This window comes from Pseudoxanthomonas sp. PXM04 (genome assembly GCF_014851695.1).
GTDB lineage: Bacteria > Pseudomonadota > Gammaproteobacteria > Xanthomonadales > Xanthomonadaceae > Pseudoxanthomonas_A > Pseudoxanthomonas_A beigongshangi.
The window spans coordinates 197,844-255,514 of record NZ_JACVAG010000008.1 but is presented as its reverse complement, the minus strand read 5'-3'; the positions used below and the strand labels follow the sequence as shown (position 1 = coordinate 255,514).

General features: G+C 67.2%; 47 protein-coding genes and 1 pseudogene (2 of these 48 cut by a window edge). 21 read left to right on the top strand and 27 right to left on the bottom strand.

Annotation, left to right across the window (positions count from 1 at the left end; translation table 11 throughout):
* Positions 1 to 101, top strand: the end of a protein-coding gene (locus tag IB228_RS19205; RefSeq protein ID WP_192199576.1) for a choice-of-anchor Q domain-containing protein. 1,246 nt of this gene lie to the left of the window's left edge; the window shows 101 of its 1,347 coding nt (coding positions 1,247-1,347); the start codon falls outside the window, past its left edge; it ends in the stop codon at positions 99 to 101.
* 96 nt (positions 102 to 197) lie between these two features.
* Positions 198 to 1,055, top strand: a complete 858-nt coding sequence (locus tag IB228_RS19200; protein WP_183641261.1) for an alpha/beta hydrolase — start codon at positions 198 to 200, stop codon at positions 1,053 to 1,055.
* Between the two features lie 52 nt (positions 1,056 to 1,107).
* Here the strand turns inward: IB228_RS19200 and IB228_RS19195 are convergent, their stop codons facing one another.
* Entirely contained in the window at positions 1,108 to 2,118 is a 1,011-nt protein-coding gene (locus tag IB228_RS19195; protein WP_192199575.1) for a glycoside hydrolase family 43 protein, read from the bottom strand.
* Positions 2,119 to 2,299: 181 nt separating this feature from the next.
* On the opposite strand from IB228_RS19195, the gene IB228_RS19190 reads away from it, so the two are divergent.
* The 12 genes from IB228_RS19190 (at position 2,300) to IB228_RS19135 (ending at position 17,073) form a co-directional block, all read left to right on the top strand.
* Positions 2,300 to 3,220 (top strand): 2-dehydro-3-deoxygalactonokinase, encoded by a 921-nt coding sequence (locus IB228_RS19190; RefSeq protein WP_192199574.1) that lies wholly within the window; start codon positions 2,300 to 2,302, stop codon positions 3,218 to 3,220.
* A gap of 144 nt (positions 3,221 to 3,364) precedes the next feature.
* Entirely contained in the window at positions 3,365 to 4,492 is a 1,128-nt protein-coding gene (locus IB228_RS19185) for an aldose epimerase family protein (RefSeq protein ID WP_225562554.1), read from the top strand.
* Positions 4,493 to 4,595: 103 nt separating this feature from the next.
* Positions 4,596 to 5,747 carry a cellulase family glycosylhydrolase gene (locus IB228_RS19180; protein WP_192199573.1) on the top strand — a complete coding sequence of 384 codons (1,152 nt, stop codon included), beginning with the start codon at positions 4,596 to 4,598 and terminating at the stop codon, positions 5,745 to 5,747.
* 69 nt (positions 5,748 to 5,816) lie between these two features.
* Positions 5,817 to 8,567 carry a TonB-dependent receptor gene (locus tag IB228_RS19175; RefSeq protein ID WP_192199572.1) on the top strand — a complete coding sequence of 917 codons (2,751 nt, stop codon included), beginning with the start codon at positions 5,817 to 5,819 and terminating at the stop codon, positions 8,565 to 8,567.
* A complete protein-coding gene (locus tag IB228_RS19170; protein ID WP_343227111.1) occupies positions 8,564 to 10,144 on the top strand; it encodes an exo-alpha-sialidase in 1,581 nt (526 codons plus the stop codon). The genes IB228_RS19175 and IB228_RS19170 overlap by 4 nt, the downstream gene beginning before the upstream one ends.
* Before the next feature lie 102 nt (positions 10,145 to 10,246).
* Positions 10,247 to 10,966 carry a FadR/GntR family transcriptional regulator gene (locus IB228_RS20110; RefSeq protein ID WP_192199571.1) on the top strand — a complete coding sequence of 240 codons (720 nt, stop codon included), beginning with the start codon at positions 10,247 to 10,249 and terminating at the stop codon, positions 10,964 to 10,966.
* A 10-nt stretch (positions 10,967 to 10,976) separates the two neighbouring features.
* Positions 10,977 to 11,612: a 2-dehydro-3-deoxy-6-phosphogalactonate aldolase gene (locus tag IB228_RS19160; protein WP_141455254.1), complete on the top strand. Its 636-nt coding sequence runs from the start codon at positions 10,977 to 10,979 to the stop codon at positions 11,610 to 11,612.
* A complete protein-coding gene (gene dgoD, locus IB228_RS19155; RefSeq protein ID WP_183639469.1) occupies positions 11,609 to 12,757 on the top strand; it encodes a galactonate dehydratase in 1,149 nt (382 codons plus the stop codon). Before IB228_RS19160 ends, dgoD begins: the two co-directional genes overlap by 4 nt.
* 5 nt (positions 12,758 to 12,762) lie before the next feature.
* The gene (locus IB228_RS19150; RefSeq protein ID WP_183639470.1) at positions 12,763 to 13,548 is read left to right on the top strand and encodes an SDR family oxidoreductase; all 786 of its coding nucleotides are present in this window, start codon (positions 12,763 to 12,765) and stop codon (positions 13,546 to 13,548) included.
* Positions 13,549 to 13,550: 2 nt separating this feature from the next.
* Positions 13,551 to 14,447, top strand: a complete 897-nt coding sequence (locus tag IB228_RS19145) for an SMP-30/gluconolactonase/LRE family protein (protein WP_192199570.1) — start codon at positions 13,551 to 13,553, stop codon at positions 14,445 to 14,447.
* A gap of 26 nt (positions 14,448 to 14,473) precedes the next feature.
* Positions 14,474 to 16,033, top strand: coding sequence for a sodium/sugar symporter (locus tag IB228_RS19140; RefSeq protein ID WP_192199569.1), 1,560 nt, complete (start codon positions 14,474 to 14,476; stop codon positions 16,031 to 16,033).
* Positions 16,034 to 16,038: 5 nt separating this feature from the next.
* A complete protein-coding gene (locus IB228_RS19135; RefSeq protein ID WP_192199568.1) occupies positions 16,039 to 17,073 on the top strand; it encodes a sialidase family protein in 1,035 nt (344 codons plus the stop codon).
* A gap of 30 nt (positions 17,074 to 17,103) precedes the next feature.
* On the opposite strand, the gene IB228_RS19130 is transcribed toward IB228_RS19135, so the two are convergent.
* From IB228_RS19130 to IB228_RS19095, 8 genes are all read right to left on the bottom strand, one after another.
* Positions 17,104 to 19,254, bottom strand: a complete 2,151-nt coding sequence (locus IB228_RS19130) for a TonB-dependent siderophore receptor (protein WP_225562553.1) — start codon at positions 19,252 to 19,254, stop codon at positions 17,104 to 17,106.
* A gap of 71 nt (positions 19,255 to 19,325) precedes the next feature.
* Positions 19,326 to 19,658: a DUF3325 domain-containing protein gene (locus tag IB228_RS19125; protein ID WP_183639474.1), complete on the bottom strand. Its 333-nt coding sequence runs from the start codon at positions 19,656 to 19,658 to the stop codon at positions 19,326 to 19,328.
* Positions 19,651 to 21,318: a PepSY-associated TM helix domain-containing protein gene (locus IB228_RS19120; RefSeq protein WP_192199567.1), complete on the bottom strand. Its 1,668-nt coding sequence runs from the start codon at positions 21,316 to 21,318 to the stop codon at positions 19,651 to 19,653. The genes IB228_RS19125 and IB228_RS19120 overlap by 8 nt, the downstream gene beginning before the upstream one ends.
* 14 nt (positions 21,319 to 21,332) lie before the next feature.
* Complete coding sequence (locus tag IB228_RS19115) at positions 21,333 to 21,650, bottom strand: iron uptake protein (RefSeq protein ID WP_192199566.1); 318 nt, start codon at positions 21,648 to 21,650, stop codon at positions 21,333 to 21,335.
* Between the two features lie 33 nt (positions 21,651 to 21,683).
* Positions 21,684 to 23,867: a TonB-dependent siderophore receptor gene (locus IB228_RS19110; RefSeq protein ID WP_192199565.1), complete on the bottom strand. Its 2,184-nt coding sequence runs from the start codon at positions 23,865 to 23,867 to the stop codon at positions 21,684 to 21,686.
* A 322-nt stretch (positions 23,868 to 24,189) separates the two neighbouring features.
* Positions 24,190 to 25,779 carry an MFS transporter gene (locus tag IB228_RS19105; RefSeq protein WP_343227110.1) on the bottom strand — a complete coding sequence of 530 codons (1,590 nt, stop codon included), beginning with the start codon at positions 25,777 to 25,779 and terminating at the stop codon, positions 24,190 to 24,192.
* Complete coding sequence (locus IB228_RS19100) at positions 25,776 to 26,777, bottom strand: HlyD family secretion protein (protein WP_343227109.1); 1,002 nt, start codon at positions 26,775 to 26,777, stop codon at positions 25,776 to 25,778. Before IB228_RS19100 ends, IB228_RS19105 begins: the two co-directional genes overlap by 4 nt.
* 134 nt (positions 26,778 to 26,911) lie before the next feature.
* Positions 26,912 to 27,667: an SDR family oxidoreductase gene (locus tag IB228_RS19095; RefSeq protein ID WP_192199563.1), complete on the bottom strand. Its 756-nt coding sequence runs from the start codon at positions 27,665 to 27,667 to the stop codon at positions 26,912 to 26,914.
* A 234-nt stretch (positions 27,668 to 27,901) separates the two neighbouring features.
* Here IB228_RS19095 and IB228_RS19090 point away from each other — a divergent pair, with 234 nt between their 5' ends.
* Positions 27,902 to 29,476: a winged helix-turn-helix domain-containing tetratricopeptide repeat protein gene (locus IB228_RS19090; protein ID WP_192199562.1), complete on the top strand. Its 1,575-nt coding sequence runs from the start codon at positions 27,902 to 27,904 to the stop codon at positions 29,474 to 29,476.
* Positions 29,477 to 29,518: 42 nt separating this feature from the next.
* On the opposite strand, the gene IB228_RS19085 is transcribed toward IB228_RS19090, so the two are convergent.
* Positions 29,519 to 30,523: a LacI family DNA-binding transcriptional regulator gene (locus IB228_RS19085; RefSeq protein WP_192199561.1), complete on the bottom strand. Its 1,005-nt coding sequence runs from the start codon at positions 30,521 to 30,523 to the stop codon at positions 29,519 to 29,521.
* Positions 30,524 to 30,615: 92 nt separating this feature from the next.
* On the opposite strand from IB228_RS19085, the gene IB228_RS19080 reads away from it, so the two are divergent.
* The 5 genes from IB228_RS19080 (at position 30,616) to IB228_RS19060 (ending at position 35,282) form a co-directional block, all read left to right on the top strand.
* On the top strand, positions 30,616 to 31,668 hold the full coding sequence (locus tag IB228_RS19080; protein WP_183639482.1) for a sugar phosphate isomerase/epimerase family protein: 1,053 nt from the start codon (positions 30,616 to 30,618) through the stop codon (positions 31,666 to 31,668).
* A 27-nt stretch (positions 31,669 to 31,695) separates the two neighbouring features.
* Positions 31,696 to 32,910 carry a nucleoside permease gene (locus IB228_RS19075; protein WP_183639483.1) on the top strand — a complete coding sequence of 405 codons (1,215 nt, stop codon included), beginning with the start codon at positions 31,696 to 31,698 and terminating at the stop codon, positions 32,908 to 32,910.
* An 11-nt stretch (positions 32,911 to 32,921) separates the two neighbouring features.
* The gene (locus IB228_RS19070; RefSeq protein WP_192199560.1) at positions 32,922 to 34,046 is read left to right on the top strand and encodes a Gfo/Idh/MocA family oxidoreductase; all 1,125 of its coding nucleotides are present in this window, start codon (positions 32,922 to 32,924) and stop codon (positions 34,044 to 34,046) included.
* Between the two features lie 67 nt (positions 34,047 to 34,113).
* Positions 34,114 to 34,968 carry a sugar phosphate isomerase/epimerase gene (locus IB228_RS19065; protein ID WP_192199559.1) on the top strand — a complete coding sequence of 285 codons (855 nt, stop codon included), beginning with the start codon at positions 34,114 to 34,116 and terminating at the stop codon, positions 34,966 to 34,968.
* A gap of 32 nt (positions 34,969 to 35,000) precedes the next feature.
* Positions 35,001 to 35,282, top strand: coding sequence for a cytochrome c (locus tag IB228_RS19060; protein WP_225562551.1), 282 nt, complete (start codon positions 35,001 to 35,003; stop codon positions 35,280 to 35,282).
* Positions 35,283 to 35,314: 32 nt separating this feature from the next.
* On the opposite strand, the gene IB228_RS19055 is transcribed toward IB228_RS19060, so the two are convergent.
* From IB228_RS19055 to IB228_RS19025, 6 genes and pseudogenes are all read right to left on the bottom strand, one after another.
* Positions 35,315 to 36,058: a DUF1080 domain-containing protein gene (locus IB228_RS19055; RefSeq protein WP_192199557.1), complete on the bottom strand. Its 744-nt coding sequence runs from the start codon at positions 36,056 to 36,058 to the stop codon at positions 35,315 to 35,317.
* Positions 36,059 to 36,102: 44 nt separating this feature from the next.
* The gene (locus tag IB228_RS19050) at positions 36,103 to 36,681 is read right to left on the bottom strand and encodes a gluconate 2-dehydrogenase subunit 3 family protein (RefSeq protein WP_183639488.1); all 579 of its coding nucleotides are present in this window, start codon (positions 36,679 to 36,681) and stop codon (positions 36,103 to 36,105) included.
* A complete protein-coding gene (locus tag IB228_RS19045; RefSeq protein ID WP_192199556.1) occupies positions 36,681 to 38,366 on the bottom strand; it encodes a GMC family oxidoreductase in 1,686 nt (561 codons plus the stop codon). Before IB228_RS19045 ends, IB228_RS19050 begins: the two co-directional genes overlap by 1 nt.
* Before the next feature lie 35 nt (positions 38,367 to 38,401).
* Positions 38,402 to 39,232: a TIM barrel protein gene (locus tag IB228_RS19040; RefSeq protein WP_225562572.1), complete on the bottom strand. Its 831-nt coding sequence runs from the start codon at positions 39,230 to 39,232 to the stop codon at positions 38,402 to 38,404.
* Between the two features lie 529 nt (positions 39,233 to 39,761).
* Positions 39,762 to 40,547, bottom strand: a pseudogene (locus IB228_RS19885) (phytanoyl-CoA dioxygenase family protein).
* A gap of 155 nt (positions 40,548 to 40,702) precedes the next feature.
* A complete protein-coding gene (locus IB228_RS19025; RefSeq protein ID WP_192199552.1) occupies positions 40,703 to 41,551 on the bottom strand; it encodes a LysR family transcriptional regulator in 849 nt (282 codons plus the stop codon).
* A 105-nt stretch (positions 41,552 to 41,656) separates the two neighbouring features.
* Here IB228_RS19025 and IB228_RS19020 point away from each other — a divergent pair, with 105 nt between their 5' ends.
* A complete protein-coding gene (locus IB228_RS19020) occupies positions 41,657 to 42,148 on the top strand; it encodes a lipocalin-like domain-containing protein (protein ID WP_225562550.1) in 492 nt (163 codons plus the stop codon).
* Between the two features lie 14 nt (positions 42,149 to 42,162).
* Here IB228_RS19020 and IB228_RS19015 read toward each other — a convergent pair whose 3' ends face one another.
* From IB228_RS19015 to IB228_RS18965, 11 genes are all read right to left on the bottom strand, one after another.
* Complete coding sequence (locus tag IB228_RS19015; RefSeq protein WP_192199551.1) at positions 42,163 to 42,747, bottom strand: TetR/AcrR family transcriptional regulator; 585 nt, start codon at positions 42,745 to 42,747, stop codon at positions 42,163 to 42,165.
* Positions 42,748 to 42,775: 28 nt separating this feature from the next.
* Positions 42,776 to 43,192: a hypothetical protein gene (locus IB228_RS19010; RefSeq protein WP_225562549.1), complete on the bottom strand. Its 417-nt coding sequence runs from the start codon at positions 43,190 to 43,192 to the stop codon at positions 42,776 to 42,778.
* Between the two features lie 362 nt (positions 43,193 to 43,554).
* The gene (locus tag IB228_RS19005; protein WP_192199550.1) at positions 43,555 to 46,749 is read right to left on the bottom strand and encodes a TonB-dependent receptor; all 3,195 of its coding nucleotides are present in this window, start codon (positions 46,747 to 46,749) and stop codon (positions 43,555 to 43,557) included.
* A 467-nt stretch (positions 46,750 to 47,216) separates the two neighbouring features.
* Positions 47,217 to 47,369, bottom strand: a complete 153-nt coding sequence (locus IB228_RS19000) for a hypothetical protein (RefSeq protein WP_181444231.1) — start codon at positions 47,367 to 47,369, stop codon at positions 47,217 to 47,219.
* 37 nt (positions 47,370 to 47,406) lie between these two features.
* The gene (locus tag IB228_RS18995) at positions 47,407 to 48,243 is read right to left on the bottom strand and encodes an aldose epimerase (RefSeq protein WP_192199549.1); all 837 of its coding nucleotides are present in this window, start codon (positions 48,241 to 48,243) and stop codon (positions 47,407 to 47,409) included.
* On the bottom strand, positions 48,233 to 49,270 hold the full coding sequence (locus tag IB228_RS18990) for a glycoside hydrolase family 43 protein (RefSeq protein ID WP_192199548.1): 1,038 nt from the start codon (positions 49,268 to 49,270) through the stop codon (positions 48,233 to 48,235). Before IB228_RS18990 ends, IB228_RS18995 begins: the two co-directional genes overlap by 11 nt.
* Entirely contained in the window at positions 49,267 to 50,772 is a 1,506-nt protein-coding gene (locus IB228_RS18985) for an MFS transporter (protein ID WP_183639498.1), read from the bottom strand. Before IB228_RS18985 ends, IB228_RS18990 begins: the two co-directional genes overlap by 4 nt.
* 61 nt (positions 50,773 to 50,833) lie before the next feature.
* Positions 50,834 to 53,539, bottom strand: coding sequence for a glycoside hydrolase family 3 protein (locus tag IB228_RS18980; protein WP_192199547.1), 2,706 nt, complete (start codon positions 53,537 to 53,539; stop codon positions 50,834 to 50,836).
* A 13-nt stretch (positions 53,540 to 53,552) separates the two neighbouring features.
* On the bottom strand, positions 53,553 to 55,244 hold the full coding sequence (locus tag IB228_RS18975; RefSeq protein ID WP_192199546.1) for a glycoside hydrolase family 43 protein: 1,692 nt from the start codon (positions 55,242 to 55,244) through the stop codon (positions 53,553 to 53,555).
* Positions 55,245 to 55,336: 92 nt separating this feature from the next.
* Complete coding sequence (locus IB228_RS18970) at positions 55,337 to 57,283, bottom strand: sialate O-acetylesterase (RefSeq protein ID WP_192199627.1); 1,947 nt, start codon at positions 57,281 to 57,283, stop codon at positions 55,337 to 55,339.
* A gap of 50 nt (positions 57,284 to 57,333) precedes the next feature.
* Positions 57,334 to 57,671, bottom strand: partial view of an alpha-glucuronidase family glycosyl hydrolase gene (locus IB228_RS18965; protein ID WP_225562571.1) — the 3' portion only. 1,783 nt of this gene lie beyond the right edge of the window; only the last 338 of its 2,121 coding nucleotides appear in the window; its start codon lies off the right edge, out of view; its stop codon occupies positions 57,334 to 57,336.

The window sequence follows — 57,671 nt, the reverse complement described above, 5'->3', positions numbered from 1 at the left end:
TGCTCGATCTCCGCCACGACCAGCGTGGGCGTCCGTTTGCGCGCGTGCGCGGCAACGCGCCGGACATCGGCGCGACCGAGAGCAGGTTCCGGGCGGAGTGACCCATGCCGCCGGCCGCCGTCCGGCCCGCGTGGCCATGCTTCGCGGGCATCGCCGTCGGTGCGGGTGGACACGGGCAACAGGCAAGCGGAGTCCGCATGCGAACCACTACCGTCCAGATCGACGCAATGAAGCTTGCGGCCACGCTTGCCGGCGATGATCGACTGCCGCCACTGCTGTTGCTGCATGGATGGCCGCATTGCCGCCATCTCTACGATCCGGTGATCGACGCATTGGGCGGACACGCGTTCGCGATGGCCATCGACTTGCCGGAAGTAGGCGAATCGCGGGGCCCACCGCCGTCTTCCGACAAGGCCACCCTGGCCGACGTGGCGATCGCGGCGGCCGAACGATTGGGGGGATCGCGCCCCGTCGTGGCCGGCATCGACGTCGGTGGAATGATTGCGTACGCGGCGGCCCGTTACCACGGCGATCGCATTGCCGGGGCGATGGTGATGAATACCGCGGTGCCGGGACTGGATCCGTGGGACGAGGTGGTCGCGAATCCGGCCATCTGGCATTTCGCTTTCCATCGGGTGCCGTCTCTTCCCGAAGCGCTGGTGGCGGGCAGGCAGCGTGCCTACTTCGATTACTTCATCGATGCCTTGTCACGCGACAGGCAGGCGGTTGGAAACGACATGCGCCAGCGCTTCGCCGAAGCCTACCAGCGCCCGGAAGCCCTGCGTGCCGGGTTCGAGTGGTACCGGGCCATGCCCGAGGACGCGGAGCGGAACCGGGAATGCGTGCCCTTCGATACGGCCCTGGCCTACGTCCGTGGCGATGCGGACCCCGCCGACCTGCAGGAATACCTGGCTGGACTGCGCGCCGGCGGTGCGGTCAATCCCGCCGGAAGCCTGATCCCGCGATCCGGGGAACTTCTGCCGCTGGAGAACCCCTCGGCGTTCGTCGCCACGGTGCTGGCGTTCATGCGACGGGCAAACGCGTCGGGCCACTGACCGCGCGGCTTGCCGGGCGCACCGCCAGACGTTCGCAGACACCACGGGACCTTCATCTACGCTCGGCTGCGGGCGCGGCACTCTCGCCGACCGGCGGATCCAGCCATGGGGTTCCATCCTCGCGCCAATGCACCGGCTGGATGCGCGGGGATCGCTTCGCCGTGCATTTCATGTCGGGTCCGGGATTGGCGTGATACACGATCCAGGCACTGCCGTCGGGCATGTCGAAGAAGCCGTTGTGGCCGGGTGCGTGGACATGGCCGGCGGGATTCTTCGCCAGGATGGGTTGCGGCGCTTTGATCCACGACGAGGCTTGCAGCGGATCGCTTCCAGGGCGCGCGTGCAGCAGGCCGATCGCATAATCGTCCGACCAGCAGGCGCTGCCCGAGTATGAGAGGAACAGATCGCCCCGGGGCCCGGCGAGGAATTCCGGCCCTTCCAGGATCTGCCGGCCGCCCTGCCGCTCCCAGTCCTGGTCCGGGCGCGCGATGATGGTTTCCTCGCCGACCAGCGTCCACGGATCGGACATCGCCACGATTGCGAGCACGCTGTCCGGCCCGACGTATGGCGAATAGACGAAGTAGCGCTTGTCGCCGATGGCGAACGTGGTGCCGTCGATGCCGGGATGCCGGGTGGCGAGCCGACCGCGATCGCGCCATTCGCCGGTGGTCGGATCGGCGTTTCCGTTTTCCAGCACGAAGACGCCGCGATGATCGTCGTCATCGTGGCCGCTGGCCGCGGCGGTGTAGTACACGTACCACTTGCCGTCGATGCGATGCAGCTCCGGCGCCCAGATCGACTGCGCGTTCGGACCGCGCGCCGGCGGCCGCCAGATGGTCGTCTCCTCCGCCTCGGCCAGGCGCGCGAGATCGCGGGTCTTGCGGATCGCCAGCCGGTTGCCGTGCGTGCCCATGTAGTAGTAGATCCCGCCGTCGCGGACGATCCAGGGATCCGGCCCGGAAGGCAGCAGCGGATTCCGGAATTCCGGTGGTTCGGCGGCGTTCGCCGTGCTCGTGTACAGCAGGATTGCGCCCAGCAGCAGGCGTGCCGGCCAATGGAACATGAGTCCTCCTCGGTTTCCGGTCAGCCCGACGCCGCGTGATGCGGACGACGGCGGGAAGACGGGCCGCGTGCGACCCGGTTTGCATGAAGCCGCCAACGTAATCATATAATCCGACAATATACAAGCCGCCTCCGCGCCGATCGCGGCCAGCGGATCGCACCGCCCACATTCGAGCCTCGCCATGAACCACGCGCACGCGGACAGCATCGTCGGAATCAACTGGGGCAGCTCCAATTTCCGCGCCTATCTCATCGCCGCCGACGGCCAGGTGATCGACACGCTCGAATCCGCCTCCGGCATCACCACGCTCTCGCGCGAGGGCATGGTCGATGTCTCCAATCGCGTGCGCGCACGCTGGCCACAGGCCGGCGCCGTCTACGCGGCCGGCATGATCGGCTCCAACATCGGCTGGATCGACGCGGGCTATGTCGACTGCCCGGCCGGCCTGCGGACGGTGGGCGCGTGCCTGGTGCCCGTGCGCATCGGGGAGCTGTCGCTGTACATCGTTCCCGGCCTGGCCTGCGTGCGCGAGGCCGATGGCGCGCCGGACATCATGCGCGGCGAGGAAACCGAACTGTTCGGCCTGCTGGCCGGCGATCGACTCGGTGATTCGCCCGTGATCGCCCTGCCCGGCACGCATACCAAATGGGTGCGCCTGCGCGACGGGCGCGTGCATGACTTCATGACCGCGATGTCGGGCGAAATCCACGACCGCCTGTCCGCGGCGGGCCTGCTCGCCTCGGTCGTGGAGGGCCCGGGCCACGATGGCCCCGCGTTCCGGGACGGCGTAGGCGCGGCCGCGGCCCATGCCCTCGGCCTGGGCGCGCTGCTGTTCGGCGTTCGCGCACGGGTGATTCGCGGCCTGCTGCCGCGCGCGGACGCCAGCGCCTACCTGCGCGGCCTGTTGATCGGGGCCGAGATCGCCGACGCGCTGGCGCTGTTTCCCGAACTGCGCGCCACCACCGTGCCGCTGGTCGGATCGGCACCGGTGTGCATGTTGTACCAGGCTGCGCTGGCGGTGCAGGGGATCGCCTCGCGGCCGGTCGCCTCGGCGGATGCCGTCGTACGCGGGTTCGCCGGCATCCACGCGTTGCGCGGCTAGGTTGGCCGGGTTTGCTCACGCGGGCCGCGTGACCGAGGCCGCCTGCCATGTGTTGCGCCGCAACGTGCATATTGTCTGATTATATGTTTTTGTAACCTTCCACGCCGTTGGGAGAGGTCAAGAGCGATGTTGCTTGGCAAGGGGATGGCAGTTGGTTGCATGGGTGCGCTGGCGCTCGCGGTCGCCGCATCGGCGGGCGCGCAGCAGCGCACGGTCGTCGGCACGCTGCCGGACGGCACGAAGGTCGAATCCATCCTGCTGCGCGACGGCAGCGGCATGCAGGCGCGCGTACTGACGCTGGGCGCGGCGCTGCATTCGCTGGAAGTGCCGGATCGCGACGGCAAGTACGCCGACGTGGTGTTGGGCGACGCGACGCTGCAGGCCACGCTGGCCAAGCCGCAATATTTCGGCACCGTCGTCGGGCGCTTCGCCAATCGCATCGCCCGCGGCAGGTTCACGCTGGATGGACGCGAATACAGCGTGCCCACCAACGATGGCCCCAACAGCCTGCACGGCGGCGCCCGTGGCTTCGACAAGGTGGTCTGGGACGTGGTCGAGGCCAAGCCTGATCGCGCCACCCTGCGCCACGTCAGCGCCGACGGCGACCAGGGCTATCCCGGCACGCTGACGGTCACCGCCACCTACGCGCTCGAAGGCGATGGCCGCCTGGCGATTGAATACCGCGCCAGCACCGATGCGCCGACCATCGTCAACCTGAGCAACCACGCCTACTGGAACCTGTCCGGCGAAGGTTCGGGCACGGCGATGGATCACGAATTGATGATCGCCGCCGACGCCTATACGCCGGTCGACGCCACCCTGATTCCAACGGGCGAGTTCCGGCCGGTGGCCGGCACCGCGTTCGACTTCCGCACGCCCAAGCCAATCGGCCGGGATCTTCGCACCGGCAGCGAGCCGCAGTTGCTGCATGGTCGCGGCTACGACCACAACTGGGTGATCAGCCGCGAACCGGCGAAGGAAGCCCGCGAGGTGGCGCGCGTGCATGACCCGCGTTCCGGCCGGGTGATGTCGCTGGTGTCCGCGCAGCCCGGCCTGCAGTTCTATTCCGGCAACTTCCTGGACGGCACCACGGTGGGCAAGAGCGGCCGCGTATACCGCCAGGGCGATGCCATCGCGCTCGAACCCCAGCTGTTTCCCGACACGCCGAACCAGCCCGCTTTCGGTTCGGCGCGCCTTGCGCCCGGCCAGCAGTACGTGAACCGCATGGTCTACCGGTTCTCCACGGACAAGGACGCCAGCAGCACCCGTTGATCCCGGCGCCCACCGGCGCCGCATGCCACCCACCGCGACGGCCCTTGCCGCCGTGGATGCCGGAGGCATGCCCGAATCCTCTCAGGTAATGGAGATGCATCCGATGCAAAAGTGGCTCACCCCCCTGCTTGCAATCCTGTTCGCCGCGACCGCGCCGATGGCGACGGCCGCCGACGGCGAACGCTGGTCACAGGCCGAAGCGAAGAGCTGGTACGAACAGCAGCCCTGGCTGGTCGGCGCCAACTACACCACCTCCAACGCGATCAACCAGCTGGAGATGTTCCAGGCCGAGAGCTTCGATCCGGTGGCGATCGATCGCGAGCTCGGCTGGGCGCGCGAAAAGTTCGGCATGAACACCATGCGCGTCTACCTGCATGACCTGCTGTGGAAGCAGGATCAGAAAGGTTTCCTGAAGCGCCTCGACCAGTTCCTCGCCATCGCCGCGAAGCACGGCATCCGGCCGATGCTGGTGCTGTTCGACAGCTGCTGGGATCCGGATCCGGTGCTCGGCGCGCAGCGCCGCCCGATTCCCGGCGTGCACAACTCCGGCTGGCTCCAGAGCCCGGGCCGGCACGAACTGGTCGATCCGGCCAACGACGCGCACTTCCGCGCCTACGTGCAAGGCGTGGTCGGTGCCTTCGCCAACGACAAGCGGGTGCTGGCCTGGGACCTGTGGAACGAACCGGACAACCCGGGCGGCGGCAACTACATGGACAAGCAACTGGATCGCGAGCAGGCGCGCATCGAGGAACTGCTGCCGAAGATCTTCGAATGGGCGCGCGCGAAGAAGCCGATCCAGCCGCTCACCAGCGGCGTGTGGATCGGTGACGACTGGTCGCCTGGCGCCAGAAGCCTGAACGCCATCCAGCGCACCCAGCTGGAGCAGTCCGACGTCATCACCTTCCACAACTACGAACAGCCCGAAGCCTTCGAGGCGCGCGTCGCCCAGTTGCGCGGTTACGACCGCCCACTGATCTGCACCGAGTGGCTGGCGCGCGGCAACGGCTCCAACGTGGACACCATCCTGCCGATCGCGCGGCGCGAAAACATCGGCATGATCAACTGGGGCTTCGTCGACGGTGCCATCCAGACCCGCTTCCCGTGGGACAGCTGGCAGCGTCCGTACACCATGCAGGAGCCGACCCTGTGGTTCCACGATCTGCTCAAGGCCGACGGCACGCCCTACCGCGCGCGTGAAGCCGAGCTGTTCCGCAAGCTTGCCAACACGCCCGGGAACGCCGTTCCCAGTCACTGAACCGAGACGCCCCACCGGCCGCTCCCGCGGCCGGCGGGTCGCTCATGCCCCTCTTCCGGAGAAGATGTCATGAACACTCGTTTTCCCCGCTCCCTGCTGTCGCTTTCGATCCTGTCCGCCCTCATGTTGCCGACGCTGGCCATGGCCCAGGATGGCAACGCCGGTACGACCGCACAGCAGGCGCCGGCCGACCAGAATCCTTCCTCCCAGGACGCCACCAACCTGGATACGGTCGTGGTCACCGCGTTGCGCCAGAGCCTGCAGACCGCGCAGGCGATCAAGCAGGACGCGGACATGGTGGTCGATTCGATCGTCGCCGAGGACATCGGCAAGCTGCCCGACAACAGCGTGGCCGACGCGCTCCAGCGCGTGACCGGCGTGCAGATCGCGCAGGGCGGACAGGGCGAGACGACCTCGGTGGTGATCCGCGGCCTGCCCAACGTCATCAGTACCCTCAACGGTCGCGAGATCTTCAGCGGTTCCGGGCGCGGTTACGCTTTCCAGAACCTGCCGGCCACCGCGGTGAAGACCCTGCGCGTCTACAAGAGCAGCGAGGCCAGCCTGCCGCTGGGCGGCATCGCCGGCCTGGTCGACATCGAGCTGCGCCGTCCGTTCGACTTCGACGGCGCCGAAGTGGCCGGCACCCTCACCGGTACCCACAGCGAGTACGGCGGCAAGGTCGACCCCAACGCCAGCCTGCTGCTCAGCAACCGCTGGGACACCGACGCCGGCGAATTCGGCGCGCTGGTCAACTTCGGCTATCTGGGCAAGCACTACGCCTACGACGCGGTGTGGGGCGACTTCCCGAAGATCGTGAACAGCGGCGGCACCACACCTCCGATACGAACCGCGGAGGGCAATCTCATTGCCGCGCCAAACGGCTGGGGCACGGCGTACAACCAAGGCGATCGCAAGCGCGGCGCATTCAACTACGCCCTGCAGTGGAAGCCCAACGATCGCACCGAGGTCTACCTGGAAGGACTGTACGACTGGGTGCGCGACGATTTCGACCAGGCGTTCTACTTCTCGTTCCCGAACGGTGCGATTGCTCCATCGCAGCTCAACGTCGGCAACCACTGCTATCCCAACCAGATGGACGGACCGCTGGCCGGCCAGACCGTCTGCGACGCGACCAGCGGCACCTGGACCGGCAACAGCTACGCCGCGACCAGCACCCAGGCGCACGAGCAGCGCGGCCAGGACATCCAGAACGCGCTGGGGGTGAAGTGGGACGGCGACCAATTGCACCTGTCCACCGAGTTCACCCGCACGTCCGGCTACTACCGCGACGAGAACTTCATCATCGACACCTTCCTGAGCGGCCCGATCACCACGGTCTGGGAAGGCACGTCCGGTAGCCACCAGAACTGGTACCTGGCCGGCGATCCGGCGCTGGATCCGTCGCGCTTCTACCTCAACGGCCTGTTCCAGACCTGGGCGCACTCGCGTGGCGAGGAGAACAGTTGGCGTGGCGATGGCCGCTTCGAATTCCTCGACGGCCCGATCGCCTCGATCCAGTTCGGCCTGCGCTATGCGGATCGCACCGCCAGCGCCAAGGGCAGCGTGGAAATCTCCACGCCGCCGCCGGGCGGCGCGGGTGATACCGCCAACCCGAACCCGGACAATCAGGTCGTCGGCCTTTTCCCGGCCTCCAGCTTCTTCTGCAGCAAGCGCGACAACGCCGCGCTGCACCAGAAATTCCTGGTGCCCTGCTACGACTACCTGATCGACAACGCCGACGCGCTGCGCGCGTTCTATGGCCTGCCCGCCGGACTGGCGCCGGAGAATCCCGGCCGCTTCTTCGACATCGGCGAGCGCAAGGCCGCCGGCTACCTGCAGGCCAAGTACGACTTCGAGTTGTTCGGCCTGCCGGTCGACGGCCTGGTCGGCGTGCGGGTGGAGAAGGTGAAGCGCGATCTCAGCGCCTTCTCCTTCGATGCAAGCACCAGCGTCTACAGCCCGATCACGCGCCAGACCGACGACACCAACACGCTGCCCAACGCCAGCATGAACCTGCACTTCAGCGATGAATGGCAGCTCCGCCTGATCGCGGCCAAGACCATCAGCTACCCGGACTTCGGCGCGCTCAATCCGTCCATCTCGCTCAATCCGGGCACCATCAACCGGCCTGGCATCGCCTCCAGCGGCAATCCGGACCTGATGCCCATCGAGTCGATGAACTACGACGCCTCGCTGGAGTGGTACTTCTCGCCGGTGGGCTATGCCAGCGCGGGCGTGTTCTATCGCGACATCGACGGCTACATCCAGACCTACGTCACCAACGTGACCATCGGCGGCGCACCGTACGAGCTGTCCTTGCCGCAGAGCGCAGGTACCGGACACCTGCAGGGCGTCGAGCTGGCCTACCAGCAGACCTTCGACTTCCTGCCCGGTGCCTGGAGCGGCCTGGGCGCGCAGTTGAACTACACCTACATCGATGGTTCCACCCGGTCGCCGGACCTCATCGGCGGGCCGGTGATCTCGCGGCCGCTGCAGAACGTGTCGAAGAACAACTACAACGCGGTGCTGTTCTACGAGAACCAGGGGCTTTCGGCGCGACTGGCCTACGGCTATCGCAGCCGCTACATCGACTTCTTCACCCAGTCCACGGTGTCGGGCAACGAAGACCAGGTCGAGCCGGCCAGCTCGCTGGACTTTTCGGTCAGCTACGACGTGACCCCGCAGACCACGCTGGTGTTCTCGGCCACCAACCTGCTGGGCAACAACCTGCACCAGTTCTGGGGCGACGGCGATACCCGTCCGCGCGACATCCGCTTCCAGGACAAGACCCTCGCCCTGGGCCTGCGGTTCAAGCTGTGAAGAAGCACGCGACGCCCCGCGTGAAGTGGCTGGCACCGGCGCTGCTGTGCGCCGGTGCGGCCACCGCCGCGCCGGCCACGGACGATGCCGCTCGCGGTGCGCGCCTGGCCGCGGGCGTCGGTTATGTGTCGTCGATCCAGTTGGCGCACCAGCCGCGTGCGGATGACAACGGGCGCATGCTGCTGGTGTTCGAGCCGTCCGCTCCGGGCGGCATTCCGCTGTACGAAAGCCGCGACGCGGGTGGGCATTGGCGGCAGGTCGGCGAAATCACCGATCAACCGCACGGCGATGCGCGCCGCTGGCAACTGCGCTGGCAACCGCACCTGAGCGAGCTGGCCCGTTCCAGCGGCGACCTTCCGGCGGGCACCCTGCTGCTCGCCGCCAATTCGACCGGCCGCAACGAACGCGATCAGGTGATCGCGCAGGACCTGCAGCTCTACGCCAGCCGTGACGGTGGCCGGCACTGGGAGTATCGCGGCAGCATCGTGCGGGGCGGTGGCCAGCCCTCCGACCGACTCAACCAGGGAGTCTGGGAACCCTACATCGTGGTGCTGGACGACGGCCGCATGGTCGCCTTCTACTCCAGCGAGCAGCACAAGCCGGCCGGTTTCAACCAGTTGCTGGCGCACAAGGTCTCGCTCGACGGTGGCCGCAGCTGGGGCGAGGAGACCGTGGACGTCGCACTCCCGGGCGGTGTCGAACGCCCCGGGATGGCCATCGTCGAACGCGTCCCCGGTCGCGGCTACGCGATGGTGTTCGAGAACATCGACGGTGAGCGCAACGGCCAGGTCCACCTGAAATTCAGCGCCGATGGACTGGACTGGGGCGCACCGGAGGATCCGGGCATCGCCCTGCGCACCGCCGCCGGCGCCTGGCCGGCGGCGTGCCCGAGCATCCGCTGGCTGCCCGGCGAAACCGCCGACGGCGTGTTGCTGGTGGCCGCGCAACGGGCCGGCGGCGGTGGCGATGCGGGTGGCCGCACGCTCTATCGCAATGACCATGGCGGACGCGGACCCTGGTGGGAAGTCGACGCCCCGGTGCGCAAGGCCAGCGGCAACATCCACGCCGGCTGGACCCAGGCCATGCTGGTCCGCGCCGACGGTCAGTTGCTGCACATCACCTCCTCCTCCATCGCCTCGGCGCCCGCGCGGGCCGAGTCCAACGAGATCCTGCATGCCACCGCGCCGCTGGCGCTGGGGCGGTACGAAGCCGAGAACGCGGCCCGCCGCCGCGCCGCGCAGATCGACGACGCCGGCGCGTCGGCCGGCCGCAAGGTGCGCCTGGCCAGCGGCGCCGGCGCCGATCTCATGTTCGAGGTCCGGGCCGGACGCGCCGGCGATCGCCACATCCGCCTGCGCTACGCCGACATCGGCTTCGCCGCCGCGCCGCGCGTGCGGGTGAATGGCCGGGAGCTGCCCTCCCCCGCTTCCGCCGCCAGCACGCCCCGCGCCGGCTGGCGCGAGGCGGCGTTCGTCGCATCCCTGGAGGAAGGCGACAACCGCATCGTCGTCAGCAACGGCGACCGGCCGCTGGACTACGACTATCTGGACATCGCCCCCGCGACGGTGGCGCCATGATTTCCCACGGTTCCCATGCCATGCCCCCAGTCGTGCTATACCCCTATTGTCGGATAATCAGAGTGGCCGCCGGACGCGGCGCACCGAACCCAAGGGGCTCCAGTGAAGCAAATCGCGGTACGCAATCTCTACGACCAGGTCATCCAGGCGATCGGCCGGATGATCGTCAGCGGCGAGATCAAGCCCGGCGAACTCCTGCCGCGCGAGGAAATGCTGGCCCAGCGCATGGCGGTGAGCCGGACCGCGCTGCGGGAAGGATTGAAGGTACTCGGTTCCAAGGGCCTGATCGAAACCAGGCAGAAGACCGGCACCCGGGTGCGCGAACCACGCCACTGGAACCAGCTCGACGGCGACATCCTGGCCTGGCGATGCGCCTCGATGCCGACCGAGGATTTCGTCGAGAAGCTGGTGGAGATGCGCGAAATCATCGAACCGGCCGCGGCGGCGGCGGCGGCACGGCGGCGCTCGCCGGAGCAGTTGGCGAAGATCAAGGCGGCCTACGAGGCGATGGCCGCGGCCACCGACCAGGACGCCTGGGCCAAGGCGGACCTGGACTTCCACGAGAGCGTGCTGGACGCGACCAACAACGAACTGATGGCTTCGCTGTTCTCGGTCATCGACGCGGCGCTGGGCGCGTACTTCCTGCTGTCGGCTCAGACCGCGGCGGACTTCAAGTACTCGTTGCCGCGCCACTTCGACGTCTACGACGCGATCCGGCTCAAGCGGCCGGAATCCGCGCGCGAGGCGATGCTCGGCATGATCGAGGACTCGCGCGCCAACATCAAGAAAGGACGAGGGCGCACGCGCAAGTCCACCCGCTGAAGGAGTTCCCATGAGCACCGCCTGGATGCAACCCCTCCCTCTGGTTGCCATCCTGCGCGGGCTCACCCCGCAGGAAGCGCCGGCCATCGGCCTGGCGCTGGCCGAGGCCGGCTTCCGGATCCTGGAAGTCCCGCTCAACTCGCCGCAACCGCTGGAAAGCATCGCGCTGCTGGCGCGCGCGCTCGGTGACCATTGCCTGGTCGGTGCCGGCACGGTGCTCACGCCTCGCCAGGTCGAGGACGTGAAGGACGCCGGCGGCCGGCTGATCGTGATGCCGCACGCCGACGTCGACGTCATCGCCGCGGCGCACGCGCTCGGGCTGCGCTGCACGCCCGGCGTCGCCACCCCCACCGAGGCTTTCGCCGCGCTGCGCGCCGGCGCCGACGCACTGAAGCTGTTTCCCGCCGAGCAACTGCCACCGCCGGTGCTGAAAGCTTGGCTCAGCGTGCTGCCGCGCGGCACCGGCGTGTTGCCGGTGGGCGGCATCACGCCCGAACGAATGGCCGCCTATCGCGACGCCGGTGCAACGGGCTTCGGCATCGGCTCGGCGCTGTACGCACCCGGCACCCCGCCCACCGAAGTGGCGCGGCGGGCGCGCGCCTTCATCGATGCATGGAACAAGACCAACCGGGACCCCACCCCATGAAGATCACCGCCATCACGCCTTATCTCGTGCCGCCACGCTGGCTGTTCGTCCGCATCGATACCGATGCGGGCATCAGCGGCTGGGGCGAACCCATCGTGGAGGGCCGCGCGCATACCGTGGCCGCCGCGGTGGAGGAGCTGTCCGACTACCTCATCGGCCAGGATCCGCGGCTGATCGAGGACCATTGGAACGTGCTCTATCGTGGCGGTTTCTACCGCGGCGGGCCGGTGCTGATGAGTGCGCTGGCCGGGATCGACCAGGCGTTGTGGGATATCCACGGCAAGGCGCTGGGCGTGCCGGTGCATGCGCTGCTCGGCGGCAAGGTGCGCGACCGGATCCGGGTGTACTCGTGGATTGGCGGCGACCGCCCGGCGGACACCGCGCGCGCGGCGAAGGAAGCGGTGGCGCGCGGGTTCACCGCGGTCAAGATGAACGCGACCGAGGAGGTGCAGTTCGTTGACTCCCACGAGAAGGTGACCCACGTACTGGAAAACGTGCAGGCCGTGCGCGATGCGGTCGGCCGCGAAATCGGCCTGGCGGTCGATTTCCATGGTCGCGTGCACAAGCCGATGGCCAAGGTGCTGATGCGTGAACTCGCGCCGTTCGGGCTGATGTTCATCGAGGAGCCGGTGCTGTCCGAACACCTGGAAGCCATTCCCGAACTGGCCGCGCTGTCGCCGGCGCCGATCGCGCTGGGCGAGCGCCTGTACTCGCGCTTCGACTTCAAGCGCGTGCTGCAGACCGGCGGCGTCGACATCATCCAGCCGGATCCCTCGCACGCCGGCGGTATCACCGAGACCCGCAAGATCGCCGCGATGGCCGAGGCCTACGACGTCGCGCTGGCCCTGCATTGCCCGCTCGGGCCGATCGCGCTGGCCGCCAACCTGCAGCTGGACGCGATCTGCTACAACGCCTTCATCCAGGAGCAGAGCCTGGGGATCCACTACAACGCCGCCAATGATCTGCTCGACTACCTGGCCGACCGCGCGCCGTTCGCCTACAACGACGGCTACGTGGCGATTCCCGGCGGCCCGGGCCTGGGCATCGAAATCAACCAGGCCTACGTGGACGAGCGGGCTTCGGAAGGACATCGCTGGCGCAATCCGGTCTGGCGCCATGCCGACGGCAGCGTGGCGGAGTGGTGATCCCGATGACTGAAACGACACCTCCCGCGGGCGCGATGGCGCGCTATCCCAGTCTCGCCGGCCGCAGCGTGCTGATCACCGGCGGCGCCACCGGCATCGGCGCCAGCTTCGTCGAACACTTCGCCCGCCAGGGCGCGCGCGTCGCCTTCCTGGACATCGACGATGCCGGCGCGAAAGACCTGCTGGCCGGCCTCGGCGCGGTCGAGCACGTCCCCGTCTACCTGCGTTGCGACGTGACCGACCTGGACGCACTGCACGCGGCCATCGCCGATGCGCGCCGGAACGTCGGGCCAATCGCGGTGCTGGTCAACAACGCCGCCAACGACGGGCGGCATGGCTTCGGCGACACCACGCCGGCCGACTTCGAGCGCAACATGGCGGTGAACCTGCGCCACCAGTACTTCGCCACCCAGGCGGTGGTAGCCGACATGCGCGCGCTCGGCGGCGGCTCGGTGATCTGCCTGGGCTCCACCGGCTGGATGATCAAGAACGCCGGCTATCCGATGTATGCGATGGCCAAGTCCGCCGTGCATGGGCTGGTCAACGGTCTGGCGCGCGAACTGGGCGCGGATCGCATCCGCATCAACGCGCTCGTGCCGGGCTGGGTGATCACCGAAAAGCAGCGGCGGTTGTGGCTGGATGCGGAAGGCGAGGCGCAGATCCGGCGCGCGCAGTGCCTGCCCGGCCATCTGCAAGCCGAAGACCTGGCGCGCGCGGCGCTGTTCCTGGCCGCCGACGACAGCCGCATGTGCACCGGCCAGGACTTCATCGTCGACGGCGGCTGGGTGTGAACATGGACGTGAGCATCGTGGTGCCCGCCGGCAACCGGCTCGGCGAAGGCGTGTTGTGGTGCGACCGCGAACAAGCGCTGTACTGGACCGACATCCATGCCGCGCGGCTGTGGCGGTACGCGCCCGCGAGCGGCAAGGTCGATCAGTGGCCGCTGCCGGAGCGCCTGGCCTCGTTCGCGCTGTGCGAGGCGGAAGGGTGGCTGCTGCTGGCGCTGGCGTCGCGGCTGGCGTTCTTCCACCCGCAGCGCTACGAGTTGCGCGAGCTGCACCGCATCGGCATCGTGCCCGAGACCCGCGCCAACGACGGCGCCTGCGACCGGCAGGGACGCTTCGTGTTCGGCACCCTGCACGAACCGGCGCGAGGTCCCCGATACGCGGTGGGCGGATTCCATCGCCTGCATGCCGACCTGTCGCTGGAAGCCCTGCCGCTGCCCCGCGTGGCGATCGCCAACAGCGTCGCCTTCAGCCCCGACGGCGCGACCATGTACTTCTGCGATTCGCTGCGGAAGGTCATCCAGCGTTGCGACTATGGCGACGCATTGGGTCCGGCTTCCCCCTTCGCCGACCTGACCACGCAGGACGGCGAGCCGGACGGCAGCGTGGTGGATGCCGACGGAGGGCTGTGGAACGCGCAATGGGGCGCGGCGCGGGTGGTGCGCTACCTGCCCGACGGCCGTGAGGATCGCCGCGTGTCTATTCCCGCCACGCAGCCGACCCGCCCGGTCTTTGGCGGCGCCGATCTGCGCACGCTGTACGTCACCAGCGCGCATGACGGCCTGGACGCGGATGCGCGCGAGCGTGATCCCCATGCCGGTGACGTGTTCGCCTTCACTCCCGGCATCGCCGGGCTGCCGGAGCCCCGGTTCGCCGGCAACCCCGACGCCAAGCCGCGCCGCTGACGCGCGCCCCCTCCCGCGGAGATCCCATGACGCTTTCCACACTCGACGTTGGCATCGTGCTGGCCTACCTGGCCGCCATCTTCATCCTGGCGCAGTGGGTCTCGCGCGAGAAAGCGGGACACGAGAAGTCCGCGCAGGATTACTTCCTCGCCAGCCGCGCCCTGCCCTGGTGGGCGATCGGCGCCTCGCTGATCGCGGCCAACATCTCGGCCGAACAGATCATCGGCATGTCCGGTTCCGGCTACGCGATCGGCCTGGCCATCGCCTCCTATGAGTGGATGGCGGCGCTGACCCTGTTGATCGTCGGCAAATGGTTCCTGCCGATCTTCCTGCGCAACGGCATCACCACCATGCCGCAGTTCCTGGAGGAGCGTTACGGCAATCGCATCCGCACCCTGATGGCGGTGTTCTGGCTGGGCCTGTACGTGTTCGTCAACCTGACCTCGATCCTGTGGCTGGGATCCATCGCGGTCTCGCAGGTGGCCGGCCTCGATCAGAACCTGGCGCTGATCCTGCTCGGCACCTTCGCCCTGGCGTACCAGTTGTACGGCGGCCTGAAGGCGGTGGCGCTGACCGACATCGTGCAGGTGTCGCTGCTGGTGCTGGGCGGATTGCTGGTCACCGGCATCACCCTGGGCCAGATCGGCGATGGCAGCGTGATCGACGGGTTCACCACGCTGTGGCGGCAGCAGCCGGAGAAGTTCGAGATGATCCTCGACCCGGCCAATCCCTTCTACAAGGATCTGCCCGGCCTGTCGGTGCTGCTGGGTGGCATGTGGATCGCCAATTTGAGCTACTGGGGTTTCAACCAGTACATCATCCAGCGCGCGCTCGCCGCCAAGGATATCCGCGAAGCGCAGAAGGGCGTGGTGTTCGCCGCGTTCCTCAAGCTGCTGATGCCGGTGATCGTGGTGCTGCCGGGCATCGCCGCGGTGGTGCTGGCGCCGCAACTGGAACGCCCGGACGCGGCCTATCCGACAATGATGCGGTTGCTTCCCAGCGGGGTGCTGGGACTGGTGTTCGCCGCGCTGGTGGCGGCGATCGTCGCGTCGCTGGCGTCCAAGATCAATTCGGTGGCGACCATCTTCACCCTCGATTTCTACGCCAAGCGCGATCGCGAGGCCTCGCAGGCCAAGCTGGTGCGAGTGGGCCGCATCGCCGCGGCCGTGGCGATCCTGGTGGCGGTGCTGACCGCGCGTCCGCTGCTGGGCGGATTCGACCAGGGTTTCCAGTACATCCAGGAATTCACCGGCTTTTTCACTCCCGGCATCGTGGTGATCTTCCTGCTGGGACTGTTCTGGAAGCGCGCCAACGAGGCCGGCGCGCTCGCCGCCGCGATCGGTTCGTTCCTGCTGTCGCTGGCGCTCAAGCTGGCGTGGCCGGCGCTGCCATTCATGGATCGCATCGGCCTGGTGTTCCTGCTGGCGCTGGTCCTGGCCGTGGGCGTCGCGCTGGCGACACGCGCCAGTGGCGATCGCGATCGGATCCGCACCGCCGACGTCAGTTACGCCACCGCGCCTTCGTTCAACGTTGCCTCGCTCGCGGTCGTTGCCATCCTGGTCGCGCTGTACGCGGTTTTCTGGTGATGGGCATGCGCGCGCTTCGCATGTCGGCGCAAGGCGCGCTCCTGGCGGGCCTGATGCTGGCCGCGGCCCCGATCTGGGCAGTCGAGGTGCGCTGGACCGATACCGCCACCGTCGCCGCACGGGACGCCGGCTGGGGTCGCATGACCCGGCTGACCGACGGCCGCTGGCTGGCGGTGACCACGCGCTTCCACAAGGACTGGCCGACCACGCTCGCGCTGTCCGTCAGCGACGACCACGCGCGCAGTTGGCAGCCCTGGTCGGAACTGGCCGAACCCGGACGCAAGATCGACAACGGCGAAGTCCTCGCCCTGCCCGATGGGCGCGTGCTGCTGGCGATGCGCTCGCTGGTGGACGGCGTCTCCTACCGGTTGCATCTCTACGCTAGCGATGACGGCGCCCGCAGCTGGCGGTTCCTGAGTGTCATCGACCAGAACGAAACGCCCGGCGGCCGCAACGATCGCGGCGTATGGGAACCGGTGCTCACCCTCCTCGACGACGGCACGCTGTCGGTCCTGTATGCGGACGAGACCCTGGCCGACGGCCAGCCGGCCTACAACCAGGTGGTTTCGCAGCGCCTGTCGCGCGATGGAGGACGCAGTTGGGAATCCAGGGCGGTGATCGCCGCTCAGCCCGGCGGCGGCGCGCTGCGACCCGGCATGCCGGTGATGGCGCGGCGTCCGCAGGGCGGCTACGTGCTGGTGTTCGAAATCTGTGGCGAAGACAAGCACTGCCCGGTTTCTTCCAAAATCTCGCCCGATGGCCGTTCCTGGCCCGCCGGACTGGGCACGCCGCTGGCGGATCAGCGCTGCGGGCCGCAGATCACCACCACCACCCGCGGCACGATGTTCGTCACCTCCTGCCAGAACGAGATCAGCGTGAGCGAAGACGGTGGCGGAAACTGGCAACGCTTGCCCGAACCCGCCTGGCCAATCGGTTTCCGCCATTCATGGCCGGCCGTCTACGAGATCGCGCCCGACGAAATCGGCGTCATCAACGTCACCGAGGGCGGCCGCGTGCAGATCCGGTTCGGTACCTACTGAAGCCGCGACATCGCGCGGCAAGGCGCAGGCTTACCAGTCGATCCGCAACGCGAGCGATCCGTTCCTGGCTTCACCCAGGGTATCCAGGTTCCAGTACCGCCGGTTGAACAGATTGTTGACGTTCGCGGTCACGGTGGCCATGCGTCCGCCGATCTGGGTCCGATACTGCAGTCCCACGCTGGTGAGGGTACGCCCGGGAATCAGCACGCGGTTCGCGTCCTCGTAGTACTGGTCGCCGGAGTGGCGCACGTTGCCGTGCAGGCTCAGGCCGCTCACCGACGGCGGCCGATACTCGAAGTTGGCCACGATCTGGCGGCGCGAGGATCCGGCGGGACGATTGCCCTGCAAAGCGGCGTTTTCCGGCGACAGGTCTTCCAGGCTCGCGTCGAGCCACAGGAAACCCAGTCCAAGGTCGAGATCGTGGGTGAGGCCGAAGCTGCCGATGGCCTCCAGGCCGCGATACAGCGTCAGGCCATCTTGTACCCGGTACCGTTCCGCGCCGCGCCACTGGTCCACCTGGGCCGCACGCTCGACGCGGAACGCCGCGGCGGTGAAGCCGAAGCGGCCGGCCTGGTACTTCGCGCCGATTTCGTACTGTTTGCTGGTGGTCGGATCCAGCGCTTCGCCCGCATTGACGTAAGGCGGTTCCGCGTCCATCGCCACGCGGCCGGCGGCTTCCAGCGATTCCACGTAGCTGGCATAGAGGGACAGGTTGTCCACCGGCTTGTAGACCAGGGCGAGCGTCGGTGTCAGCGATGAGGTGGTATAGCGCGAATCGGATTGGGGATCGCCGTCCAGGTCCTTCTGCTCGTAATCCACGTGGCGCACGCCCAGGACGGCTTGCCAGTGATCGCCGAAATGCATCGTGTCGCTGACGAACAGCGACTTCTGCCGTTCGTCGTAATCGACCGGGCCAAAGCCGAAGTCGGGGACGTGCGTCGACAGGAAGTCCAGCCGCCGATACAGGTTGCCGTTGAAATCGTTGCTCCAGTACCAGTCCGTTCCCCAGCGCTCCCACTTGCGCTGGTAGCTGGCACCGAATACCAGTTCGTGCCGGAGCGCGCCGGTCGTCGCTTCCCCCGTCACCAGCAGCTGGCCCACGCTGTTGCGCAGATCGCCGGCGAAGTTGTAGACGTTGCCGGCATAGTCGCCCGCCTCGTTCAGCAGGTCGGCGAACATCTTGTTGGAGTAGTGCTCGCGCCGGCTGCTGCCGATCGTCAGATCGATGCGCCAGGCATCGCCCAGGCGCCATTCCAGCCCGGTGGTCGCATGCAGTGTCCGGGACTTGTAGTAGCCGTTGCGGACGATGACGTTCTCGTAGTCGTAGGTCGGCTTCGGCAGGCGCGTGCCCTCGTAGCGATCCCAATAGAAGTACAGCGGTTCGTGCTTGAGGTTGCTGTCCTCGCTCACCACTTCGGCGTGCCAGCGCAGGGCGTCGCCGATGGGCCGGTCCAGCGCCAGCGAAAGCAGCGTGCGGTCGATGCCCGCGCCGTTGTACGCATCGCCCTGTTCGGTCGCCGCATTGACGCGCAGGCCCAGCGAATCCGGCCCGTCCACCCGTTCACTGGTGTCCACGCGCAACGCGTACGCGCCGTCGTTGCGATAGCCCAGCGTGGTGGCCAGCAGCGGCGTGTCGGTGGGGCGCTTGAGCCGGTAGCTGATGATGCCGCCGGGCGAACCGAAGCCGTACATGAAGCCGCCCAGGCCCTTGAGCGCCTGCACCGACTCCACGGCTTCCAGCGGGAACTCGCCGCCCCACTCCATCAGCATCGGCACCCCGTCCACGTAGTGGTTCAGCACACCGATGCCACGAATCTGCGTGCCCCACCAGTTGGTGGTGGCCGAAGGCTCGGCGGCGAACACCGACGGGTCGTTGATGAAGACCTGGCCCAGCGTGGCGGCGCCACGCTTGTTGATGTCCTCCTCGTCCACCACCGTCACCGAGAACGGCGTATCCAGCAGGCGCTTGTTGCCCAGCACGCCCACGCCGGCATCCTGGTCCAGGTTCAGGCCGACGCGCCGGCCCTCGACATGGATCGTGTCCAATTGCTTGGCTCCATTGCCGGCGGGCGGATCCTGCGCGGTCGCTTCCTGCGCGCGTGCGCCGGAGGTCGCCAGCATCAGGCCGAGGCAGAGGAGGGAATGGCGCGGCAGCGCGGTACGGATGGCGTGCGGGAACAAGGCGATACCCCTGGTGGAACCCGGAACGGGAGTCGAGACGTGGATAGCGGGAAGAGTCGAATGCGGCGGCGTCAGCGGCGAGATCCTGTCCACGGCGCCAGCACGCGCAGCGCGCGCGGACGCCATGCCAGTGACATCGCGATCACCAGTGCCGAGAACGCCAGCGTCATCACCCAGACCAGGACCGCCATGGAGGCGTGATCCACGCGCAGGCACAACGCCAGGGCCGCGCCGATGCCCGCCGCGCCCAGCCAGCGCAATAGGCGCGATGCGGTGGCAGGCAATGCCCTGCCCCATACCTGCTGGGCGTGCGCCTGCATCGACAGCGCCAGCCAGCCCATGCCGGCCAGGCCGGCCAGTACGGCGACCGCGAGCAGCCAGTTCGACACGGCGGCGTCAGACATGCGCCGCCTCCCCGCCTGTCATGCGCGCATCCGCCGCGACCGCGCGGCGCCTCAACCGGCGCGCGGCCAGTACGGCCAGCCCGGCGGTGGCCAACAGCGCCAGATCGATGCCGGCCACCGGCCAGTAGCCCACCGACAGCGTGCGCAGCAGGTGATCGCCGGTGGTAATCCAGTTCAATCCGACCGCCGCCAGCGCGAAGACGGCGATGGCCCAGCACTGTTCGCGCCACGCCGGGTTCGGCAAGCCCTTCGACACCGGCGCGCTGCGCAGGGCGGCGTGCACCAGCGCGAGGCACCAGACGCCCCAGAACGCGTACTTCTCCCAATCGCCGCGCCCCGGCAGCGCCTCCGGCAACAGCCGGTTGGCGATCAGGATGCCCAGGGTCGCCAGCACCATGCCGGTCACCGTGGTGACGGCCAGCGCATCGACCACCCGCGCGCCCTGGCTGCCCTGCTGCGCGTGCTGGCGCTTGCGCTTTTCCACGAAAAAGATGAAACCGGTGGCGATGCACACCGCGCCGGCCAATCCGCCCAGCACGTACAGCCAGCGCAGCAGCCAATGGCGGAAGTGCTGCAGGTGCAGGCCGGTGAGGAATTCGCTGACGCGGCCGACCGCCGTGGCGGGCGGATCCTCGCGGATCAGCTCGCCGGTGGCCGCCTTGAAGTGGACGCCGTCGCCGACCAGCGCGATGCGATCGGTACCGGCGCGATAGACGCTGACGTAGCCGTTGGCATCGCCCACGTGCTGCAACACCAGGAAGCCCACATCACCAGCCTTGTCCTTTGCCGCCCACCGCCGCTTCGCCTCGGCCACCATCGCATCCACCGGGGCCAGCCCGGCCGGCACGCCGGAGCGCTCATGCGGCAGGCCGGTTTCCCGCGCATCCACCTGCGCGTGCAGGTCGTGCAGTTCGTGCAGTTGGGTATGCCCGACCGGGAAATAATAGGTGGCGGCGAAAATCACCAGGCCGGTGAAGGCGAAGAAGAAGTGGAACGGCAACGCCACCACGCCGGTCAGGTTGTGCAGGTCCAGGGTGCTGCGCAGGCGCGCCTTGCCCGGGCGGAAGGTGAAGAATTCGCGGAACAGCTTCCGGTGCATGACCACGCCGCTGACCAGCGCGGCGAGCATCACCAGCGCCGAGAAACCGACGATCCAGAAACCCAGGTTCTTCCAGTCCCAGGTCAGGCTGTAGTGCATCGGATAGAAGAACTCGCTGCCGATCTTCAACTGGTCGTCGCGCAGCGCAGTTCCATTGCGCGGATCGATGGTGCCGTAGGCCCAGATGGCTTCTTCCGGATCCTTGGCGTTGGGCACCTCGTAACCCGCGTACAGGGCCAGCACCGGATCGCGGTGGGTGGTGTAGGCGCTCCAGCTGACCACCGTGTCGAACCGCCGCGGCATGTCGCCGTTCACGCGCGGGCGCATCTGCTCGATCGCCTCGGACGTGGGCTGCATGCGTTCGAAGGCCGGACGCAGGACCTGTTCGAACGAAGGCATCGGCTGGGGCTCGAAACGGGTGGCCGGCAGCGCCCAGCGGTCGAATTCGCGATCGAACACCGACAGCGCGCCGAAGAAGAACGCGGCCATCAGCACGAAGCCCAGCACCAGGCCGAACCAGGTATGCAGCCAGGCCATGGCCTGTCGGAAACTGTTGTGCATGGCGTCTCTCCGTCTCAGGCCAGCATCGATTGCAACAGCGAAGCCGCGCCGGTCATCAGCGCGCCCGCCGCCAGCAACACCGCCCATGCCCGGCCCAGCCGGCGCGTGGCGATGGTCCACAGGAACACCGCCAGATAGGCCAGCAGGCCCAGCAGCGCGCCCATGAACTCGGCATCGTGGAAATCCAGCCCGGCGGCGAACAGCAGCGCGGTCACCAGCGCGACCGCGCCCCAGGCGAAGGCATAGCCGCCCAGCACCGCCGCGCACACGCGCGAGGCCACGCGAAGGCGGGAGGTGGCGGTGGCCGATGGCAATGTGGTCGTGCGTGACATGGCGTACAGAACCTCTTCGGCGGTGGACGGCGATCAGAACCGCCAGTTCAGGCTCAGCGTGTAGTTCGCGGGCGCGCCGTAGTAACCGCTGTAGCGCAGCGTGTTGATGTATTTCTCGTCGGTCAGGTTGTTGGCGTTCAGGCGCAAGGTGGCATTGGGCAGGAAGTCCCAGGCCAGGTAGCCGTTGATCACCGCGTAGCTGCCCTGCCTCACGGTGAAGCCGTTGCTCTCCACGTTGGAGATCTCGCTCTGCCAGCGGCCACCGATGCCGTAGGAGAACGCTGTGTGGCCCGGCAGGCGCGCGCTCAGCATCAGGTTGGCGGTGCGGCGCGGTACCCAGCGATAGGTGTCGTCGCCATCCTGACCGGTCAACTTCAGCGCGGTGGCACCGAGCACCAGATCCATGTGCTCGCCGATCCGGCCGGTGGCCTCGAACTCGATGCCGCGGGATTCCACGTCCACGCCGGTGTAGTAGAACTGGCCGTTGTCGTTGTAGCCGGCACCGGTGGCCAGGTTGTCCTGCTTGGCCTGGAACACCGCCAGCGTGGTCAGCAATCGCTTGTCCAGCCAGTCGGCCTTCACGCCGATCTCGTAGTTGGTGCCCTTGGTCGGGTCGAGATAGCGCTCGTTCTCGTCGGACTGGCTCTGCGGCTGATAGATGTCCGAATAGCTGACATAGCCCAGCACATGCGCGTTGAAATCGAAGGTGAGGCCGGCGTAGGGGCTGGTGTGGCCTTCGGTCTGGTCGAACACCACGCCGTAGTTCACGCCATCGCGGTGGTATTGCGCGTAGTTCGCGCCCACGACGGCCTTGAGGCGATCGGTCAGCGCCAGCCGGGTGGCGCCGAAGGCGCGCTTCAGTCGCTGGTTCAGGGTGCTGTAAAGCGAAGCGCTGCCCCACTCCGGTTCGGGGATGATGTTGCCGGCCCACGGGAATCCGGGCATCTCGATGTAGCCGAACAGATCGCTGTCATAGACCGCGTTGGCGTACTCGTAGCTGCGGGTCTCGCTCTTGGACCAGCTGACGCCGAACATCACTTCCTGATCGCGCCCGCCCATCTGGAAATGGCCGTTGGCGGTCAGCGTGCCCAGGTGCGCGGTCATCTCGTCCTCGCCGCGCCACGGATAGCCGTACAGGCCCAGGTGGGTGCCCGGTTCCAGCCCGGTGCCGGCGTAGTCGGTGGCGTAGAACAGCTTGTCGTCGTTCTCCACCTTGCGATAGTTGTAGGTCGCCTTCAGTTGCCAGTCCGCGCCCAGCTGGTGGGTGTATTCGGCGAACGCGTTCTGCTGGGTGGTGTCCCAGTAGGTCCAGTCCTGGGTGGTGGAGGCGCTGCGATCCCACTCGGCCTGCGTGCCGTCGCTGTACATGAAGGCCAACGCGCCCCACATGTTGCCGTCGGTCTGGCCCTTCTGCCAGGAATAGCCGAGGGTGAGCGTGCCGTTCTCACCGATCTGGCCATCGACGACGCCGTACAGGAAATCACGCTGGTCCTGCTTGGCGCGCAGCCAGGAGTCTCCCTTTTCATGCGCGGCGACAAAGCGCCCGGCCCAGCGGCCATCGGCGGTGAACGGCGTCGAGTAATCGGCTTCGGCGCGCACCGTGGCCCAGGAACCGTAGCTCAGTCCGAACGCGCCCTGGCGCTCGTTGGTGGGGCGCTTGCGCACGTAGTTGATGGTGCCGGCGGCATTGCCCACGCCGGTCAGCAGGCCATTTGCGCCGCGGATCACTTCCAGCTTCTCGTAGCCGAACGTGTCCATGGCACCGGTGACGATGCCCCAGTCGTTGGGCAGGCCGACGCCATCGACCTGCGTGTTGGCGATGTCGAAGCCGCGCGAGGTGAAGGTGGTCCGATTGGTTTCCCACTCGTCCACCTGGATGCCGGTGGCCAGGCGTAGCGCTTCATTGAGGCTGTCGGCGCCGAATTCGCGCATCTGGGTGGCGTCCACGACGCTGATGGACTGCGGCGTGTCCTTGATGTCCAGGTCCAGGTTGGTGGCGCCGTTGCTCACGCGGTTGGCACGCTGCGCGACCACCAGCACGGTGTCCAGATCGGTGGCGGCGTCGCTGGCGACCGTCGGGACGGCGGCGGTTTCCTGGGCCGAAGCCAGGGAGGTCGCCGACAGCGCGGCCAGGGCCAGGCAAATCGCCGCGCCGAGGCGGTGGGTGGCGGGCGGGGCACGGAAACGGAAGAACGGGGACGGAGGGGTGGGACGCATGGGGGGTGATCTGCTGGTCGGAATGGCGAGGGGGTCGGCAGGACGTCCGGCCGCCGCCCACCCGCACGCGGCGCGCCGACACAGCACGGGCCGGCAGCGGGTGCCGGCGGCTCCTGCGGCCTCACATTAAATGCGAATGACTATCGTTTTGCAATTCATTCGCATTTGTTTTGCCCGGTTTGCCCGGAGAATGCCCTGTTCAGGGGCCAAGCGGCGGTCGCCGGCACCGGATCGGGCATGGGCCCCTGCCCCGCCTAGACCGGCTGCCACCGGTATGGCCGGGGCGTCGCCGGTGGTCATCACCCCTTCCCCGCCCCCCGCGCTACGAACGGTTGCGGCGACCCGCGAATTTCGCCAGCGCGATCTTGGTCCCGAGCAATATCGGGACCGCCGCCACGAACAGCAATGCCACGGCCATGAACGCGGTGTCGAACGCGATGACCGTGGCCTGGCCTGCCATCGCCTTGCCCAGCAGACCAAACGACGCGCGGGTGGCGGACGCCAGGTCCATGCCGTGACCGGCGAGCATCGCAGTGGTTGCGGCCAGCCGTTCACCCAGGGGCGCGCCACCGGCGGTGACGTGGCCACCAAGCACCGTCGCGTTGATGTGGGTTTCGTGCTCGATCAGGGTCTGCAGGCCGGCCACGCCGATCAGGCCGCCCAACTGGCGACCGGTATTGAACAGGGCCATGCCGCTGGCCAGGTTCCGCGAAGGCAGATGGCTGAAGGCAATCAGCGTGATCGACAGGAACAGCAAGCCCAGGCCGAATCCACGCAGCAGGATGGCCGCCATCATGTCGTCGGCGCCGCTTGCGCGATTCGATCCCGACAGCATCCACATGGCCGTCATGATCATCAGGATGCCGAACGGCACCGTGGCCACGGGCGGCAGCCGGCGCGCCTGCATCAGGTAAGCGGCGATCAGGAGCGCCACGATGAACAGGCCGCCGCCGGGCAGGAGCAGTCGCCCGGCGTCGGTCAGGGTGAAACCCAGCACGGACACCGCGAACGCCGGGATCAGGTAACCGCTGCCGAACAACGCGGCACCGGCCACGAAGCTGACGACGAAGGCAAAGCAGAATTCCTCGTCCGCGAATACCGAGAAGTCGACCAGGCCCCGGCCGCGCATCCGCAACTGCCAGCCGATGAACCCCAGCAGGCTCGTCGCGCCTATCGCGGTCATCCACGCAATGCGTGGTTCCTGGAACCAGTCCCACCGGTTGCCCTGGATCAGGGCATAGCCCAGGCAGAAAAACGCGACACCCGCCAGGGCGAAGCCGATTCCGTCGAAAGGCGCGGGCGCGTCGTTCACCGGCATGTCCGGCATCTCCGCCAGCAGCAGGATGCCCGCCGCCGCCAGCGCGATCGGCACCACTCCGAAGAAAATCCAGGTCCACGCCTGGGTATCGAGCAACCAGCCCTGCAGGGCGGGCGCCAGCGTCGCGGGTGCCACCACCGATCCCATCGCGAACAGCGCCTGCAAAAGCGGCTGGCGCGAACGCGGGAAGGCCAGGAACAGCAGCGCCTGCCCGGCGATCAGCAGCACGCCGCCGGAAACCCCCTGCAGGCAGCGCAGCGCGATCAGCAGATCCAGCCGCGCGGTGGCCGCGGCGAACAGGCAAGCCACTCCCATCATCAGCGCGGCGCCGGCAATCACATCGCGTGCCCGCAGCCACGCGATCAGCCAGGGCGCCAGCAGGAAGCCGACCAGCTTCATCGACACGTAGCCCACGTCCAGCCAGGCGAATTCGTCCGGCGTGGCATGGGTGTCGCCGATGATGTCCATCCGCCCTAGCGACAGCACGGTACCGGCAACGGCTTCCGTCAGCGTGGCCAGCACGATGCCGGCGACGAGCAACGATCCCGTGGCGGAGCGGGCATGGGCCGGCGCGGCGGCCACGTCCAGGTTCACGACCCGGCCCGTCGATCGATCCACACGCGCGCGCTCAGGCCGGGCACCAGACGCGCCGGCAACGGTTGCCCGGTGAAGCGGATTTTCACCGGCACCCGCTGCACGACCCTGACGAAGTTGCCGGTGGCGTTGTCCACGGGCAACAGGCTGAAGGACGAGCCGCTGCCGGGCGCGAAGCTGTCGACCACGCCCCGGAACGCGGCGTCGGGGTAACCGTCGATCTCGATGCGCACGCGCTGGCCGGGGCGGACGTCCGCCAGTTGCGTTTCCTTGAAATTCGCCACCAGCCACAGGTCATCGACCGGCACGATGTCCAGCAGCGGCGCGCCCGCCGTGACGAAGCGGCCGACCCGCACCTGGCGATTGCCGACGACACCATCCAGCGGCGCCCGCACCACGGTGCCGTCCAGATCGATGCGCGCCAGGTCGCGCAGCGCGATGGCCTGGGCCACCGCCGCGAGCGCGGCTTCGCGCTGGGTGGCGAGCACGGCGATCCTGCGTGTCTGCGCTTCCACCGTCGCCGAAGCCGCCGATACGCCAGCCTCCGCGCGCGAGCGCGCCGCGTCGCTTTCATCCACCTGGTCCTGGCTGACGAAACGACCGCGGATCAGCTCGCGTCGTCGATCGGACACCTTCGCCGCCAGCCGCATCTCGGCCAGCTGCGAATGCCGTTGCGCACTGGCCTGGCGGATGAGCGCCTGTTGCAACGCGGTCTCCGCATCGACGTTGACCAGCCGCGCCTGCGCCGCCTGCACGTTGGCCTCGGCCTGGGCCAGCCGCGCCCGGTAGTCGCTGTCGTCGATGCGGAACAGCACATCGCCCGCGCGCACCGCCTGGTTGTCCCCGACCTTCACTTCCCGGACGTAGCCGGCGACCTTGGGCGCCAGCGAGGTGACATCCCCGCGCACGTAGGCGTTGTCGGTGGACACGCTGGCGCCGGCACGCGCCCAGGCCCAGCCGGCCCCGACGGCGATGATCGCCCCAAGGCACAGCAGCACGCCGATTTTCCGGGCGCGGCCGCGCGGAGGTGCCGGTGCTCCGGGGTTGGGCGCCGCCCCTTCCCCTGCGCGGGTATTTTCTTCAGACGAAGGCATGTCGGTTCCTCCTCGCGATGGTCCTGACGGCGCAGCGGTCACGCAGCCGCGTTCGAACGGACCAGCCAGTCCTCGAAACGGATCGCGCCCAGGCGCGCATCGGGACCGGGCGTCAGCGACTGGTCGTCCAGTTCGCCGCCGAAGTAGCGCGCATGCACGTCCGCCACGACCTTGCGCGTGTCTCCCGTCACCGCGAACAGGCGCTTGGCCATTTCGTCGAGCGGGACGGCCTCCGGGCCGGCGATCTCGATCGTGCCGTCGATTGGCGTTGCCTGCGCGACATCGGCCAGCGCGGCCACCACGTCGTCCGATGCAATGGTCTGGATGAGCGCTGGCGACAGGCGGACTTCATCGCCGACGACGGCCGCCTGGGCGATGCCGGCGACGAATTCGTGGAACTGGGTGGCGCGCACGATGGTGTACGGAAGTCCCGAGGCCTTGATCAGGTTCTCCTGCGCCACCTTCGCGCGGAAGTAGCCGTTGTCGGGATTGCGTTCACTTCCGACGATGGACAGCGCCACGTGGTGGCGTACGCCGGCGGCGGCTTCGGCGGCCAACAGGTTGCGGCCGGAGGTCTCGAAGAATTCCAGCACCGCCTGGTCGTCCCAGGCCGGTGCGTTCGCCACGTCGACCACTACCTGAGCACCGTCCATGGCCTCGGCCAGGCCTTCGCGGGTAATGGTGTTCACCCCGGTGCCCGGGGCGGCGGCCAATACTTCATGACCGTGATTGCGCAGGGTGGCGACGAGTTTCGAGCCAATCAGGCCGGTGCCCCCGATGACGACGATCTTCATTTGCATGTTCTCCGCTGGGTCAACGGCAGGACTTGCCGCCGATGGAGAAAGTTTGCGCGCCGGTCCCGGCGAAGTCCTTGCGGCGACCTTCAAGAAACCTTGGAATTCGCTTGGATTCGCGCCGGCGCCGGGACTGGCCGCCGGCCCGGTTCGGTACGGCCGTGCAATTCAATCGGGTACCATGACGCGATTCCCTCGGGCACGGGGCGCGAGGGTTCGGCAAGGGCGTTGACCGTGCGATTCGCGTTCGAAGACTGCTTGCTCGATGACGAGCGCCGGGAACTGACGCTGCGCGGGCAGCCCGTTTCCATCGGCCCGCAGGTCTTCGATCTGTTGCTGTACCTGGTGCTCCATCGTGACCGCGTGGTCGGCAAGGACGAACTGCTGCAGGTGGTATGGAGCGGCCGGATCGTCTCCGAGTCCACGGTCGCCAGCCACATCAACGCCGTGCGCAAGGCGATCGCGGACACCGGCTCCGAACAGCGCCTGTTGCGCACCGTCGCGCGCAAGGGATTCCGCTTCATCGGCGAGATCCGGGACGACGACATCGCGCCGGTACCGGCCCTGCCGGATGCGCATGGCAGCGGCGTCGGCGCGCTGTCCGCACCGATGCTGCCCGACAGGCCCTCCATCGCCGTGCTGCCGTTCCAGAACCTGAGCGGTGACAGTGGCCAGGAGTATTTCGCCGACGGCGTGGTCGAGGACGTCATCACCGCGCTCTCGCGCGTGCGCTGGCTGTTCGTCATCGCCCGCAACACCAGCTTCGCCTACAAGGATCATCGGGTGGATCCGCGGACGGTCGGCCGCGAGCTGGGCGTGCGCTACGTACTGGAAGGCAGCGTGCGCAGGGCTGGCAACAAGGTCCGCATCACCGGGCAGCTGATCGACGCCTCGACCGGCACGCACCTGTGGGCCGAGCGCTTCGAGGGCACGCTCGACGATATCTTCGAGCTGCAGGCGGAGGTTGCCGAAAGCGTGGTTGGCGCAATCTCTCCGCAGTTGGAGCGCGCGGAAATCGAACGCGCCAAGCGCAAGCCGACCCAGAGTCTGGATGCGTACGACTACTACCTGCGCGGGGTCGCGAACCTGCACAGCGGCAGCCGCGAAACCATCGAGGAAGCGCTGCGCCAGTTCTATCGCGCCATCGAGCTGGATCCGGAATACGGTTCGGCCTACGGCGGGGCGGCCTGGTGCCATGTCTGGCGCAAGGTCAATGGCTGGATGATCGACCGGCCCGCGGAGGTCGCCGAGGGCGTGCGCCTGGCGCGGCTGGCGGTGACCTGGGGACGGGACGACGCGGTGGCGCTGACCCGCGGTGGCCATGCGCTGGGCCACCTGACCCGCGATCTGGACGGCGGCATCGCACTGCTGGATCGGGCGGTGCTGCTGAATCCGAACTTCGCACCGGCCTGGTTCCTGGGCGGTTTCCTGCGCATCTTCCACGGCGAATCGGAAAGCGCGATGGCGTTGTTTTCCCGCGCGGTTCGGCTGAGCCCGCTGGATCCGGAAATGTTCCGCATGCAGGCGGGCATCGCGCTGGCGCACTTCTTCGCCGGCGATTTCGATGCCGCATCGATCTGGGCGGAGAAAGCGCTCAGCAACCTGCCCTCGCTGCTGGTCGCCGCCGTGGTGGCGGCGGCGAGCCATGCGCTGGCCGGACGCGCGCGGCAGGCCGGCCTCGCCGTCGCGCACGTGCGCGCGCTGGATCCGTCGCTGTCCCAGTCCAGCCTCGCCGACTGGCTGCCCATCCATCGCCCGCAGGATCTCGCGCGGCTGACCGAAGGGCTGCGCCTGGCGGGCCTGCCCTGACGGCTGCTTGGCGGGATCATCCGGCCTTGTTCCGGAGCTTCCCTACGAGGCGGGCGCCGCAGTCGACCCGCGCAACATCAGACTGAATTCCAGCGTCTGCTGATGCGGCACGTCCACGCCCTCGATGATGGCGAGCAGCAGCTTGACCGCACGCATGCCGATCTCGCGCATCGGCTGGCTGATGGTGGTCAGCGGCGGGTTGAGGTAACGGGACGAGGCCAGATCGTCGAAGCCGACGATCGAGAAGTCCTCCGGCACGCGGATGCCCAGATCCCGGCACGCGGCCAGCATGCCCAGCGCCATCTGGTCGCTGAAACAGAATGCGGCGGTCGGCGCGGCCGCCTGGCCCAACAACCGCTTCGCTGCCGCATAGCCGGATTCCACCGAGAAGTCGCCCGGCACGATCGTCAGCTGACGCAGGCGGCCGCGCGCCCTGGCCGCGATCCGGGCCCCTTCCAGCCGCTGCTGGTGCAGCGGATTGTCGGGCGGTCCGCCGATCACGGCGATCCGCTCATGCCCCAGGCCGTAGAGATGTTCCATCGCGGTGCGCGCGGCGGCGGCGTTGTCGATGTGGACACTGGGAATGCCCAGCGCCGGATCGAATTCGCTGCCGTTGACCACCGGCGCGTTGGCGCCGAGTTGCCGGACGATTTCCTGCGCCGTTGGCGGCAACCGGTGCCCCAGCACGATCAGGCCATCGGCTTCGTTGCGCGGAAGCATCTGCGCGTAGCGCTCCTCCCGATCCGGCTGGTGCTGGGTATCACCGAGCAGGACGGCGTAGTCGGCCGCCTGCGCGGCTTCCTCCGCACCCTGCAGGATCTGGGCGAAGAACGGATTGGCGATGTCCGGGACCGTGACCAGGATCTTGCTGCTGCGTTGGGTCTTGAGCGTCCGGGCCACCGTGTTGGGGACATAGCCCAGCGCGGCCGCCGCCTGTTCGATGCGCTTGCGCGTGGCCGGCAGGACCTTTTCCGGCCGCGACAGCGCGCGCGACACGGTGCCTGCCGAAACGCCGACGTGCTTCGCGATGTCGTAGATGGTCGCCATGTCAGTCCCGGGTTCCCCGATGCGGTGCACAACGCGTGTCCGGGTTGGCCCATGCTAGGATAATGCAATCGATTGCATCGAGGCGGATTGACGTGAAAACACTCAAGGGTCCCGCGCTGTTCCTGGCGCAGTTCATCGGTGACAAGCCTCCTTTCAATCGTTTGGACACGCTGGCCGAATGGGCCGCGGGGCTCGGCTATTCTGGCCTACAAGTGCCGACCAGCGCGCCCCATATCTTCGATCTCGCCCAGGCCGCGCAGAGCCAGGCCTACTGCGACGACGTGGCCGGCATGCTGGCCGGACACGGTATCCAGATCACCGAGCTGTCCACCCACCTGCAGGGACAACTGGTCGCCGTCCATCCCGCCTACGACAGCCTGTTCGACGGGTTCGCCCCGCCGGAACTGCGCGGCAATCCCGCCGCGCGGCAGGCCTGGGCCGTCGAGCAGGTGAAGCTGGCGGCCAAGGCCAGCCAGCGCCTGGGGCTGAAGGCGCATGCCACGTTCTCCGGCGCGCTGGCCTGGCCTTACTTCTATCCCTGGCCGCAACGGCCGCCCGGCCTGGTGGAAGAAGCCTTCGCAGAACTCGGCCGCCGCTGGCGCCCGATCCTGGATGCCTTCGACGCCTGCGGCGTGGACCTTTGCTACGAGATCCATCCGGGCGAGGACCTGCACGACGGCGCGACCTTCGAGCGTTTCCTCGAAGCGGTCGATCACCATCCGCGCGCCAAGATCCTCTACGACCCCAGCCACCTGCTGCTGCAGCAGATGGACTACCTGGGTTTCATCGACCGCTACCACGAGCGCATCGGCATCTTCCACGTCAAGGACGCCGAGTACCGCGCCAGCGCGCGCAGCGGCGTCTACGGCGGTTACGAGAACTGGATCGATCGTCCCGGCCGGTTCCGCTCGCTGGGGGACGGCCAGATCGACTTCAAGGCGATCTTCTCCAAGTTCGCCCAGTACGACTTCCCGGGCTGGGCCGTACTGGAATGGGAGTGCTGCCTGAAGCATCCGGAAGACGGCGCGCGCGAGGGCGCGCCCTTCATCCGCGACCACATCATCCGCGTCACCGAGCGCGCCTTCGACGACTTTGCCGACAGCGGCGCCGATCCGGAAGCGTTGCGCGGCATGCTGGGGATTTGAACCAACACCGACCTGGGAGGGGAAGTCATGACGTTCGCCATGTCGCGCCTGAGCGCGATGATGTTCCTTCAGTTCTTCATCTGGGGTGCGTGGTTCGTCACCCTGGGCACCTATCTGGTACAGGGACCGCTGAAGGCCAGCGCCAGCCAGGTGGCCACCGCGTTCCTCAGCCAGTCCATCGGCGCCATCGTCGCGCCGTTCCTGGTCGGCCTGGTCGCCGACCGCTACTTCGCCGCGCAGCGCATCCTGGCGGTGTTGCACCTGGCCGGCGCGGTGTTGATGTGGGTCGCGTCCACAGCCACCAGCTTCAACACCTTCGCGACCTGCGTGATGGTGTACATGCTGCTGTTCATGCCGACGCTGGCGCTGGTCAACAGCATCGCCATGCGCCACATGCAGTCGCCGGAAAAGCAGTTCCCGCTCGTCCGCGTCTCCGGCACCATCGGCTGGATCGTCGCCGGTGTGCTGATCGGCTGGCTGGGCTGGGAACAGGCCCATCGCCTTGAACTCACCTTCCGCATGGCCGCGGCGGCCTCGCTGGCGCTCGGCCTGTATGCGCTCACCCTGCCGCACACGCCGCCGCTGGCGCAGCAGCGCAACGCGGGCGTCGGACAGATCCTGGGACTGGACGCGCTGCGCCTGCTGAAATCGCGTTCGTACCTGGTGTTCTTCCTGGCCTCGATCGCGATCTGCGTCCCGCTGTCGTTCTACTACAACTTCACCAATCCCTATCTCAACGATCTGGGCGTGCGCGGCGCGGCCGGCCTGCAGTCGCTGGGCCAGGTGTCCGAAGTGCTGCTGATGCTGGCCATGCCGTTCCTGTTCGTGCGGCTGGGCGTGAAGACCATGCTGGCGGTCGGCATGGCGGCGTGGGTGCTGCGTTACGGCATGTTCGCCTATGGCGACGCGGGCAGCGGGTTCTCCCTGCTGGTGATCGGCATCGTGCTGCACGGCATCTGCTACGACTTCTTCTTCGTCACCGGCCAGATCTACACCGACGCGCATGCCGGTCCCGACACCCGCAGCAGCGCGCAGGGTTTCATCACCCTGGCCACGTATGGCGTCGGCATGCTGATCGGCACCTTCCTGTCCGGCGCGGTCGTGGAGCACTACACCACCGCGGCGGGTCCGGACTGGCGGCAGATCTGGCTGTTCCCGGCGGGCGTCGCGCTGGTGGTGCTGATCGCCTTCCTGTTCCTGTTCCGTGATCGACCGGCCGCCGCCGCGTCGTCCGCACATTGAGGATTGCGTAGATGAGCAAGCTTGGAGTCGCCATCGTCGGCACCGGCATGATTGGCGCCGTGCATCGCCGCGCCGCGTTGCTGGCGGGTGCCGATGTCCGCGGCGTGGTCGGTTCGTCGCCTGGGCGCGGGAAGGAAGTGGCGCAGGCCTGGGATATCCCGCGCGCCTATCGCGACATCGAGGAAGCGCTCGCCGACCCGCAGGTGCAGGTCTTGCACGTGTGCACGCCCAACCATCTGCACCGGGCGATGGCGCAGGCCGCGCTGGAAGCCGGCAAGCACGTGATCTGCGAGAAGCCGCTGGCCACCACCCTGGAGGACGCCAAGGCGCTGGCGGCGCTGGCCGCCTCCACCGGACGGGTGGCCACGGTACCGTTCGTCTACCGCTACCACCCGGTCGTGCGCGAAGCCCGCGCGCGCATCGCCCAGGGTGAACTGGGTCCGCTGCGGCTCATCCACGGCAGCTACCTGCAGGACTGGCTGCTGGATCCGGCCAGCAACAACTGGCGCGTGGATCCGGCGCTGGGCGGCGCTTCGCGCGTGTTCGCCGACATCGGTTCGCACTGGTGCGATCTGGTGGAATGGGTCAGCGGCGAGCGTTTCATCGATGTCAGCGCCGCCTTCGAAACCGTGATCGCCGAACGCGCCGCCGCCACCGGCCAGAGTTTCGCCACGCCGGCGGCGGGCGGTGCGATGCAGGCGGTGTCGAGCGAGGACGTCGCCGCGGCCCTGTTCAAGACCGCCAACGGCACCCTGGCCTCGCTGACCGTCAGTCAGGTCTCGGCCGGTCGCCGGAACCGCCTGTGGTTCGAAATCGATGGCGCCCAAGCCAGCGTGGCGTTCGATCAGGAAGACAGCGAACGCCTGTGGATCGGCCTGCCCGACCAGCGCGAGGAAATCTTCACGCGCGGACCGGGTGCCGGAAGCGCCGAACAGCGCCGGCTCTCGGTGCTGCCGGCCGGCCACGCGCAGGGCTACGGCAACTGCTTCGAGGCCTTCGTCGCGGACACCTATCGCGCCATCTTGGCCGAACGGCCGGAAGGGTTGCCGACGTTCGAAGACGGACTGCGCTCGGCACTGATCGTCGATCGCGTCATCGCCTCGGCCCGCTCGCGCGCCTGGACCCCCATCGCCTGAAAACACGAAGACAGGCCCCGACCGCTTTTCTTTCCTGTAGTCATCGGAATCCCCGGAGGACACCCTGATGCGCACCACCCCACGCAAGATTGCGACCACCGCCCTGCTGCTCCTGGCGGCCCTGCCCGGCTTCGCCAGGGACGCCGCCACGCCGGCCCAGCCCATCGCGGTGCAGATGTACACGCTGCGCAACGTCGCCACGCTGGATGAACAGCTGAAGATCGTCCACGACGCCGGCGTCCACGCGGTGGAAACCGTCGGCACGCAGAACGTCACCGCCGCCGAACTCAAGCAGCTGCTGGACAAATATGCGATCAAGGCCGTCTCCACCCACGTGCAGCTGGCGGATCTGCGCAAGGATCTCGATGGCGTGGTCGCGTTCAACCAGACGCTCGGCAACACCCATCTGGTCGTGCCCTACCTCGGCGAGAAGGAACGCCCCACCGACGCCGCCGGCTGGGCCGCACTGGGCAAGGAACTGGGCGAAATTGCCAGCAAGGCCCAGGCCAAGGGCATGACCCTGGCCTACCACAACCACGACTTCGAGCTGATCGATTTCGGTGGCAAGACCGGTCTGGAACTGCTGTTCGACGCGGCCGGCCCCGCGCTCAAGTCCGAACTGGATCTGGCCTGGGTGGCGCGTGCCGGCTACGACCCGGCCGCGATGCTCGGCAAGTTCAGCGGACGGGTGTTCGCGGTGCATGCCAAGGACAACGCGCCGAAGGGCCAGGCCACGGACGAGGGCGGCTTCGCCTCGCTGGGCCAGGGCGTCCTGAACTGGAAGACCATTCTCCCCGCCGCCGAGAAGGCCGGCGTGCAGTGGTACATCATCGAGCACGACCAGCCGCGCGATCCCGCCGCGGTCGTCAAGGCCGGTGCGGACTACCTGCGCGAACACCTGCCGGCCGGCGCGACGCACTGATGCGCGGGCAGCGGATGCTGAAATCCATCGGCATGGCGACCCTGGCCTTTGTCGCCGTGACGTTGGCGACCGCCGCGGCTTCGGCGGAGGACGCCACCGCGGGCGCCAAGGTCTATGCCGCCAACTGCGCGGCCTGCCACGGCGCCAACCGCGCGGGCGTGGCGGGCGCGTTTCCGGCGCTCACCGATGTCGGCAAGCGGCTGGATCCGAAACAGATCAAGGAACGCATCCGGAAGGGCGGCGGCATGATGCCGCCCTTCGGCCATCTGTCGGAAAAGGACGTCGAAGACCTCGCGGCCTTCCTGAAGCAGTAGGACGCGCGCGGAGGCTCGCTCCGCGCCATCGCTTACAGCTCGCGCACCCAGATGTTGCGGAAGCTGACCTTGGAATCGTGATCCTGGATGTAGATCGGCGCGCAGCCATGCGGCGCGTAGGACGGCGCGCCGATGTATTCGGTCTTGCCGGACAGCACGGTATCGTTTTGCACCAGCACGCCGTTGTGCAGCACGGTGATGCGCGCGGGCGAGAGCAACCCGCCGCCTTCGGAAAAGCGCGGTGCCTTCCAGATGACGTCGTACGCCTGCCATTCGCCCGGCGCGCGCGAGGCGTTCACCAGGGGGATGGCCTGCTTGTAGATCGAGGCGGCCTGGCCGTTGGGATAGGTCGCGTTGTTGTAGCTGTCGAGCACCTGCAGTTCGTAGACCTCCTGCAGGAAAATGCCGCTGTTGCCGCGATGCTGGCCATCGAAGCCCTTGGTCTCGGTGGGCGTACGCCATTCCACGTGCAACTGGACGTCGCAGAAGCGCTGCCTGGTGCGGATGCCCTTGCTGCCCGGCACCACCGTGACCGCGCCATCGGCGACCGTCCAGGGCGCCTTGCCACCCAGTTCGCTCTCCCAGGCCGAGAGGTCCTTGCCGTCGAACAGCACCACCGCATCGGAAGGCGCGGCCTCGCGCGGCGTGGCCACCGTTGCCGGAATCGGCTTCCAGACCTCGGTCTTGGCGGGATCGCGTTGCGGGTCGGCCTGCGCCTGTGCGAGCGCGGGGCCCGCGGCCAGGAGGCAGGCCGCCATCAGGATCGGTTTGCTCATCGTGTTCCCCAGCCAGAACGGTTCGGACGAAGCGCCCATGTCCATCAGTCGGTCGCCCAGGCGGGCGTGCCCGGAACGTAGGGCATGTCGCCGTCATAACGGCCAGGCACGGCGACGTACTGCAGCGCCTCGTTCGCCCCCACCTGCGAGGTGAAGAAGGTGAAGATCGACAACTGCTTGAGCATGGTGAAGTAGTGCGGCTTCACCGGACCCTTGCTGGCGCCCCCGGCGGCCGCCTTCGCCGTGCTCAGGTAGTCGCGCGCTTCGGTGTCCAGGGCGCGCAGCAGTTCGGTGCGGGCCTGCGGCGCCAGCGCGACGAAGCGGCCACCGGCACGCTTGTCGAGATCGGCCAGTCCGGCGCGGAAGATCGCCAGGTTCTCCGGGGTATAGCAGTCGGTCACGTACAGCGCCATGAAGGGACCCGCGCCCGCGTCCTTGGCACCCGGGGTCTTGGTCCGCGGCAGGATGGTGTCCGCGACCTCGTCCAGCAGGGCGATGTCGGTGGCCGAGAAAGCGCTCTTGCCGTTCGGAGCCGGCGCCTGTCCGTAGACAAAGCCCGGAATGCCAATCATGGCCGCGCCGGTGGCGGCGGCGATCATCTTCAGGAGTTCGCGACGTTCCATCACAGGTTCCCCGCCTTGAGTTCGCGCACCGCGTGATCCGCCGCCCGCGCCGTCATCGCCATGTAGGTCAGCGACGGGTTCACGCAGGCACTGGAGGTCATGCAGGCGCCGTCGGTCACGTAGACGTTGGGCGCATCCCAAACCTGGTTGTGCTTGTTCAACACCGAGTTCTTCGGATCCCGGCCCATGCGCGCCGTGCCCATCTCATGGATGCCCATGCCGGGCGCGTAGTCGCTGTCGTGGGTCCTGACGTCCTTGACGCCCGCGGCCTCCAGCATCTCGGCCGCATCCGCGCCCATGTCATGGCGCATGGCCAGCTCGTTCTCGCGCATGGACACGTCCATCGCCAGCACCGGCAGGCCCCACTTGTCCTTGCGGTTCGGGTCCAGGCTGATCCGGTTCTCGTGGTAGGGCAGCATCTCGCCGAAGGCGGTCATGCCGATGGACCAGTCACCCGGCAGGGTCAGCGCGTCCTTCAGTTCGGCGCCCACGTTGAGTTCGGCGATTTCGCGCGACCAGCCGGAACGGCTGGCCCCGCCCTGGTAACCGAAGCCCCGGAGATAGTCGCGCTTGTCGTTGCCGACGTTGCGGAAGCGCGGAATGTAGAAACCGCAGGGACGACGACCGAAGTAGTACTTGTCCTCGTAGCCGTCGACCCGACCGGACGCACCGACGCGGAAATGATGATCCATGACGTTGTGCCCCAACTCGCCGGAGGACGAGCCCAGTCCACCCTCCCAGATATCGGTGGCCGAGTTCATCAGCACCCAGGTCGAGTTGAACGACGAGGCATTGAGGAAGATGACCTTGGCCGTGTACTGGTAGGTCTGGCCGGTCTCGGCATCGATGATCTCCACCCCGCGCGCCCGCTTGCGATCCTTGTCGTACAGCACTTCCTTGACGATCGAGAACGGACGCAGGGTCAGGTTGCCCGTCTTCATCGCTGCCGGCAGCGTCGCCGACTGGGTCGAGAAGTAGGCGCCGTAGGGACAGCCCAGGATGCACTTGTTGCGGTACTGGCAGTTGACCCGGCCCTGCTCGGGCTTGGGCTGGGTGATGTTGGCGGTGCGCGAGTGGATCATGTGGCGGGTGCCGCCGAAAGCCTGCTTGATCCGCGCGGCCACGTCCTTCTCGACGATGTTCAGCGGAATGGGCGGCAGGAACTCGCCATCCGGCAGCACGTCCAGCCCCTCGCGGGTGCCGGCGATGCCGGCGAACTTCTCGACGTAGTCATACCAGGGCGCGATGTCGGCGTAACGGATCGGCCAGTCGGTGGCGATGCCTTCCTTGAGGTTCGCCTCGAAATCCATTTCCGACAGGCGATAGCTCTGCCGGCCCCACAACAGCGAACGGCCTCCCACGTGGTAGCCGCGAAACCAGTCGAAGCGCTTGGTCTCGGTATAGGGACAATCCTTTTCGTCGGCCCACATCCCCATCGTTTCCTCGGAAAGCGGGTAATCGCGCATCAGGACCGGATGTTCCGCGATCATCGCCTGGGTCGGCCGGCCGCGATGCGGATAGTCCCACGACTCCTTCATCGCGTTGACGTAGTCCTTGACGTGCTCGATGTTGCGTCCGCGTTCCAGCATCAGGACCTTGAGGCCCTTCTCGGTCAGTTCCTTGGCAGCCCAGCCGCCACTGATTCCTGAGCCAACGACGATGGCGTCGTAGTGATTGTCTGCCATGGGTACTGTTTTTCCCTGGGTGGATAGCTGTTGTTTCAGACGTCGCAGAGGCGGATCGCCTCACGCAGCGAGGCGACCGGATCCGGTGCGGAAGGCATGAACTCCTGCGCCAGGTAACCGTCGAAGCCGGTGTCGCGAATCGCGCGACAGATGGCGGGATAGTTGAGTTCCTGGTCGTCGCCGATTTCGTGCCGACCCGGTACGCCCGCCGTGTGGTAGTGGGTGAAGAATTCGTGGTGCTTTCGGATGGTGGCGATGACGTCGCCTTCCATGATCTGCATGTGGTAGATGTCGTACAGCAGGCTGAAGTGCTTCGATCCCAGCCGCTTGCACAGGGCGACGCCCCAGTCGGAGTGATCGCACAGGTAATCGTGGTGATCCACCTTGGAATTCAGCAGTTCCATCACCAGCATCACGCCGCGCTTCTCGGCATGCCCGAGGATGCGCTTGAGCCCGGCCTCGGCGTTGGCCAGGCCCTGCTCGGGATCCATGCCGTTGCGGTTGCCCGAAAAGCAGATCAGGTTGCGATAGCCGGCGTCGGCCACCAGGTCGATGTGGCGGGTGTAGCGCGCCACCAGTTCGTCGTGGAACTCGGTCCCGGCGAAGCCCTTCACCAGGTCGATCTCCGCGCCGTTGCACATCGAACTGTCCACGCCATGCGCCTTCAGCGTCGGCCAGTCTTCCGGCCCGACCAGGTCGATGGCGGAGAAACCAATCCCCTTCACTATCTGGCACAGCTCGGCGACCGACTGCTTCGGAAACGTCCAGCGCGCGACGGAATGCTTCAGCTTGCCCTTGAGCGCGAGCGGCTTCTCGGCGGCAAACCCGGGCATCACCCCGGCGGCGGCCAGTCCGATACCGCCCATCACCGCCGCGCGCAGCGCACTTCGTCTCGTGAACTTCGGGTCCAGGGGATTCATCCCGGCGTCCTCACACCACAAAGGAAAGCTTGCTCAAACGAATCTTTCGAGGCAACGCCAGTGCCATGGGAAGCGCACCGGCCGCCTGCGTGCTGCGCCGGTTCGATCGAATAGACATCCATCCATCCCCGGCCTCCCAACCGGCACGAAAGCTCGAAGATTCGCCCTGATGCAATCGATTGCACCATAAAGCAGCCCCGCGTGTTCATGCAAGACTCCGGACACGAAATCTTATGCTGCACGGCACAACAACGACGCGCGCCTCGTCGCGTCATTTCCGCTCAGCGCCGGGTGACTTGCCACCAGGGTTCAGAGCGATGAACGCACGGCTCGCAATGCGCCTGACAGAAGTCCGCCATCAACGGAACGGAACGTCAGCCATGTCGATCGGATGCCTTGCTCAAACATGGCCACGATGGTTCCCGGATGCGCCTTGATGCGCGCTCGCCAGGCATCGACGCGCTCAGGACGGCACTCAGGCTCCGCCGTCGTCTTTCTGGTCCGTGCTTCCGACCGCTTTGCGTTCGCCGGTGCGCTGGTTGACCTTCACCCGCCACGGATAGTGATCGCCCTCGCCTCCCGCGTCGCGTTGCTGGAGATGGTTGGTGACCGCCTTGCGCCAGGCGGGGCCGAGGTTGGCGGTGCTCATGTGCGGCGTCTTGGAATGATGGAACGCCACGTCGCCACGCTGCATGGGGCAGATGACGGTGCGGGTTTCATCCACCGCGCAGGTGAGCAGGTCGCTCTGCACGCCTTCGACCAGGCGATGCGGAAGGATGCCGAGCCGATGCCCTTCGTCGATGAAATGCATGCAGCCGTTGGTGGCGTCCACGTCCTGCAGGGGAATCCAGCCGGTGATGCCGCGATCGGCCAGATTGCGCCCCCATTAGCCTTCGTCCTGGTGCCACTCGGTGACCGCGCCATGGCCGGGCGGTTTGCCGAGGAACTGGTCGTACCAGAACGCCATGTCCAATCCCATCAACTGGGACGAAAAACGTTCCAGCCACCGGCGATACGGCTGCCCGGCGATATCCGCCCAGACCTTGCTCGGCGACGATTGCACGATGCGGAAACTGCGGTTCTCGCGGGACTCGCCCTGGCTCCATGCCCAGTCGTTGGCCAGTTCGTTCTTCTGGGCGATGAGGATGTCGCAGTAACTTTCCAGTTCGTCCAGCGCCGGTTGCGGAAGGGCCTGCCTCACCACCAGGTAACCATGCTCCCGGAAGAATCCGATCTGCGCGGCATCTGCATCCGGGTACATGACGGCACCTGAGGGAAGGACGGAAGCGGCAGTAGATACCCCGGTCCGGAGCCGATCAATGCGGCGCCTTTACCTTGAGGCCATAGAAAAAGTACGGATTGGATCCCACTGCCGGCGGGCCGTGGCACAGGCGGGCGCCGCGCAGCCCCGACGGCTCAACGTGTCTGCTGGAAAGCCAGCGACATCAGGCGCAGGGCCTCACGCGATCGGCGATCGTTGAGGCTGCTGTACAGCATCACTTCCTGTGCGGGAATCGGCGGCAAGCAGAGCACCTCGCCGGCGTCCATCGTGCCCGGAGGCGCCGTGCGCGGCGCCAGGACGGCAACGGCCATGCCGGCGGCGGCGGCCGCGCCGACCATGGCGGCGCCTCTACCGACGAAGACTTCTTCCCACGCGATGCCGGCTTCATCGAGGGCGCGCGTGGCCGCGTTGCGGATGCGGCAGGCCTTGCCCTGCGTGGCCAGCGGCAGCGGCTGGCCGGGAACCGGCCGCCAACCGGGTGCCGACACCCAGGCCATCGGTTCGGAATAAACCGCCTTGCCTCGTTTACGACGGTCATCCGGCCGCAGCACCCAGGCCGCGTCGAGTTCGTCCTGATCGTACAGCGCCATCAGATCCCGGCTGCCGCCCACGCGCATCTCCACCCGCAAACCCGGATCGTGGGCGTTGATCCGTCGCAGGAGCGAAGGCAGTTCGCTGCCGATCAGTTCGTGGCTGATGCCGACCACCAGCCGGCGCGCTTCGACATCCCATGCCGCGACGGCGCGGTCGTGGGCCGCGAGCAATTCGCGCGCGACCTCCAGGAACGCCTGGCCTTCCGCGGAAAGCCGGACGTGGCGCGGCGAACGCTCCATCAGGCGCCTGCCGAGCTGCGCTTCCAGCTTGCCCAGCCGGAGACTGATGGCGGATTGCGTGGTCTCCAGCGCGTCGGCGGCGCGGGTGAAGCTCTGCAGTTCCGCCGCCGTCACGAAGGCCCGCACCGCGGTGATGTCCAGGGGCTTCATTTCAAGGATTCGATTTTGGAATGACAGATATCATCATGAATGCATTTTTGAAATGCTGGCGGCAGGGTACCGTTTTCGCCACCCCCACGCACGGTTCTCTCCACCATGAATCCCATCCTCGGCATGACCCTCGCGATGCTCGCCGGCCTGGCCGCGCACGATGCCCGCGCCGCTTCACCGGAATCGCCGCTGCGGGGCACCTGGACACTGGTCGCGGCGGACAAGATCCTGCCCGGCGGAGAACGCGTCCGGGACTACGGCGAGTCACCCACGGGCCGCCTGATCGTCGATGCCCGGGGGCGCTATTCCCTGCAGATCTTCAAGTCCGAACGCCTGCGTTTCGCATCGGACGACAAGGCACGCGGCAGCGCCGACGAGTATGCCTCGGCCGCGCTGGGCTCCAGCACCCACTACGGCACGATTGCGGTCGACGCCTCGCGGCACACCCTCACCTTCCGCATCGAAGGCGCCTCGTTCCCGAACTGGGAAGGCACAAGCCAGCAGCGCGAGTACACCCTGGACAACGGCGTGCTGACCTACCGGGTGCCGGCCAGGCCGGACGGCTCGATTCCGGTTTCCGTGTGGAAGCTGGACTAAGCCTCTCGCCGGCTCTACACCGACCTCAGCCGGTCGGTCGCCGCCTTCGCAATCTCCCAGAACACCGAGGCATTGCCGGTCGCCCGCGCGGAGAGCATCGCGCCGTGTATCGACGCCATGAACATGGACGCTTCGGCGGACGGAGTGTCGTTCAATCGCATGTTGCCCTGCTCCACGCCTTGCGCCAGGGTCCGGCCAATCCAGGCATGAAGGTCGTTGAAATGCGCCTTCACTTCATCCGCGACTTCCGACGGCACTGCTGGCAATTCCGCCGCCAGCAGCGCGCAAATGCAGATGGGCGGATTGGAGGCCTGGATGCAGTCCGCCCAGTAGCGCGAATAGGCCACCAGCCGCATGAAAGCATCCGGGGTGGATTCGTCCAGCGCGCGCAGGCCGCGCCGGGTGGCCTCCCGATGCTGCGCCACCGTCGCCTTCACCAGATCCACTTTTGCGGGGAAGTGGTGGTGGATGCTGGCCTTGCGTACGTCGACCAGTTCCGCGATGTCCGCATAGCTGAAACCGTTGTACCCGCCGGAGGCCAGCAGGTCGTTCGCTCGCTGGATGATCTCCTGCGCCTTGGGCGAGTACTGCGGCTGCATGTCTGTTCCTGGAGTAGGCATCAATCGTTCACCCGGCCTGGAGGATTTTTTGCCTGCGCAGCGCGAGCATCTGCAAGGGAACGCCGATGATCAACGCCAGGAACAGCGCGCCCTGCACGCCGAGCAGCAGCGGGTCCTTCAAATCGGTCACCAGCGGATGGCCCACCGGCAGCCTGCGCAGGCTTTCGCTGACCGTGGGGACCATCAGCAGGAACACGCTGATGCTCAGAGCAATCGTTTGCACATGTTTCCAGAAGGTCTTCGCTGTTCGCCACCGCGCGATGCCATAGCCCAGCAACAGCATCGCCAGCGTGACGGACGCCACGATGGCGCTGACCGGCTGGTGCGCAATCGGATACACCGTCAGCACCCCCAGCAGCATGAACCAGAAATACGCACGCCCGGCGCGGGTTTCGGGAACGATCCGCCCGTGCTTGAACAGCATGTAGGCGGCAAGGGGAATGGCCGGAAGGCTGCCCAGCGTGTGGAGCCAGCCAATAGGAGAAATGCCCACGGGGGTCGTTCCTGTCAGGAGAGTGAGACCACTTTACCTACTAGTAGGTAGACTGTCAATCCGTGAGAAGAACCGGTGCGTATGGCGTCCCGCGCTACCAGGCAGGCAGGACGCTATCCACGTTTCCTCTCGCTGACATGGCGCTGGCGGCCTTATTGCTGCCACCGGGACCCATTTGGCGGCCGTCGTGCACCAGCGCCTGGGAATCCACACGCGAATGAGAGAAAGGCCGCCACGCAAGGTGACGGCCCTTCGGATTGCACGTCCAGGCCCGCGACGTGCGTTTGCGCCGGTCAGTAGTCGTAACTGACGGTCAGGCGCGCATACGTGGGCGTCTGATAGGCGACCGGCTGGTTGTACAGCGGATTCAACGTCTTGTCGGGCAGCTGTGAGAACGGGTAGATGTTGGTCGCCGCATCCTCGTTGGTGACGTTGAAGACGTTGAAGCTGAAGGCCAGCTTGCCCTCGGCGAAGGCGGGCTTGTATAGCACGCCCAGGTCGATCTGGTTCACCCAACCCAGACGCCCCTGCGACCCGGGGGGTGAGGGTCGGCCGGTATCGGTGCTCGGGTCATAGCAGTAGTGGTACGGGCCGCCGGTGATCGCGCTGGTGCCATAGCCGGCCGGGTCCGTGCCGGTATAGGTGTCGCCGTAGTAGTTGCCCAGGCAGTTGCGGGGAGCGCCGGAAATCATGCTCAGGTTTCCGGACACGCCCCACTCCGGAGTCAGCTGGTAGTAGCCATACAGCTTGATCTGGTGGCGATGATCATTGGACTGGTCGCCGTTGAAGTGTTCCATCAGCGCAGCGTGGTCCCAGCTCTGCGTGGTCGATACCGAGGCCTGGCCCTGGTAGCTGCCGAGCGCGCCACCGGTACGCCACAGGTCCGAACGCAACTGGCCCTCGGTGGTGCCATAGCTGTGCGACCAGACGTAGTTGAACTTCGTGTACCACTTTCCATCGAACGGACGCTCCAGATTGAACTCGACCGCCGAGTAGTTGCGCTTGAGTTCCGGGAATCCGGCCGCCTCGCGGGTCACCGTGACCTCATGGAACTGGCCATCGGTGCCAATCACGCCCCAGGTGTTGGTCTTGCCCGGATTGATGAGCGCCGCGCCGGATACCTTCGACCAGTCAATGGTGATGCCCTGCGCGGCGGCCGCCTCGATCAAGGCGGTATTGGACACGTCATAGTTCTGGTCGTCGATGCTGGCATTCAGGCGCCGATGCGTGGCGCGGACGCCGTATACCCAGCCGCTCTCCAGCTGCTTGGTGAAGCCCAGGATGATTTCGTCCTGGTTCTCGCCTTCGATGTCCTTGGCCACCGCGGTGCGCACATCCGCGATGCGACCGAAGCGCGAGTTGGCCGACACCGCGGATCCCAACTGCTGGGAAATGATCGGCGTGCCGTCGGCGTTGATACCGCTGTAGGTGTAGTAGGTGCTGGTGTTGACCGCCGGCGTGAACAGGCCAACCGGTGACAGTGGCAGGCCGAGGTAGTAGCGGCCAAGGTTGCCGAACACCTTCAAGGTGGAATCGCCGTGGACGTCCCAGCTGAAACCGATGCGGGGCGCCCATGCGTCCTTGACCTCGATGTAGGCTTGGCCGAATGGCGTGTAATTGGTGAATTCGTCCTTGCGCAGGCCCAGGTTGAGCAGCAGGTTGTCGGTAATCTGCCACTTGTCCTCGATGTAGTACGCCTTCTGCTTGGCCTCGTAGGAATACAGACTGGTGTTGATGTTCCTGATGACGTAGTAGCCGCTGGCGCCATGCACCGGATCCACCAGGCCCGGGCTCGGTGCACCGATGCCACCGTCTTCATTCGCCGCCTGGGTGATCAGGCCGTTGGTTTGCAGGCCGTTGGGATCGTCGGTTCGGCCATAGGTCCATGAGTATCCGGGGCCGGACAGGATCGAGCCGATGTTGATGCCCTCGGACTTCTGATTGTCGACGCCGAAGCTGAGCGTGTGGTCGCCAAGGCGCCATTCCAGATTCAGGCGGGTATTGGTTTTCTTGTACTCGCGGTCCGGATCGCTGGTCGAGATGACCTTCTGCGTGCCGAGGATAGGCGCACCACCGGTGTACGCGGGATTCTGCTGCGTGGCGTCGGCGATCAGCGGGCCGTTGGCCGGGTCATAGCCGGACGGCGTCACCTCATCGGGTGTGGACATTTCGCCATACAGGGCGGTTACGGTGACGTTCTCGCCGAAATAGCCGGTGTACTTGCCAAGATACAGTGTGGGTCCGGCTTCCTGTCGGGAATCGTCGGCGTAAGACGTGCCGCGCTCGCGGGTGAGGTAGTCGTAACGGTAGATCTGCCCGCTGGTTTCGTACTCGTCACTGGCGCCGGTAAGTTCGAGCAGATGATTGTCTGTGATGTACCAGTCCAGCTTTGCGTACCAGCGCTGCTGGGTGTAGCTGTAGTCCGTCCAGCCGCCGTTGGTGCCGTTGGCGGAATCACGGTTGGACAGCACGCGCACGCCATCGGAATCCGCCTGTTCGGCGGCGACGAAGAAGAACAGCCGATCCTTGAATATCGGGCCGCCGGCATAGGCACTGTAGGTGGTCGTACTGGATTCGCTCTCACTCAACGGCTGGTACAGACCGTTGGCGGCCCGTGCGTAGTCGTAGGCAGTGTTTTTGTTGGTGCTGCCAAGGCTGTCGGGACGCCAGTAGATATTCTTCTGCTTGGCCTTCAGTCCGTTCGGTTCCCAGATCACCGCCGCGCCGAAATGCCACTCGTTGTCGCCGCGCTTGCCGACCTGGTTGATCACGCCGCCATTGCTGCGGCCGTATTGCGCGCCGTAGCCGCCGGTGAAGATTTCCTGCTGGTCGATCGCCCCGTAGGGCAGTGTCAGGCCACCCAGGCTGTTGCTGGCCGTGGTGGTGTTGAAGCCGTTGAGGTAGTAGGCGTTCTCGCTGGCAGCGGATCCACCGAAGCTGGGAAGCGAGCCCCCCAGCGGGCCGTTGTCGAATCCTCCGCTGTTGTTGACCACGCCCGGCGCCAGCAGCGCGATGGCTTCGGCGGTGCGCCCCAACGGCAATTGCAGCAGCTGTTCAGAGGTCACCACCGTACGGGTGTCCACCGTGGTGACATCGATGGGATTGAGTCGCGATCCGGTCACGCTGACCGTGCTCAGGGTCTGCAGGTCGCCCGTGCCCGCGAACGAGACGACAGTGCTGGCGCCCACGGTGATGGCCACGTTCTCTCGGGTTTCGACTGCCTCGCCGCCCTGCTTCACCGTGACCTTGTAGGTGCCCAGTGGCAGGTTGCCCAGTGCGTATCGACCACGCTCGTCCACCGCGACCTCGCGGCTGAAACCACTGTTGTTCTCGATGAGTACGGTCTTGCCGGCGCCATTGGCCACGTTGCCGGAGATGTTGCCGGTCGTGGATTGCGCCCATGCCGAGCTGCTGGCGAGCGCGAGTGTCAGGGCAAGCGCCAGCCTGCCAGCGCGGGGGTGATAGGTGCGGGATGTCTCTCTCTTCATTTGGAACCGGCTCCTGTTGTGGGGGAGAAGCGACTACGGGACGCTGGGACGCGTCGCCGGTCTGCCGGCCCCCTTCCAAGCCGGAATTCCTGCGAATCCGAAAAACAAAGACGTTGTTGTACCGCGCCCCCTATCAGTTTTAGCTTTGCCGTAATGGCGTTGTAATAAATATCGGAGCCGTTTTGATAATGCAATGGCATGAACATCATTGCACCCAAGTGGTGCGTCGACGATGCAATGAGGTGAATGCCGTCACCACTTTCATTACGCTTCAAGCGGACACTCGTGATAGAGATCACCGTTGACCGCCACCTGTCCTTGCACTGCAGGAGAGTCATTGGTCAATGCCCGTTCGCGGAGAGGCACGCTCATGAGCCTCGCATGGACAAAGGTGCTTTCTGCAAACCGCCCTTTTCTAAAGAGATGGCCTGTACGATCTTGCATATCGTGCAGGCTCATCCTCTTTGTCACATCGGATCGATGTCAGCGACCGGCGTGTTCAGCAGTTGCTGTCCCGCAGATGGGTCGATGCCGTTATCGGCAGCAAGCTGCTTGGGGAAAACGCCCAGCTTGGCCACGCGCTTGGCGAAGCGGCGGTTGCTGCCATTGAAGGTGTTCAATCCCCCGGCGTTCAATACTGGTGGAGCGGCCAACGCTTCATGACCACCGCAAGTCGATCCACATTGCCAGCACCTGTCCCGGCTCAACGATGTGCGGCGCAAGATTGAATCCATCCGGCGGCCCCGTCTGTGGTTCCACGCAGGTCGCGTGCCCGGCGCCGTCGTACACCACCCAGTGCGTGCAATCGGATGTGACGTGGAGTCGTTGCCGCGCGCGTTCCAGCACGGCGCCGTCTTCGGCGATGAAGCAGTCATCCCAGGGGCCGGGCCGGGGCGGCACCAGCGGGAGCGTCGCGATGCCATCGTGGTCCCGTGGATACATGGCCGAGGGATGGAAGACAAGCCGGTCGGGCTTGCGGAACCAGGGATGCCAGCCCAGCACGGCCGGCATGGGCTGGTCGCCAGCCTGTACCGACAGGTCCAGCCGCAGGCCGTGGTCGTGCAGGGTGATTACCTGCCTCGCGAGACCGCCAAAAGGCCAGTAGCCATCCTGCGGCAGCAGCAGGGACAGGGTTGCGGCGTCGTCATCCTGCGACTCGATTCGCCAGGAGCGGGAAAAGCCGAGGCCATGGATGGCGTGGCCCCCGAAGTTCACCGGCAGTTGGTAGGCGCGCCCACCTGCCTGGAAGCGACCCGCGCGCACGCGTCCGGCCCACGGCACCATGGGATAACAACCCCACGCGATGGTGTCGGGCCAGCCATCGTGGGGACCAATCAGCCAATCCACGCCGTCGAACCGGATCCGGGCGACGCGGCCGCCAGCGGCCGGTGCCAGATCGACCTCCAGCGATCCCCTGTGCAGACGAATCGTTTCGCCCGGCGGCATCGGTGCGGACGCATCGTCCCGGGGCAAACGACGGATCTCAGTCGCCATAGGGGTGGATGGTGCGGATGTGGCCGTGCGCGTCATGCTGCAGTTCCGTGCACTTGGCGGTGCGCAGGTGGGTGGCGCCGCCCGACAGCAGGGCGTCGTGATAGAACAGGTACCACTTGTCCGCGAACGCGCAGATGGAGTGGTGCGTGGTCCAGCCGACCACCGGAGTGAGGATCACGCCCTGGTAGGTGAACGGCCCATAGGGGCTGTCGCCCACCGCGTAACAGAGCAAATGGGTGTCGCCGGTGGAGTAGGAGAAGTAATAGCGGCCTGCATGCTTGTGCACCCAGGCGCCCTCGAAGAACCGTCGTTCGTGATCGCCGGCGCGCAGGGGTTGTCCCTGCTCGTCCAGGATCATGATTTCGCGCGCGGGTTCGGCCAGCGTCTTCATGCCAGTATCCAGGCGGGCCACCCGTGGCCCGAGCGCGGGCGCGTCCGGAGTCGGCTCCTCGTGCATGGCGTCATGGCGGTTGTCGCGATACTTCTGCAGTTGCCCGCCCCAGATGCCGCCAAAGTAGAGGTAGTGCTCGCCGTCATCGTCCCGGAAGACCGCCGGGTCGATCGAGTAGGCGCCCGCGATGGGTTCGGGCTCGGCGGTGAACGGTCCCTCCGGTCGCTCCGAAACGGCCACGCCGATCCGGAACAGGCCATCGGCCTGCTTGGCGGGAAAGTACAGGTAATACTTTCCATCGCGGCAAGCCGCGTCCGGCGCCCACATCTGCCGCTCCGCCCATGGCACATCGCGTACGTGCAGGGCGACGCCGCAATCGGTCGCCGGGCCATCCGGCGAATCCATCCGCAGCACGTGGTAGTCCTCCATGACGAAATGGCCACCGTCGTCGTCGAAGGCGGCACCGCCGTCGATGTCGTGGGACGGGTAGATGTACAGGCGCCCGTCGAACACATGCGCTGACGGATCCGCGGTATACAGATGGGTGAGCAACGGCTGCGAGATGGCGCACGCGGCCAGTCGTTCCAGTTCGGCGGCCGGCGTTGCCGGCTCTCCGTGGGGGAGGATGTCGGTCATGGGGAGGAAACCTCGGCGTGCAGGGGGCGGTCGACGGCGCGGCGGCGCTGGTCGAGTTCGTGCTCGATGCGCACTTCCATTCGCTTGTCGATTTCGTAGATGAAGAGCAGCGCCACCGCGATCAGGAACGGAAGGGCGCAATAGACGCTGACGGTCAGGCGGATGCCGTCCACCACGGCGGCCGGTTGAGTTTCCAGCCCGGCCTGATAGCCGTAATGGGCGAGGATGCCGGCGACCAGCGCACCGCCGGTGCTGAGGCCGATTTTCAGCCCGCACAGCATTGCCGAGAAGATGATCGCGGTGGCCCGTCGGTGGTTCTTCCATTCCGAATAGTCGGCCACGTCGGCGATCATCGCCCACAACAGCGGGATGGTGATGCCGTAGCAGAAGCCGTGCAGCATGAAGGCGACGAACACCCAGCCCACCGCGGTGGGCGGAAACAGGTAGAACGCCAGGAGGAACAGCGTGGAGACCAGCAGCGCGACGCCGAAGACATCGCGCTTGCCAAACCGATCGGCCAGGCGGCGCGACACGCCGATGCCCAGGATCATGCAGACGATGCCACCGCCGTTGAACAGGCTGAAGGTGGACGTGGCCGGATCCTCCGGCCACTGGAAGCCGGCCAGTCCCGCGCCGGTCAGCATGGCGTTCAACGAAGCGATCAGGCCATTGAAACCGGAATCGCGCAGGAAAGCGGCCAGCGCGGCCTCGCTCATGTAGTACTGGAAGTAGTAGATGTAGGTGCCGCCCTTCAATGCCAGATTGGTGAACACCAGCACCGTCAGGGCCAGCATCACCTGCCACGGCCGGTTGCGCAGCAGATCGGCCAGATCCTGCAACACGCCGGCGGACTGCTCGCGGGTGGGAACGATGCGCTCACGCGTGGTGAGGAAAGTGATCAGGAAGAACACCGTGCCAACCACCGCAAACAGGGTCATCACGCTCTCGAATCCCCTCACCCGATCCCCGTCGCCCAGGATCAGGACCAGCGGCAGCAGCAGCACCTGGATGATGAACTGGGCAATCATCACCGCCACGAAGCGGTACGAGGACAGGCTGTTGCGCTGGGCCATGCTGCCGGTGAGCACGCCGCTGAGCGCCGAGTACGGCAGGTTGTTGGCCGCGTACACCAGCACCAGCAGGCTGTAGGTGGCCAACGCGTAGATGATCTTGCCCCGCTCTCCCAGTTCCGGCGTACTGAAGGCCAGCAGCGACAGCACGCCGAATGGCACCGCGGTCCACAGGATCCAGGGCCGGAACTTGCCCCAGCGGGTGGAGGTGCGATCGGCGACGATCCCGATCACTGGCGTGAACACGAACGCACCCAGCAGTCCCACCACGAAGATGATGGTGGCCGCGGTCGCCGGCGGCAGCCGGTAGACATCGGTGTAGAAGAACGCCAGATAGGTGATCAGCGTCTGGAAAATCAGGTTGGCCGCGAGATCACCCAGGCTGTAGCCCAGCTTCTCGCGGATCGATAGCGGCTGTTCGCGGCTGGACATGCGTGTTTTCCCCCTGGCATCGGTGCCATGCAATTCCGGCGATGCCGGTCCCACGGTTGAATCAGTCATCGGCGCCCTTCACCTCGAATTGCGTAGTGGCACGCGCGTCGGCGCTGGAGCCGCCCACCCGCACCTCGTAGCGGCCGGGTGGAACAATGTAGGCTTGGCGTGCTTCGTCGTAGCGTCGCAGGGCGGACTCCGGCACCAGGTCGAACGTCAGCGCGCGCCGTTCACCGGGCCGCAGGTGGATGCGCTGGAAACCGCGCAACTCCTGCCGCGCATCGCCGGGCCGGGCCTGGACGGGGCGGACATACAGTTGCACGACTTCATCACCGGCGCGCTCGCCGATGTTCTCCACCCGCAGCTTGATCCGCACCGTCGCGTCCGGCTTCACCGTACGCTTGTCCACCCGCAGGCGCCGGTAGTCGAAGCGGGTGTACGACAACCCATGCCCGAACGGATACAGCGGGGTGCCATCGAAGTAACGGTAGGTGCGTCCCTGCATGCGATAGTCGTCAAATGCAGGCAGTACTTCATCCGCCTTGTAGAACGTGACCGGCAGGCGGCCGGCGGGGCTGATGTCGCCGAACAGCGCCTCGGCCACCGCCGAGCCTCCACGTTGACCGGGATACCAGCTCATCAGGATGGCGCGCAGATTGGCGTCGGCCCAGTCCACCGCCAGCGCGGATCCGCCGGTCAGGACCAGCACCACCGGTTTGCCGGTGGCGTGCAGCGCCTCCAGCAGCTTGCGCTGGGTCGCCGGCAGGCGCAGATCGGTGCGGTCGCCGCCGGCGAAGCCGGGATAGTTGACGGTCATTTCCTCGCCTTCGACATCGCCGGTGAGTCCGCCCGCGAAAATCACCACGTCCGCGTCGCGCGCCGCATCCAGCGCCTCCTCGAACGGCGGCTTGGCGCCCGGCATGCGCCAGGCCAGCCGGACCGCGGCATCGCGTTCGCCATCGTAGTACTCCAGGCGCAGGTCGTAGGCGCGGCCAGCCTGAAGATCCAGCTCGACACCGTCGCTGCGCAGGCGATCGCTGGCGGTCCAGTGATCCAGCACCCGCACGCCATCCAGGTACAGGCGGAAGCCGTCGTCGGCCGCCGCCTCGATCCGGTACTTGCCCGACACCGGCGGCAGCAGTTGGCCGCTCCAGCGGATGCTGAAGCCGTCGCTCGGTATCCCCTGCCCCGGCGCCGCCTCGCCACGCGCGAGCAGGTTGTCGGTGGGCGATCCGCGATCCCAGCGGAATCCGATCTGCGCGTCGGTTCGCACCAGCGCCGGCGCGCCGGACAGATCCCGGCTGCGGAAGTACTCGCCGCGCAGGCCACGTTCGACGGAATCGGCGGACGGTCTCAGGTAGGTCGCTTCGATCAGCGGGGTGGCAGCGGGGTCGTCGCGCCCCTCCACCAGATCCACGCCGCGCGCGTAGGTCACCCGGATCTCCGGCGCCGCGTCGCGGATGCCCTGCAACAGGGTCACCGGCGCGGCCGGCGTGCCGAAGTAGTTGCCGAGCAGCGCCATGGTGTCGTCGGCGGTCGGGCCGATCACCGCGATGCGCTTCAGGCTGCGCGACAACGGCAGGATGCCGTCGTTCTTCAGCAGCACCAGCGATTCGCGGGCGGCCTTGAGTGCCAGCGCATCGTGCGCCGGCGACTGGTTGACGGTGTACGGCATGCGCGCCCAGCGCACGCGCGACGCCGGATCGAACATGCCCAGCCGCATCCGCGCGGTGAACAGCCGCGTCACCGCCTCGTCGATTTCCGCCTCGCTGATCAGGCCCCGGCGCACGGCGGCGGGCAGCGTGGCGTATTCCTCGCCGCATTCCAGTTCGGTACCGTTCTTGACCGCCAGCGCGGCTGCTTCCTCGCGGGTGGCCACTATCTTGTGGTTCTTCCATACATCGACGATGGCCCAGCAATCGGATACCACGTAGCCGGTGAAGCCCCAATCTCGCCGTAGGAGATCGCGCATCAGGAACCGGCTGGCGCTGGCCGACTCGCCGTAGACGCGGTTGTAGGCGCCCATCACCGCGTCCACCTGGCCCTCCTTCACCAGCGCCTCGAACGCGGGCAGGTAGGTGTCGTACAGATCCCGCCGACTCGGACGGGCATCGAAATGATGGCGGTCGGCTTCCGGGCCACTGTGCACCGCGAAGTGCTTGGCGGTGGCGTCCAGCTTACGGTGCGTCGGGTCGTCGCCCTGCAGGCCGCGCACGAACGCCACGCCCATGCGCGCGGTCAGGTAGGGATCCTCGCCATAGGTTTCCTGGCCACGGCCCCAGCGCGGGTCCCGGAAGATGTTGATGTTCGGGGACCAGAAGGTCAGGCCCTGGTAGCGGCCATGCGCGCCCTCGCGCACGAACTGGTGGTGCTTGGCGCGCGCCTCGTCGCTGATGGCGGTGGCGACCTCGCCCATCAGCGGCACGTCAAAGGTGGCCGCCAGGCCGATCGCCTGCGGAAACACGGTGGCCTGGCCGGCGCGCGCGACCCCGTGCAGACCCTCGTTCCACCAGTCGTAGGCGGGCACGCCGAGGCGTTCGATGGCGGGCGCGGCGTTCTGCATCTGCGCGGCCTTTTCCTCCAGCGTCATGCGCGCCACCAACGCCGCCGCGCGTTCCTCGAAGCCGCTGCGGGTATCCAGCCAGGGCGCTGGTTCATCCGCGGCCACGGGGCGCGCGGCGAGCAACGCGAGCGCGCACAGGGCGAGCGCGCGCAGGCGCGGCGCGTTGCGGAGGTGTGCCTGGCATTTCGGTTCGGTGATGGTCATCGTTGTCTCCCGCTCAGTGGGCACGTTCGTCGCGCGCGAAGGGACCCAGCAACGTGCCGACGAAGCCGCCGGCCCGGTCGGTGCTCAGTACGGTGCCGTCGATGTCGCGCGCCAGCGATTGCCAGCCGCGGCCGTCGCCGGCATCGAAGGCGAATCCATAAGCGCCTTCGTCACCGTCGATCTTCAGGCGCAGCGCGCCACCGGCCTCGACCTCGCGGGTGGCAAGCGTGCGTGCGGCGCCGGTGCCCCACCGCCCCTCCAGGAACACCTGCAGCCTGCCGCCGCTTGTTCGGCGCGTACCGAGCAAGTACCAATGCGTCTCGCTCTGGAACGCGGCCAGCCCGGCCGCGACACCGGCGCCGGGCAGCGACATCGCCGTGCTGGCATCGAAGCGAAGGTGCTGTTGGCGGCGTCCCAGGAACGCCGGGTTGCGCAGCGTGTCCAGGCCTTCGGCCAGTGGATGAAGGGCCAGCGCGCCCGGGCGCGTGGCCAGATCCGCCCAATCCCGCCTGGGGACGCGCACGCGCAGCCATTCGCGTGCCAGCGCCACGCCGTCGAACTCGTCGCGATGGACGAAATTTCCGGTGGACGGCGCCTGCGTGGCATCGGTGCGCATCCACGACGGCGCGCGTGCGATGTACGGGATGGTCTGGCCGGCCGGCAGGATCACCGGCCATCCGTCGCGCCATTGCACGGGCAGCAGATAGGTTTCGCGCCCGGTGTTGTAGTGGCGCTGCTGGTAATTGCGACTGGCCAGGAACACCGCCCACCACGTCCCGTCGGGCCCTTCGACCAGATCGGCATGCCCGGCATTGGTGATCGGCAACGACCGATCGACCGGCAGATCGCGCTGGGTCAGGATCGGATTGCCCGGATACGGCACATATGGCCCCCACACCTGCCGGCTGCGCAGCACCACCTGCGAATGCTGCGGCCCGGTCCCGCCTTCGGCGTCGGACAGGTAATACCAGCCATCGCGCTGGTACAGATGCGGTCCTTCGATCCAGATCGGGTTCGTTTCCGGGGCGACGCCGCCATCGATCAGTACCTTGCGCGGGCCGATCGGCTGCAGGCGCTGCAGGTCGATCTCCTGCATCCAGATCGCGCGATGGCCATCGTAGCGCGGAGGACCGACCGGCTCGTCGTTGTTGAGCAGGTAGACCTTGCCGTCCTGATCGAAGAACAGTGACGGATCGATGCCGCCGATGGTCGGCAGCCAGTGCGGATCGGACCAGGGCCCGGCCGGATCGCGGGCGGTGGCGATGAAATTGCCGCCGCTATCGGTGGCCGTGGTGACCACGTAGAACACCCCGTCGTGGTATTCGATGGTGGGCGCGAAGATGCCACGCGAGACGCTCAGCCCGTCGAAATCCAGCTGGGTGGGCCGCTCGATGACGTTGCCGATCTGTTTCCAGTGGACCAGGTCGTCGCTCTCGAACACCGGGATGCCGGGATAGAAGGTGAAGCTGGAATTGACCAGGTAGAACTTGCCCCGCGCGGCAACGATACTGGGATCGGCGTGGAAGCCGGCCAGCACCGGATTGCGGTAGTGGCCGGCGGGCAGCGCCGGTTCGAACGCGGCATCGCGGCCGGCGTACTCGAACCAGTCGAAGAACACCGGCGCGGCGGCGTCGGCCGGTGGCGCCGAATGCGCCGGCGCGGTGGCCAGCAGCAGGGCCAGACCGCTGGCGAGCAGCCATCCCATCGTCCTTATTCGGGACGACGATGGCGGGCATGGCGACGTGTTTCGATCCGGATTGGGATCGCGCGCGCGAATTCCGTTGCGGAAGGATGCGTTCATCGGGTCGTCTCGGCCGCGGTGAGTGGAAGTTCGAAAGGTCCGGCGGGCAGGCCGGCGCCGTCACGCAGGGTGCAGGTCGGCCCGTCGGCCCAGCAGTAGCGCACCCGTTCGGCATCGCCGGACCGTGGCGGTGCACGCAGGACCACACGATGGCCATCGATCGTCGCGTCCGCATAACGGCAACCGTCCGCTTCGCCACCGCACAGCTCAAAGCCGATCGGACCGGCCGCGCCCGTCGTCGCCAGCGCGCCGGTGACGCCATCGAACGTCACCACCACCGCATCGGCGGTCCGCCGCGCCTCGCGCGGCACCGGGCCGGAAGGCGCGAGCGCGCGCTCGCCGTAGATCACGTGGCGCGCCGCGCGCGCCAGCCGTCGCGCCAGTTCCTGCTTGTTCGGCGGATGGATGTCGTAGTGATCGCCGATGTCGATCGCGATCGCCAACCCCGAGCGCGGCTCCTCCGCCACCACCCGGCGCTGTGCTTCGCGGACCTCCGCCCATCCACTTTCCGTCGGTGCGGAAGGCGGCATGCCGTAACCGGCCAGTTGCGCCACCAGCATCGGCAGGCCGTCGCCCAGTTGCCGGCGCCAGTCCGCGCGCAGCGTGCGCAGTCGCGCCGCGTAGCGCGCGCCGTCGGCGGTGTTGGACTCGCCCTGGTACCAGAGGAAACCACGCAGTCCGTAGCGACCAAGCGGCGCGATCATGCCGTTGTACAACGTCGACAGACCCGCCGCCGCCTGCCAGGGCGCGCTGGGCGGCGCGTCGGTACCGGGCGCGGGCCGGTAGCGCCAGTCCGCATCCAGTGGCACCCGGCTGCCGTCGTCAAAGCGCAGCGCATGCGCGGCCGCCGGTCCGGCGAGCCCGCCTTCGCGCCAGGTATCCAGCACGTTGACGACCACGCTGTTGGCGCCTTCCCGCAACAGGCCCCGCGGCAGCGCGTAGGCGCGCGCGGCATCGGCGCCATAGCTGCTACCGACGGGCACGCCATTGACCCAGGTCATGTCCGTTTCATCGGCCACTCCCAGTTCGAGCACGGCTCCACGCGCGGCCTGCGCCGCGCTCAGTTCCACCTGCGCGCGGTACCACACCATGCCGTCGTAGGCCGCCAGTTCGGGGACACCCCAGCGCTCCCAGGCGCCGAGTCCGGCGGGTGCCGGCCGCCACGCCGGATCGGCCGGCGCATCCGCGCGCCACGGTTCGTCACCGGCGGCCGTTTCCTTGCGCGCATTCCACCAGCGCTGCCAGTGCGCGCCCCAGCGCGCGACCGCGGCGATCGGGTCGGCGGCGTACAGTGACAGCACGTCGAGCGCCTCGCCCCCCTGCCCGCCCGCGCGCAGCGCGTCCACACTGGTCCAGGCCTCGATCCGCGAACCGCCCCAGGCCGCCTGGATCAGTCCCATCGGCACGTCGATCGTCTTGCGCAGTTCGCGTGCGAAGTAGAAGCAGGCCGCCGAGAAATCCCGCACCGTCTCCGGCGATGCAATCCGCCAGGCGGTCGGTTCTGAGAAGTGCGACTGTGGCGTGATCGCACCGGCCCGCGGAACGGTGAACAGGCGGATACGCGCGTCCGTGGCGGCGGCGATCTCCCCGCCCGCATCCAGCGAGCGCCAGACGGGCAGTTCCATGTTCGACTGCCCGGCGCACAGCCAGACATCGCCAAGCCATATGTCGCGCACGGTCTGCACGGCATCGCCCGCTTCGACCCGCAGATCATGGGGTCCGCCAGCCGCCTGCGCGGGCAGGCGGATTTCCCATGCGCCGTCGTTCCCCGCCCGCGTCGCCGACGCGGCGCCGGCGAAGGACACGCTGACCTGCTGCCCCGGTGCGGCCTGGCCCCAGATACGCAGCGGCGCATCGCGCTGCAAGACCGCGTGATCCTGGAACAACTCATGCAGCAACGCCGGGCGGTTCGCTTCCTGCGCGTACGTGCATGGCGCCGCCATGCACCACAGCGCGACGCAGGCGATGCCCCGGGCGAACAAGGCTCCCCGGTTCATCGTCCATCTCCCGGCGCATAGGGAAATCGCAGGGACTGGTAGTACGCCAGCGGCCGCGGCGGCGGCGCTTCGCCTGCGGGCAGCGGCAACCCGTTGATGGACTGGAAGTAGGCCAGGCTCGCATCGCGCCACCACTGCGCCTCACGCTGCTGGATGCGCAGGAAAGCGGCCACTTCGCGATGCCGCGCGTCGTCCACCCGGCCACGCAGGCCCTCCCAGGTGGCGCGCATGTCGCCCACGCGGGCCACGCCGCGCGAATAGCGATGAACCATTTCGTCCCACAGGGAACGCCCGGATTGCATGCGATGGTCCCAGCGCACGTGGTGGAACCACA

Bases quoted from the DNA above. Each gene is read 5' to 3' on its own strand.
- IB228_RS19200 (WP_183641261.1), top strand. From the start codon at position 198: ATGCGAACCACTACCGTCCAGATCGACGCAATGAAGCTTGCGGCCACG.
- IB228_RS19195 (WP_192199575.1), bottom strand. From the start codon at position 2,118: ATGTTCCATTGGCCGGCACGCCTGCTGCTGGGCGCAATCCTGCTGTAC.
- IB228_RS19190 (WP_192199574.1), top strand. From the start codon at position 2,300: ATGAACCACGCGCACGCGGACAGCATCGTCGGAATCAACTGGGGCAGC.
- IB228_RS19185 (WP_225562554.1), top strand. From the start codon at position 3,365: ATGGCAGTTGGTTGCATGGGTGCGCTGGCGCTCGCGGTCGCCGCATCG.
- IB228_RS19180 (WP_192199573.1), top strand. From the start codon at position 4,596: ATGCAAAAGTGGCTCACCCCCCTGCTTGCAATCCTGTTCGCCGCGACC.
- IB228_RS19175 (WP_192199572.1), top strand. From the start codon at position 5,817: ATGAACACTCGTTTTCCCCGCTCCCTGCTGTCGCTTTCGATCCTGTCC.
- IB228_RS19160 (WP_141455254.1), top strand. From the start codon at position 10,977: ATGAGCACCGCCTGGATGCAACCCCTCCCTCTGGTTGCCATCCTGCGC.
- dgoD (WP_183639469.1), top strand. From the start codon at position 11,609: ATGAAGATCACCGCCATCACGCCTTATCTCGTGCCGCCACGCTGGCTG.
- IB228_RS19150 (WP_183639470.1), top strand. From the start codon at position 12,763: ATGACTGAAACGACACCTCCCGCGGGCGCGATGGCGCGCTATCCCAGT.
- IB228_RS19145 (WP_192199570.1), top strand. From the start codon at position 13,551: ATGGACGTGAGCATCGTGGTGCCCGCCGGCAACCGGCTCGGCGAAGGC.
- IB228_RS19140 (WP_192199569.1), top strand. From the start codon at position 14,474: ATGACGCTTTCCACACTCGACGTTGGCATCGTGCTGGCCTACCTGGCC.
- IB228_RS19135 (WP_192199568.1), top strand. From the start codon at position 16,039: ATGCGCGCGCTTCGCATGTCGGCGCAAGGCGCGCTCCTGGCGGGCCTG.
- IB228_RS19125 (WP_183639474.1), bottom strand. From the start codon at position 19,658: ATGTCTGACGCCGCCGTGTCGAACTGGCTGCTCGCGGTCGCCGTACTG.
- IB228_RS19120 (WP_192199567.1), bottom strand. From the start codon at position 21,318: ATGCACAACAGTTTCCGACAGGCCATGGCCTGGCTGCATACCTGGTTC.
- IB228_RS19115 (WP_192199566.1), bottom strand. From the start codon at position 21,650: ATGTCACGCACGACCACATTGCCATCGGCCACCGCCACCTCCCGCCTT.
- IB228_RS19110 (WP_192199565.1), bottom strand. From the start codon at position 23,867: ATGCGTCCCACCCCTCCGTCCCCGTTCTTCCGTTTCCGTGCCCCGCCC.
- IB228_RS19095 (WP_192199563.1), bottom strand. From the start codon at position 27,667: ATGAAGATCGTCGTCATCGGGGGCACCGGCCTGATTGGCTCGAAACTC.
- IB228_RS19085 (WP_192199561.1), bottom strand. From the start codon at position 30,523: ATGGCGACCATCTACGACATCGCGAAGCACGTCGGCGTTTCGGCAGGC.
- IB228_RS19075 (WP_183639483.1), top strand. From the start codon at position 31,696: ATGACGTTCGCCATGTCGCGCCTGAGCGCGATGATGTTCCTTCAGTTC.
- IB228_RS19070 (WP_192199560.1), top strand. From the start codon at position 32,922: ATGAGCAAGCTTGGAGTCGCCATCGTCGGCACCGGCATGATTGGCGCC.
- IB228_RS19065 (WP_192199559.1), top strand. From the start codon at position 34,114: ATGCGCACCACCCCACGCAAGATTGCGACCACCGCCCTGCTGCTCCTG.
- IB228_RS19060 (WP_225562551.1), top strand. From the start codon at position 35,001: ATGGCGACCCTGGCCTTTGTCGCCGTGACGTTGGCGACCGCCGCGGCT.
- IB228_RS19055 (WP_192199557.1), bottom strand. From the start codon at position 36,058: ATGAGCAAACCGATCCTGATGGCGGCCTGCCTCCTGGCCGCGGGCCCC.
- IB228_RS19050 (WP_183639488.1), bottom strand. From the start codon at position 36,681: ATGGAACGTCGCGAACTCCTGAAGATGATCGCCGCCGCCACCGGCGCG.
- IB228_RS19045 (WP_192199556.1), bottom strand. From the start codon at position 38,366: ATGGCAGACAATCACTACGACGCCATCGTCGTTGGCTCAGGAATCAGT.
- IB228_RS19040 (WP_225562572.1), bottom strand. From the start codon at position 39,232: ATGGGCGGTATCGGACTGGCCGCCGCCGGGGTGATGCCCGGGTTTGCC.
- IB228_RS19025 (WP_192199552.1), bottom strand. From the start codon at position 41,551: ATGAAGCCCCTGGACATCACCGCGGTGCGGGCCTTCGTGACGGCGGCG.
- IB228_RS19020 (WP_225562550.1), top strand. From the start codon at position 41,657: ATGAATCCCATCCTCGGCATGACCCTCGCGATGCTCGCCGGCCTGGCC.
- IB228_RS19015 (WP_192199551.1), bottom strand. From the start codon at position 42,747: ATGCAGCCGCAGTACTCGCCCAAGGCGCAGGAGATCATCCAGCGAGCG.
- IB228_RS19010 (WP_225562549.1), bottom strand. From the start codon at position 43,192: ATGCTGTTCAAGCACGGGCGGATCGTTCCCGAAACCCGCGCCGGGCGT.
- IB228_RS19005 (WP_192199550.1), bottom strand. From the start codon at position 46,749: ATGAAGAGAGAGACATCCCGCACCTATCACCCCCGCGCTGGCAGGCTG.
- IB228_RS18995 (WP_192199549.1), bottom strand. From the start codon at position 48,243: ATGGCGACTGAGATCCGTCGTTTGCCCCGGGACGATGCGTCCGCACCG.
- IB228_RS18990 (WP_192199548.1), bottom strand. From the start codon at position 49,270: ATGACCGACATCCTCCCCCACGGAGAGCCGGCAACGCCGGCCGCCGAA.
- IB228_RS18985 (WP_183639498.1), bottom strand. From the start codon at position 50,772: ATGTCCAGCCGCGAACAGCCGCTATCGATCCGCGAGAAGCTGGGCTAC.
- IB228_RS18980 (WP_192199547.1), bottom strand. From the start codon at position 53,539: ATGACCATCACCGAACCGAAATGCCAGGCACACCTCCGCAACGCGCCG.
- IB228_RS18975 (WP_192199546.1), bottom strand. From the start codon at position 55,244: ATGGGATGGCTGCTCGCCAGCGGTCTGGCCCTGCTGCTGGCCACCGCG.
- IB228_RS18970 (WP_192199627.1), bottom strand. From the start codon at position 57,283: ATGGCGGCGCCATGCACGTACGCGCAGGAAGCGAACCGCCCGGCGTTG.